This window comes from Cobetia sp. MB87 (assembly GCF_011319755.1).
Lineage (GTDB): Bacteria > Pseudomonadota > Gammaproteobacteria > Pseudomonadales > Halomonadaceae > Cobetia.
The window spans coordinates 1-56,936 of sequence record NZ_VFBC01000008.1; the positions used below are offsets into that span (position 1 = coordinate 1).

The 56,936-nt window shown below is 62.2% G+C and carries 47 protein-coding genes, 5 tRNA genes, 2 rRNA genes and 1 pseudogene (1 of these 55 running past the window's edge); 39 read left to right on the forward strand and 16 right to left on the reverse strand.

The annotated features are described in order from the left end of the window. Window positions 1–144 precede the first annotated feature (144 nt). A 23S ribosomal RNA gene (locus CDPAHKCJ_RS09475) occupies window positions 145–3,030 on the forward strand. Between the two features lie 138 nt (window positions 3,031–3,168). Continuing rightward, window positions 3,169–3,284 (forward strand): 5S ribosomal RNA (gene rrf, locus CDPAHKCJ_RS09480). A gap of 243 nt (window positions 3,285–3,527) precedes the next feature. On the opposite strand, the gene CDPAHKCJ_RS09485 is transcribed toward rrf, so the two are convergent. Next, window positions 3,528–3,971, reverse strand: coding sequence for a VOC family protein (locus CDPAHKCJ_RS09485; protein ID WP_240916741.1), 444 nt, complete (start codon window positions 3,969–3,971; stop codon window positions 3,528–3,530). Window positions 3,972–4,138: 167 nt separating this feature from the next. Beyond that, complete coding sequence (hisC, locus tag CDPAHKCJ_RS09490) at window positions 4,139–5,194, reverse strand: histidinol-phosphate transaminase (protein ID WP_166019610.1); 1,056 nt, start codon at window positions 5,192–5,194, stop codon at window positions 4,139–4,141. Between the two features lie 282 nt (window positions 5,195–5,476). On the opposite strand from hisC, the gene CDPAHKCJ_RS09495 reads away from it, so the two are divergent. From CDPAHKCJ_RS09495 to radA, 3 genes are all read left to right on the forward strand, one after another. Then, window positions 5,477–6,616, forward strand: a complete 1,140-nt coding sequence (locus CDPAHKCJ_RS09495; protein ID WP_166019611.1) for an alkene reductase — start codon at window positions 5,477–5,479, stop codon at window positions 6,614–6,616. Window positions 6,617–6,799: 183 nt separating this feature from the next. Then, entirely contained in the window at window positions 6,800–7,267 is a 468-nt protein-coding gene (locus CDPAHKCJ_RS09500) for a copper resistance protein NlpE N-terminal domain-containing protein (protein WP_043336742.1), read from the forward strand. A gap of 141 nt (window positions 7,268–7,408) precedes the next feature. Continuing rightward, complete coding sequence (radA, locus tag CDPAHKCJ_RS09505) at window positions 7,409–8,821, forward strand: DNA repair protein RadA (protein ID WP_166019612.1); 1,413 nt, start codon at window positions 7,409–7,411, stop codon at window positions 8,819–8,821. 138 nt (window positions 8,822–8,959) lie between these two features. On the opposite strand, the gene CDPAHKCJ_RS09510 is transcribed toward radA, so the two are convergent. After that, window positions 8,960–9,604, reverse strand: a complete 645-nt coding sequence (locus CDPAHKCJ_RS09510; protein ID WP_166019613.1) for a DUF1415 domain-containing protein — start codon at window positions 9,602–9,604, stop codon at window positions 8,960–8,962. A gap of 292 nt (window positions 9,605–9,896) precedes the next feature. Here CDPAHKCJ_RS09510 and CDPAHKCJ_RS09515 point away from each other — a divergent pair, with 292 nt between their 5' ends. Both CDPAHKCJ_RS09515 and mnmH read left to right on the forward strand, forming a co-directional pair. After that, complete coding sequence (locus CDPAHKCJ_RS09515; RefSeq protein WP_166019614.1) at window positions 9,897–11,768, forward strand: SulP family inorganic anion transporter; 1,872 nt, start codon at window positions 9,897–9,899, stop codon at window positions 11,766–11,768. A gap of 115 nt (window positions 11,769–11,883) precedes the next feature. Then, entirely contained in the window at window positions 11,884–12,990 is a 1,107-nt protein-coding gene (gene mnmH, locus CDPAHKCJ_RS09520) for a tRNA 2-selenouridine(34) synthase MnmH (RefSeq protein WP_166019615.1), read from the forward strand. A 25-nt stretch (window positions 12,991–13,015) separates the two neighbouring features. Here the strand turns inward: mnmH and CDPAHKCJ_RS09525 are convergent, their stop codons facing one another. Beyond that, window positions 13,016–13,642 carry a type 1 glutamine amidotransferase gene (locus tag CDPAHKCJ_RS09525; RefSeq protein ID WP_240916743.1) on the reverse strand — a complete coding sequence of 209 codons (627 nt, stop codon included), beginning with the start codon at window positions 13,640–13,642 and terminating at the stop codon, window positions 13,016–13,018. Window positions 13,643–13,912: 270 nt separating this feature from the next. Here CDPAHKCJ_RS09525 and CDPAHKCJ_RS09530 point away from each other — a divergent pair, with 270 nt between their 5' ends. The 3 genes from CDPAHKCJ_RS09530 to CDPAHKCJ_RS09540 all read left to right on the forward strand — a co-directional run bounded on the left by CDPAHKCJ_RS09530 (window position 13,913) and on the right by CDPAHKCJ_RS09540 (window position 15,910). Continuing rightward, on the forward strand, window positions 13,913–14,206 hold the full coding sequence (locus CDPAHKCJ_RS09530; protein WP_043336737.1) for an MGMT family protein: 294 nt from the start codon (window positions 13,913–13,915) through the stop codon (window positions 14,204–14,206). A 181-nt stretch (window positions 14,207–14,387) separates the two neighbouring features. Then, window positions 14,388–14,999 (forward strand): DUF416 family protein, encoded by a 612-nt coding sequence (locus tag CDPAHKCJ_RS09535; protein WP_043336733.1) that lies wholly within the window; start codon window positions 14,388–14,390, stop codon window positions 14,997–14,999. 62 nt (window positions 15,000–15,061) lie between these two features. After that, window positions 15,062–15,910: a CHAD domain-containing protein gene (locus CDPAHKCJ_RS09540; protein WP_166019617.1), complete on the forward strand. Its 849-nt coding sequence runs from the start codon at window positions 15,062–15,064 to the stop codon at window positions 15,908–15,910. A gap of 112 nt (window positions 15,911–16,022) precedes the next feature. Here the strand turns inward: CDPAHKCJ_RS09540 and hisF are convergent, their stop codons facing one another. The 4 genes from hisF to hisB all read right to left on the reverse strand — a co-directional run bounded on the left by hisF (window position 16,023) and on the right by hisB (window position 18,990). Beyond that, the gene (hisF, locus tag CDPAHKCJ_RS09545; RefSeq protein WP_166019618.1) at window positions 16,023–16,796 is read right to left on the reverse strand and encodes an imidazole glycerol phosphate synthase subunit HisF; all 774 of its coding nucleotides are present in this window, start codon (window positions 16,794–16,796) and stop codon (window positions 16,023–16,025) included. An 11-nt stretch (window positions 16,797–16,807) separates the two neighbouring features. Further along, window positions 16,808–17,554, reverse strand: a complete 747-nt coding sequence (gene hisA, locus CDPAHKCJ_RS09550) for a 1-(5-phosphoribosyl)-5-[(5-phosphoribosylamino)methylideneamino]imidazole-4-carboxamide isomerase (RefSeq protein WP_166019619.1) — start codon at window positions 17,552–17,554, stop codon at window positions 16,808–16,810. 115 nt (window positions 17,555–17,669) lie between these two features. Beyond that, a complete protein-coding gene (hisH, locus tag CDPAHKCJ_RS09555; protein WP_054555217.1) occupies window positions 17,670–18,311 on the reverse strand; it encodes an imidazole glycerol phosphate synthase subunit HisH in 642 nt (213 codons plus the stop codon). Between the two features lie 85 nt (window positions 18,312–18,396). Then, on the reverse strand, window positions 18,397–18,990 hold the full coding sequence (hisB, locus tag CDPAHKCJ_RS09560) for an imidazoleglycerol-phosphate dehydratase HisB (RefSeq protein ID WP_043336716.1): 594 nt from the start codon (window positions 18,988–18,990) through the stop codon (window positions 18,397–18,399). 260 nt (window positions 18,991–19,250) lie between these two features. Between hisB and CDPAHKCJ_RS09565 the strand changes: the two genes are divergently transcribed. The 9 genes from CDPAHKCJ_RS09565 (at window position 19,251) to CDPAHKCJ_RS09605 (ending at window position 24,720) form a co-directional block, all read left to right on the forward strand. Further along, window positions 19,251–19,736, forward strand: a complete 486-nt coding sequence (locus tag CDPAHKCJ_RS09565; protein WP_240916744.1) for an acetyl-CoA sensor PanZ family protein — start codon at window positions 19,251–19,253, stop codon at window positions 19,734–19,736. Window positions 19,737–19,977: 241 nt separating this feature from the next. Continuing rightward, window positions 19,978–22,371: an AsmA family protein gene (locus CDPAHKCJ_RS09570; protein WP_166019620.1), complete on the forward strand. Its 2,394-nt coding sequence runs from the start codon at window positions 19,978–19,980 to the stop codon at window positions 22,369–22,371. Window positions 22,372–22,481: 110 nt separating this feature from the next. After that, the gene (mutY, locus tag CDPAHKCJ_RS09575) at window positions 22,482–23,654 is read left to right on the forward strand and encodes an A/G-specific adenine glycosylase (RefSeq protein ID WP_166019621.1); all 1,173 of its coding nucleotides are present in this window, start codon (window positions 22,482–22,484) and stop codon (window positions 23,652–23,654) included. Between the two features lie 138 nt (window positions 23,655–23,792). Continuing rightward, complete coding sequence (locus CDPAHKCJ_RS09580; protein ID WP_166019622.1) at window positions 23,793–24,104, forward strand: oxidative damage protection protein; 312 nt, start codon at window positions 23,793–23,795, stop codon at window positions 24,102–24,104. Between the two features lie 104 nt (window positions 24,105–24,208). Further along, a tRNA-Phe gene (locus CDPAHKCJ_RS09585) sits at window positions 24,209–24,284 on the forward strand. 5 nt (window positions 24,285–24,289) lie between these two features. Further along, window positions 24,290–24,364: transfer RNA gene (locus CDPAHKCJ_RS09590), tRNA-Gln, on the forward strand. 49 nt (window positions 24,365–24,413) lie between these two features. After that, window positions 24,414–24,489: transfer RNA gene (locus CDPAHKCJ_RS09595), tRNA-Thr, on the forward strand. Between the two features lie 77 nt (window positions 24,490–24,566). After that, window positions 24,567–24,642, forward strand: a tRNA-Phe gene (locus CDPAHKCJ_RS09600). Window positions 24,643–24,645: 3 nt separating this feature from the next. Further along, window positions 24,646–24,720: transfer RNA gene (locus CDPAHKCJ_RS09605), tRNA-Gln, on the forward strand. Window positions 24,721–24,850: 130 nt separating this feature from the next. Here CDPAHKCJ_RS09605 and CDPAHKCJ_RS09610 read toward each other — a convergent pair. From CDPAHKCJ_RS09610 to CDPAHKCJ_RS09625, 4 genes are all read right to left on the reverse strand, one after another. Continuing rightward, window positions 24,851–26,128 carry a sigma-54 dependent transcriptional regulator gene (locus CDPAHKCJ_RS09610; protein ID WP_346773915.1) on the reverse strand — a complete coding sequence of 426 codons (1,278 nt, stop codon included), beginning with the start codon at window positions 26,126–26,128 and terminating at the stop codon, window positions 24,851–24,853. Between the two features lie 154 nt (window positions 26,129–26,282). Then, window positions 26,283–26,666: a hypothetical protein gene (locus CDPAHKCJ_RS09615; RefSeq protein ID WP_166019624.1), complete on the reverse strand. Its 384-nt coding sequence runs from the start codon at window positions 26,664–26,666 to the stop codon at window positions 26,283–26,285. 117 nt (window positions 26,667–26,783) lie between these two features. After that, window positions 26,784–27,647: a hypothetical protein gene (locus CDPAHKCJ_RS09620; RefSeq protein WP_166019609.1), complete on the reverse strand. Its 864-nt coding sequence runs from the start codon at window positions 27,645–27,647 to the stop codon at window positions 26,784–26,786. A 25-nt stretch (window positions 27,648–27,672) separates the two neighbouring features. Then, window positions 27,673–28,587, reverse strand: a complete 915-nt coding sequence (locus tag CDPAHKCJ_RS09625) for a CsgG/HfaB family protein (RefSeq protein WP_240916745.1) — start codon at window positions 28,585–28,587, stop codon at window positions 27,673–27,675. Window positions 28,588–29,175: 588 nt separating this feature from the next. Between CDPAHKCJ_RS09625 and thpD the strand changes: the two genes are divergently transcribed. Next, a complete protein-coding gene (gene thpD / locus CDPAHKCJ_RS09630) occupies window positions 29,176–30,282 on the forward strand; it encodes an ectoine hydroxylase (protein ID WP_346773916.1) in 1,107 nt (368 codons plus the stop codon). Between the two features lie 229 nt (window positions 30,283–30,511). Further along, window positions 30,512–31,246: a fumarylacetoacetate hydrolase family protein gene (locus tag CDPAHKCJ_RS09635; protein WP_166019625.1), complete on the forward strand. Its 735-nt coding sequence runs from the start codon at window positions 30,512–30,514 to the stop codon at window positions 31,244–31,246. A 159-nt stretch (window positions 31,247–31,405) separates the two neighbouring features. On the opposite strand, the gene speA is transcribed toward CDPAHKCJ_RS09635, so the two are convergent. The 3 genes from speA to CDPAHKCJ_RS09650 all read right to left on the reverse strand — a co-directional run bounded on the left by speA (window position 31,406) and on the right by CDPAHKCJ_RS09650 (window position 34,956). Continuing rightward, the gene (gene speA / locus CDPAHKCJ_RS09640; protein ID WP_166019626.1) at window positions 31,406–33,304 is read right to left on the reverse strand and encodes a biosynthetic arginine decarboxylase; all 1,899 of its coding nucleotides are present in this window, start codon (window positions 33,302–33,304) and stop codon (window positions 31,406–31,408) included. A 163-nt stretch (window positions 33,305–33,467) separates the two neighbouring features. Continuing rightward, entirely contained in the window at window positions 33,468–34,430 is a 963-nt protein-coding gene (locus CDPAHKCJ_RS09645) for a homoserine kinase (RefSeq protein ID WP_166019627.1), read from the reverse strand. A gap of 196 nt (window positions 34,431–34,626) precedes the next feature. Beyond that, window positions 34,627–34,956, reverse strand: coding sequence for a DUF2782 domain-containing protein (locus tag CDPAHKCJ_RS09650; RefSeq protein ID WP_166019628.1), 330 nt, complete (start codon window positions 34,954–34,956; stop codon window positions 34,627–34,629). Window positions 34,957–35,227: 271 nt separating this feature from the next. Here CDPAHKCJ_RS09650 and polA point away from each other — a divergent pair, with 271 nt between their 5' ends. Next, a complete protein-coding gene (polA, locus tag CDPAHKCJ_RS09655; RefSeq protein WP_166019629.1) occupies window positions 35,228–38,116 on the forward strand; it encodes a DNA polymerase I in 2,889 nt (962 codons plus the stop codon). Between the two features lie 94 nt (window positions 38,117–38,210). On the opposite strand, the gene CDPAHKCJ_RS09660 is transcribed toward polA, so the two are convergent. Next, window positions 38,211–38,795, reverse strand: coding sequence for a hypothetical protein (locus tag CDPAHKCJ_RS09660; protein ID WP_166019630.1), 585 nt, complete (start codon window positions 38,793–38,795; stop codon window positions 38,211–38,213). A 333-nt stretch (window positions 38,796–39,128) separates the two neighbouring features. Here CDPAHKCJ_RS09660 and CDPAHKCJ_RS09665 point away from each other — a divergent pair, with 333 nt between their 5' ends. From CDPAHKCJ_RS09665 to CDPAHKCJ_RS09740, 17 genes and pseudogenes are all read left to right on the forward strand, one after another. After that, complete coding sequence (locus CDPAHKCJ_RS09665; RefSeq protein WP_240916746.1) at window positions 39,129–40,679, forward strand: sigma 54-interacting transcriptional regulator; 1,551 nt, start codon at window positions 39,129–39,131, stop codon at window positions 40,677–40,679. 451 nt (window positions 40,680–41,130) lie between these two features. Further along, window positions 41,131–42,270 carry a TRAP transporter substrate-binding protein gene (locus CDPAHKCJ_RS09670; RefSeq protein WP_240916747.1) on the forward strand — a complete coding sequence of 380 codons (1,140 nt, stop codon included), beginning with the start codon at window positions 41,131–41,133 and terminating at the stop codon, window positions 42,268–42,270. Further along, window positions 42,267–43,013, forward strand: a complete 747-nt coding sequence (locus tag CDPAHKCJ_RS09675; protein WP_166019631.1) for a TRAP transporter small permease subunit — start codon at window positions 42,267–42,269, stop codon at window positions 43,011–43,013. Before CDPAHKCJ_RS09670 ends, CDPAHKCJ_RS09675 begins: the two co-directional genes overlap by 4 nt. Continuing rightward, window positions 43,003–44,352, forward strand: coding sequence for a TRAP transporter large permease subunit (locus CDPAHKCJ_RS09680; RefSeq protein ID WP_166019632.1), 1,350 nt, complete (start codon window positions 43,003–43,005; stop codon window positions 44,350–44,352). Before CDPAHKCJ_RS09675 ends, CDPAHKCJ_RS09680 begins: the two co-directional genes overlap by 11 nt. A 171-nt stretch (window positions 44,353–44,523) precedes the next feature. Next, window positions 44,524–44,823, forward strand: a pseudogene (locus CDPAHKCJ_RS13480) (TRAP transporter large permease subunit); the annotation flags it as partial. A gap of 124 nt (window positions 44,824–44,947) precedes the next feature. Next, window positions 44,948–45,298 (forward strand): TRAP transporter large permease subunit, encoded by a 351-nt coding sequence (locus CDPAHKCJ_RS13485; protein WP_277343456.1) that lies wholly within the window; start codon window positions 44,948–44,950, stop codon window positions 45,296–45,298. Window positions 45,299–45,387: 89 nt separating this feature from the next. After that, window positions 45,388–45,987: an SDR family oxidoreductase gene (locus CDPAHKCJ_RS09690; RefSeq protein WP_166019633.1), complete on the forward strand. Its 600-nt coding sequence runs from the start codon at window positions 45,388–45,390 to the stop codon at window positions 45,985–45,987. A gap of 276 nt (window positions 45,988–46,263) precedes the next feature. Continuing rightward, window positions 46,264–47,361 (forward strand): TauD/TfdA family dioxygenase, encoded by a 1,098-nt coding sequence (locus CDPAHKCJ_RS09695; protein WP_240916769.1) that lies wholly within the window; start codon window positions 46,264–46,266, stop codon window positions 47,359–47,361. A 20-nt stretch (window positions 47,362–47,381) separates the two neighbouring features. Next, window positions 47,382–47,987: an HD domain-containing protein gene (locus CDPAHKCJ_RS09700; protein WP_166019885.1), complete on the forward strand. Its 606-nt coding sequence runs from the start codon at window positions 47,382–47,384 to the stop codon at window positions 47,985–47,987. Window positions 47,988–48,063: 76 nt separating this feature from the next. Then, on the forward strand, window positions 48,064–49,044 hold the full coding sequence (locus CDPAHKCJ_RS09705) for an ABC transporter substrate-binding protein (RefSeq protein WP_240916748.1): 981 nt from the start codon (window positions 48,064–48,066) through the stop codon (window positions 49,042–49,044). 472 nt (window positions 49,045–49,516) lie between these two features. After that, a complete protein-coding gene (locus tag CDPAHKCJ_RS09710; protein ID WP_166019634.1) occupies window positions 49,517–50,296 on the forward strand; it encodes an amino acid ABC transporter ATP-binding protein in 780 nt (259 codons plus the stop codon). 95 nt (window positions 50,297–50,391) lie between these two features. Beyond that, on the forward strand, window positions 50,392–51,267 hold the full coding sequence (locus CDPAHKCJ_RS09715) for a transporter substrate-binding domain-containing protein (protein ID WP_240916749.1): 876 nt from the start codon (window positions 50,392–50,394) through the stop codon (window positions 51,265–51,267). Window positions 51,268–51,384: 117 nt separating this feature from the next. Continuing rightward, window positions 51,385–52,104, forward strand: coding sequence for an ABC transporter permease subunit (locus CDPAHKCJ_RS09720; protein ID WP_166019635.1), 720 nt, complete (start codon window positions 51,385–51,387; stop codon window positions 52,102–52,104). 1 nt (window position 52,105) lies between these two features. Then, complete coding sequence (locus tag CDPAHKCJ_RS09725) at window positions 52,106–52,855, forward strand: ABC transporter permease subunit (RefSeq protein WP_166019636.1); 750 nt, start codon at window positions 52,106–52,108, stop codon at window positions 52,853–52,855. A 406-nt stretch (window positions 52,856–53,261) separates the two neighbouring features. Then, window positions 53,262–54,431, forward strand: coding sequence for an iron-containing alcohol dehydrogenase (locus CDPAHKCJ_RS09730; RefSeq protein WP_166019637.1), 1,170 nt, complete (start codon window positions 53,262–53,264; stop codon window positions 54,429–54,431). A gap of 75 nt (window positions 54,432–54,506) precedes the next feature. Continuing rightward, entirely contained in the window at window positions 54,507–55,964 is a 1,458-nt protein-coding gene (locus CDPAHKCJ_RS09735; protein ID WP_166019638.1) for a hypothetical protein, read from the forward strand. 65 nt (window positions 55,965–56,029) lie between these two features. Further along, window positions 56,030–56,936 carry the 5' portion of a sigma 54-interacting transcriptional regulator gene (locus tag CDPAHKCJ_RS09740; RefSeq protein WP_166019639.1) on the forward strand. It continues 728 nt past the right edge of the window, so the window shows 907 of its 1,635 coding nt (coding positions 1–907); its start codon is at window positions 56,030–56,032; the stop codon falls past the right edge of the window.

Consider the following 56,936-nt stretch of genomic DNA (forward strand, 5'->3'; position numbering starts at 1 on the left):
CTTCTCACTGTTCTCTGAACAGCCGCTCTTTAACAATGTGAATCATGCTGACGATGGAATGTGCGCCAAGCACATCTCCATCAAACGATATGTCGGAGAGGTCCGACAGATTCGTGATCCTTGACAGACCCCTTGGGGTTATATGGTCAAGCGATTAAGCGCATACGGTGGATGCCTTGGCAGCCAGAGGCGATGAAGGACGTGATAGCCTGCGATAAGCGTTGGCGAGGTGGCAAATACCCTGCGACCCAACGATTTCCGAATGGGGAAACCCACTCACCATCAGGTGAGTATCTATAGGCCAATACATAACCTATAGAGGCAAACCCGGGGAACTGAAACATCTAAGTACCCGGAGGAAAAGAAATCAACCGAGATTCCCCAAGTAGCGGCGAGCGAACGGGGACCAGCCCTTAAGCGTGACAACTGACAGACGAACAGGCTGGGAAGCCTGACGATACAGGGTGATAGTCCCGTAGTCGAAGTCTGAGTCACGTGAAATCGAGTAGGTCGGGGCACGAGAAACCTTGACTGAACATGGGGGGACCATCCTCCAAGGCTAAATACTCCTGGCTGACCGATAGTGAACCAGTACCGTGAGGGAAAGGCGAAAAGAACCCCGGCGAGGGGAGTGAAATAGATCCTGAAACCGTATGCGTACAAGCAGTGGGAGCACCTTCGTGGTGTGACCGCGTACCTTTTGTATAATGGGTCAGCGACTTATATTCTGTGGCGAGCTTAACCGTATAGGGGAGGCGTAGGGAAACCGAGTCTTAACTGGGCGACCAGTCGCAGGGTATAGACCCGAAACCGGGCGATCTATCCATGGCCAGGGTGAAGATTGAGTAACATCAATTGGAGGCCCGAACCCAAGTATGTTGAAAAATGCTGGGATGAGCTGTGGATCGGAGTGAAAGGCTAATCAAGCCCGGAGATAGCTGGTTCTCCTCGAAAGCTATTTAGGTAGCGCCTCACGTATCACCGCTGGGGGTAGAGCACTGTTTCGGCTAGGGGGTCATCCCGACTTACCAACCCGAGGCAAACTCCGAATACCAGTGAGTGCAGCGTGGGAGACACACAGCGGGTGCTAACGTCCGTTGTGAAAAGGGAAACAACCCAGACCGTCAGCTAAGGTCCCAAAATCCTGATTAAGTGGGAAACGATGTGGGAAGGCTCAGACAGCTAGGAGGTTGGCTTAGAAGCAGCCATCCTTTAAAGAAAGCGTAATAGCTCACTAGTCGAGTCGGCCTGCGCGGAAGATATAACGGGGCTAAATCAGGTACCGAAGCTACGGGTTCATCCTCTGGATGAGCGGTAGAGGAGCGTCGTGTAAGCCAATGAAGGTGGATTGAGAAGTCTGCTGGAGGTATCACGAGTGCGAATGCTGACATGAGTAACGATAAGGGGAGTGAAAAACTCCCCCGCCGGAAGACCAAGGTTTTCTGTTCTACGTTAATCGGAGCAGAGTGAGTCGGCCCCTAAGGCGAGGCGGAAACGCGTAGTCGATGGGAAACGGGTTAATATTCCCGTACCGGATGTGGTTGCGATGGGGGGACGAAGAAGGCTAGGTGAGCCAGGCGTTGGTTGTCCTGGTGAAAGCATGTAGGCCGAGGAATCAGGCAAATCCGGTTCCTCTGAGGTCGAGATGCGAGACGAACTGACCACGGTCAGGAAGTCATCGATGCCACGCTTCCAGGAAAAGCCTCTAAGCTTCAGATCACATGCGACCGTACCCCAAACCGACACAGGTGGTCAGGTAGAGAATACCAAGGCGCTTGAGAGAACTCGGGTGAAGGAACTAGGCAAAATGGCACCGTAACTTCGGGAGAAGGTGCACCGGTTCGAGTGAAGGACTTGCTCCGTAAGCTCTTACCGGTCGAAGATACCAGGTGGCTGCAACTGTTTATTAAAAACACAGCACTCTGCAAACGCGCAAGCGGACGTATAGGGTGTGACGCCTGCCCGGTGCCGGAAGGTTAATTGATGGGGTTAGCTCACGCGAAGCTCTTGATCGAAGCCCCGGTAAACGGCGGCCGTAACTATAACGGTCCTAAGGTAGCGAAATTCCTTGTCGGGTAAGTTCCGACCTGCACGAATGGCGTAATGATGGCCACGCTGTCTCCACCCGAGACTCAGTGAAATTGAAATCGCAGTGAAGATGCTGTGTACCCGCGGCTAGACGGAAAGACCCCGTGAACCTTTACTATAGCTTTACACTGGATGCTGATGTTGTCTGTGTAGGATAGCTGGGAGGCTTTGAAACCACGTCGCCAGATGCGGTGGAGCCAACCTTGAAATACCAGCCTGACATCATTGGCGTTCTAACTCAGGTCCGTTATCCGGATCGAGGACAGTGTATGGTGGGTAGTTTGACTGGGGCGGTCTCCTCCTAAAGAGTAACGGAGGAGCACGAAGGTACCCTCAGCACGGTTGGAAATCGTGCATTGAGTGCAAGAGCATAAGGGTGCTTGACTGCGAGACAGACACGTCGAGCAGGTACGAAAGTAGGTTCTAGTGATCCGGTGGTTCTGTATGGAAGGGCCATCGCTCAACGGATAAAAGGTACTCCGGGGATAACAGGCTGATACCGCCCAAGAGTTCACATCGACGGCGGTGTTTGGCACCTCGATGTCGGCTCATCACATCCTGGGGCTGAAGTCGGTCCCAAGGGTATGGCTGTTCGCCATTTAAAGTGGTACGCGAGCTGGGTTTAGAACGTCGTGAGACAGTTCGGTCCCTATCTGCCGTGGGCGTCGGAAGTTTGAGAAGAGCTGCTCCTAGTACGAGAGGACCGGAGTGGACGAACCTCTGGTGTTCGGGTTGTCATGCCAATGGCATTGCCCGGTAGCTACGTTCGGACGGGATAACCGCTGAAAGCATCTAAGCGGGAAGCCCCCTTCAAGATGAGACTTCCCTGAGGCCTTGCGCCTCCTGAAGGGCCCTTGAAGACTACAAGGTTGATAGGCTGGGTGTGGAAGCACAGCAATGTGTTGAGCTAACCAGTACTAATTGCCCGTGAGGCTTGACCATATAACACCCAAGGGGTTTGCCCAGGCAAACCGCCGGGATTGCGACAGGATCGACGACATATCGGTCAGCATGATTCATATTGCGAGTCGCGAGGCCACAAGCCTCGGGACTCAGGTGCCGCAAGGTGCCACCGTTTCGCCTGACGATCATAGCGAGCGTGAACCACCCGATCCCATGCCGAACTCGGAAGTGAAACCGCTTAGCGCCGATGGTAGTGTGGAGTTTCTCCATGTGAGAGTAGGTCATCGTCAGGCACTTATCCCGAACCGCCCCTGTAGCCTTGCTGCAGGGGCGGTTCTCTTTGTACACGGAAAAAATGTGCGCAGGAAAAGTTGCGTAGAGAGTCCTGCATGCGAATCAGCTGTGGGCGAGAGAAAAGCTCTGCCCAGGCAACGTGCACATGACACAAGAAGGCCCCTGTCGATTTTTCGACAGGGGGCCTTTTGTCTTCGGGCCTTTTATCTTCAGGGCCAGTGAAGTTTCAGTGCGCCATCACATCAGGGCGAGACTTCGTAGAGTTCGATGGGCGTACCGTCAGGGTCTGCCAGGAAGGTGAAGCGGGCGCCGGTGTATTCATCGACACGTATCGGCTCTGGCGTGGCGCCACGGGCGGTCAGCAGCTCAACACAGGTATCGATGTCTTCCGTCGCCAGCGCCAGGTGACGAAGCCCACAGGCTTCCGGGTAGCTGGGGCGCTCAGGCGGCGAGGGGAAGGAGAACAGCTCCAGCTGGATGCCGCCCGGCAGGCGCAGGTCGAGCTTGTAGCTGTCGCGGGCCTCACGATAGGCCTCGTTGAGGACCTGCGCATCCATGACCTCGAGATAGAAGCGCTTGGCGCGTAGGTAATCAGCGGTGATCAGCGCCACATGATGCACTCGCGTCAAAGGCAGGCGGGGTGTTGGGGTAGCGTCTGAAGCCATGGCGAGACTGTCCGTTGTCATGTTGTGCTCCTGCAGAGTGTTCGGTGCGATGAACGGCACGACGAACTGTGTGATGAGCTGTGTGGATGGGCCGTACGGTGAACTCCTGACTGACATCCTGATGAAAGAAGGCGCCCACTGGGCGCCTTCTTTGATTGGAGCAATCACTGGCCAGCCCGTGCACTATCTCAGCGACACAGGGTTTCCAGGGCTTCGATCAAGCTATCCATCTCGGCATCGGTACCGATGCTGATGCGCAGATAGTCACGCAGTGCGTCGGTGTTGAAGTGGCGCACCAGGATGCCCTGTTCGCGCAGGCCGATGAACAGCTTGCCGGCATCGTGGGTCGGGTGAGTCGCCAGCACGAAGTTGGTCTGCGAGGGCAGGATCTCGAAGCCCAGCGCGGCCATGCGATCGTGCGTCTGCTCGCGAGTGGTGATGACCCGCGTGCGGCACTCATCGAAATAGTCGGGATCACTGAGCGCAGCGACGCCGACCTGTTCGGCCAGGCGGTCGATGGGGTAGGAGTTGAAGGAGTCCTTCACGCGCTCCAGACCCTCGATCAGCTCACGCGAGGCCACGGCATAGCCAAGACGAATGCCCGCCAGGCTGCGCGACTTCGAGAAAGTGCCTGACACGACCAGATTCGGATACTGATGGATCAGTGGGATGGCGCTTTCGCCGCCGAAGTCCACATAAGCCTCGTCGACCAGCACGACACTGTGTGGATTGCGCTCTAGCAGCGCGGCAATCGCCTTGCGGCCATGGCCATGGCCTGTCGGGGCGTTGGGGTTGGCGAAGATGATGCCGCCATTGTCGTTGCCGAAGGCTTCCAGGTCGACTTCCCAGCTGTCGGTCAGCGCGATGCTGCGCGACTCGATGCCATACATGCGGCAATAGACCGGGTAGAAGCTGTAGCTGATGGACGGTAGCAGCAGCGGCTTGTCCTGACGGAAGAAGGCCTGGAATGCCAGTGCCAGTACCTCATCGGAGCCATTGCCGACGAAGACTTCCTCGGCGCCCACATGGAAGGTGTCGGCCAGGGCAGCGCGCAGCGAGCTGGAGCTCGGGTCCGGGTAGCGGCGCAGGTCAGAGGCATTGAACTCACGCAGCGTCTGCTCCACGGCGGGCGCCGGTGGATAGGGGTTCTCGTTGGTGTTCAGCTTGATCAGCTGCTCACGCGGTTGCTCGCCGGGAACGTAGGGGGTCAGGTCGTGGACCTGTGGGCTCCAGTACTTGCTCATGATTTCTCGCCGCTGGTGACAGTGCATGACCCATGTCATGGATGCTTTTCATGTTGCCCGCTGGATCGTCGCGGTACAAGCATCAGCAGGCTCTCCGCCTGAGTCTGAAGCGTGGCGACTGGTACGGATTTCCACATTGTTGCCATGCCAGCATTATTCTCGTGCACTGCGTGTGCTTGAAGCAGCGAGTGGTGTGCCGCATGTCACAGGCATGCTTGCCCAGCTCGCGCGACTTCGTGCGATGAGGATGCTGGGCGAAGACCTGCAATTCAAGGAGTCCCGATGACTGCCAACACCAATGCCCCCTACGCTGACACCCTGCTCGATCCGGTCAAGCTCGATGATCTGACCCTGCCCAACCGCATCCTGATGGCACCGCTGACGCGTGCTCGTACCCCCGACAGCATTCCCGGCGAACTGCAGCAGGCCTATTACGGTCAGCGTGCCGGTGCCGGCCTGATCATCAGCGAGGCGACCAACATTTCGCCCACCGCGCGTGGCTATGTGTACACGCCGGGTATCTGGACCGATGAGCAGGAAGCAGGCTGGAAGGGCGTCGTCCAGGCGGTGCACGCCAAGGGCGGGCGCATGGCGCTGCAGCTGTGGCATGTCGGGCGTGTCTCGCATGAGATGGTGCAGCCGGATGGCCAGCAGCCGGTCGCGCCGAGCGCCCTGCGCGGTGAAGGTGCCCAGTGCTTCGTCGAGTTCGAGGATGGCTCCAGCGGACGTCACCCTACCAGTACGCCGCGCGCCCTGGAGACGGACGAGATTCCCCAGCTGATCGAGGATTATCGTCAGGCCGCCGTGCGTGCCAAGCGTGCCGGTTTTGATATGATCGAGGTGCATGCCGCCAATGCCTATCTGCTCAACCAGTTCATGGCCACCGGCACCAATCAGCGTACAGACCAGTATGGTGGTTCGGTCGAGGATCGCGCGCGCCTGACGTTGGAAGTCGTCGATGCCGTCGCTGAAGTCTTCGGCCCCGAGCGTACCGGCATCCGCCTGACGCCCTTCATCGAGATCTTCGGCCTGACCGATGACGAGCCGGAAGAGATGGCCTTCTACATGGCCGAGCAGCTCTCCAGCCGTGGCATCGCCTATGTGCATGTCAACGAGCCGGACTGGGCCGGTGGCGACATCAAGTTCAGCGATGAGTTCCGTCGTGCCCTGCGCGAGCGCGTCACGGGCGCGCTGATCTTCTGCGGCCATTATGACGCTGAGAGCGCGGCACGCGTCATCAATGAGGGCATCGCGGATGCGGTGGCCATCGGGCGCCCGTATATCGCCAACCCGGACCTGGTTGAGCGCATTCGTCTCGGGGCTGAGCTCAACGAGCAGGACCCGGATACCTTCTATGGTGGCGGCGCCAAGGGCTACACCGACTATCCGTTTCTCGACAATGGCCATGATCGCCGTGGCTGAGGCCGACACGATTTAGCGAATGGTGTTCGATAAACGCCATCGGGGGTGGCCTCTCGGGGCGGATACCCGCTATTCTTGAGCGTGGAAGCTTGTGAGCGGTCTGCCTGTCTGCCAAGGCGGGTAGACCGCTCGCCGTCGATAGCGCTGACGCTGCTATCGAGTCATCGCCTTAAGGAGGATTCAATGCAGATCAGGACTCTGATGGTGGGAGCCGCGCTGATGGTCGGTCTCGCCGGGTGCGCATCAACGGCCCAGACCAATGACGGTGCCGCTGACAACAGCGCCACCGAGACAGCCAGCGAGCAGGTTGCCGTCTACAAGGGCACCCTGCCGTGTCGTCGTTGCACGGGCATTGACCTCGATGTACGCCTCAAGGGCGCCGAAGAGGCAGCCCAGGATGAGCGTACCTTCAGCCTCGATGCCACCTATCGTGATCATCCGCAGCAGCCGGATCCAGAACATTACGAAGGTCAGTGGGATGTGCTGTCCGGTACCGTGACGGACCCGAACGCGACTGTCTATGAGCTGACGCCGGACGGCGAAGGCCAGACCTACTACTTCCTGCGTCTGGATGCCCAGACCCTGGAGCTGGTCGACCCGCAGAAGCGTCGTTTCCAGAACGGTGAGACACTGCGACTCAAGCGCCAGTAAGCGTGCCGTGCGCCACAAGGCGACCGTGAGCACAAGGAGGGCGGCGCAAGCCGCCTTCCTTGTGTCTGGCTGTTGGCAATCCGCGGCTGACGACACTGCATCACGACGCCGAGAATCACTTCTTCCCGACAGGATTGTCTGATGGCGAAAGCAAAGAGCGCCTTCGTATGTACCGAATGCGGTAGCGAATTCTCGAAGTGGCAGGGCCAGTGCAGCGGCTGCCGCGAGTGGAACACCCTGCAGGAAATCCGCGTCGGCGCCACGGTATTGCCCGGCGCCGCCCCCGCTGCGGGTGCCGTCGCTGGTGGAGCTGCCCGTAGCGCCAGCAATGGGCGGGGCGGCTACGCCGGCACGCTCAGCGACAACGTGACCGATCTTTCCAATGTCTCGCTAGCCGAAGTGCCGCGCTTCTCCTCGACCTTCGGTGAATTCGACCGCGTGCTGGGCGGCGGGCTGGTGCCGGGTTCCGCCGTATTGCTCGGTGGCCACCCGGGGGCCGGCAAGTCGACGCTGCTGCTGCAGACCGCCTGCAAGCTTGCCCAGCAGAAGCGCTCACTCTACGTCACTGGCGAGGAGTCGCTATCGCAGGTGGCGATGCGCGCCCATCGTCTGCAGTTGCCGACCCAGGGGCTCAAGATGCTGGCCGAGACCAGCGTCGAGACGATTCTGGCCACCGCCGAGCGCGAGAAGCCGGAGGTGCTGATCATCGACTCCATCCAGACCATGCATCTGGAAGATCTGTCATCCGCGCCGGGGGGTGTCTCGCAGGTGCGTGAGTCCGCCGCCGCGCTGACCCGCTTCGCCAAGCGAACCAACACTGTGCTGCTGCTGGTCGGCCACGTGACCAAGGACGGCTCGCTGGCCGGGCCCAAGGTGCTGGAGCACATGATCGACGCCTCCCTGCTGCTGGAGGGCGATGGCGATTCGCGCTTCCGCACGCTGCGTGGCCAGAAGAACCGCTTCGGCGCGGTCAATGAGCTGGGCGTGTTCGCCATGGTCGAGCTGGGCCTGAAGGAGGTGAAGAACCCGAGCGCGATCTTCCTGTCACGCAGCGAGGAGCAGTCCTCCGGCAGCCTGGTGATGGTGGTGTGGGAGGGCACGCGACCGATCCTGATCGAAGTGCAGGCCTTGCTGGATGACTCACCGCTGGGCAATCCCCGCCGTGTCGCCGTCGGTCTGGACGGCAATCGCCTGTCGATGCTGCTGGCAGTGCTCAACAAGCATGGCGGCCTGTTCACCGGCGATCAGGATGTCTTCCTGAACGTGGTCGGCGGGGTCAAGGTACTCGAGACCAGCGCGGATCTCGCCGTGCTGTGTGCGGTGGTCTCGAGCCTGCAGAACCGGCCGCTGCCGCGTGAGCTGGTGGTGTTCGGCGAGGTGGGGCTGTCCGGTGAGATCCGTCCGGTGCCGAGTGGTCAGGAGCGCATTGTCGAGGCCGCCAAGCATGGCTTCACGCGGGCCATCGTGCCCAAGGGCAATGCCCCCAGGAATCCGCCCAAGGGCATGACCATCGTGGCGGTCGACAAGCTGTCCCAGGCGCTGGAAGCCCTGTGACAGCTTGCGCCTTCCGTGGGAACCATCCGCACGGGTATGTCGTGGTGTGATGCTACGTACAACGAACAAGGCCAGCCTCGCGGCTGGCCTTGTTCGTATGGGGTTTTCTCCGAGCACGAAGCTCAGCAGCTTGTCTTGTCAGTCCTGTTTGTCAGCCTGGCGGGCGGCATGAGCACAGGCCTTGAGGCGTGATACCAGAAGCTCGACACCGCGCTCGCGCATCAGCTCCTCATTGCGCCCCGGTACCTCTTCGACATCGCCTGCGTAGGCATTGATGGCGGCTTCGACCGAGCTCTCGCGCAGCAGGTGCAGCATCGGGTAGGGCGAGCGGTTGGTGTAGTTGGCCGCGTCATCTTCCTCGGTATCCTCGAACACGTATTCCGGGTGGAAGCTGGCCAGCTGATAGATGCCTTCGTAGCCCTGCATCTCGAGCAGCGCCTCGGCATAGTCGAGCAGTTCAAGGTAGGTATCGAAGTCGCGGAAGCCGTCCTTGAAGATCACCAGCGTCGTCTCGGCGTCGCGATTGGCGTCCAGGTTCAGCAGCTCATCGCCGAGTGCCTGCAGGCAGCGCTCGAGCCCTGCGCCGGGCACCACGGCATACTGGATGCTGTTGCGTGCCATCTCGCGTGCGGCAAACGGGCACAGATTGTCGGCGATGATGTGCGTCTCGACCCACTGGCGCGTGGCGTCGATGGCCTCGGCTTCGCTGGCATCCAGCGGCGGGGTGTAGCCGCCCGCCGTCTCGGGAGTCGTGGTATCGGTCGGCGTAGCGTCGGTGGTCATGGCGTCAGAGTCCGCAGCGGTGTCAGGAAAGGGTATTGTCACTGCTCGGGCGCGGCATGGCCAGCGCCGTGTCTCGTCGTCATGCCTCGTCATCGTCTCTCTTCAACGTATGTCTGCATGGTGAAAGGGCCGCAGGACCGCAGGTCGTTGTCGGGCATGTGGCAGCCCTGTTTCATTAGTGATTTCAGCGATAGACTTATCACCGCTGGTTTCAAGCTCACCCCGAGTACGCTCAGGGGCATTGCGGCTGCCGGCTGACGATTTCTTTCCTGCCTCGCCACGGAGATACTTCTTGTCCGCTGATACTCCGCCTCCTTCCTCGCCGCCCTCCGAATCTCCCGAATCTACCGAGAGAGTAGAGGGGCCTGAGCACACCAGTGCCGCGGCCTATCGTCTGTCACGACTGTTGCCCTTTCTCGGCTGGATGCGTCAGCTGTCGCCCGGGGATGCGCGTTCTGACCTGATCGCGGGCCTGAGTGGCGCGGTGCTGGTGCTGCCTCAGGGGGTGGCCTATGCGTTGATCGCCGGCCTGCCACCGGCGCATGGGCTGTACGCCGCCATCGTGGTGGCGATCATCGCCGGCCTGTTCGGCAGTTCGCGGCATATGGTCAGTGGCCCGGCTGCGGCGATCTCGATGGTGGTGTTCGGCACCGTCTCGACCCTGGCCGCGCCGGGCAGTCCTGAATACCTGCCGCTGGTGCTGGCGCTGACCTGCATGGTTGGCATCATCCAGCTGTCGTTGGGGCTGATGCGCATGGGGGCGCTGGTCAACCTCATCTCGCATACGGTGGTGATCGGCTTTACCGCCGGTGCCGGGGTCTTGATCGCCACCAGTCAGCTCAAGCACCTGTTCGGCATCGCGCTTGGCGATGCCTCGAGCTTTCTCGGCACCTGGTGGGCACTGCTCGGGCATCTGGGCGATACCTCGTGGGCCACGCTGATCACGGGGCTCAGCACCTTGCTCACGGCCGTGCTGGTCCGGCGGTTGAATCGCAAGCTGCCGTGGATGCTGGTGGCGATGGCCGTCGGCTGTGGTGTCGCGGCATTGCTCGGCGGCAGCGCGGCAGGCATCCCGATGGTCGGCGCCCTGTCCGGCAGTCTGCCGCCGTTTTCCCTGCCGCCGCTGGGCTTTGACACCCTGCGCTCGCTGGGTGGGGCGGCCTTCGCGCTGGCGGTGCTCGGCTTGATCGAGGCGGTCTCCATCGCGCGCGCTATCGGCGTGCGCTCGCATCAGCGTATCGACGGTAACCAGGAGTTCATCGGCCAGGGCTTGTCGAATCTGGCGGGCAGTTTCTTCTCGTGCTTTGCCGGCTCCGGCTCCTTCACGCGCTCCGGCGCCAACTATGATGCTGGCGCCCGCACCCCGCTGTCGGTGGTGGTGGCGGCGCTGATCGTGCTGGCGGTGCTGTTGCTGGTGCCTGACGTGACCGCCTGGCTGCCGTTGCCTGCGATGGCGGGCCTGATCATGGTGATCGCCGCCAACCTGATCGAAGTCGCTCATATCCGCCAAATTCTGGCCGTCAGCCGCGAAGAGGCGGTGGTGCTGGTGATCACCTTCCTCGCCACTTTGCTGTTGCCGTTGGAGTTCGCCATCTTCGCCGGGGTGTTGGTCTCGCTGGTGCTGTATCTGAACCGCACCTCACGGCCACGGCTGGTCGAGATGGCCCCAGACCCGGAGCATCCGGAGCTTGGCGTGCGCAATGCCGAGCGTTATCAGTTGGCCCAGTGCCGGGAAGTGGTGATTCTGCGTGTGGATGGTTCGCTGTTCTTCGGGGCGGTCGACCACGTCCAGCGCAAGCTGGCGCGCTATACCGGCAAGCATGTCATCCTGCTGGGCACCGGCTGCAACTTCATCGATATCGCGGGCGCCGAGATGCTCGAGATCGAGCAACGTCGCCTGCGCGATGCCGGCGGCAGTCTCAGCATGTGCGGCTTTCGCATGTACGCGCTGGAGGTGATGGAGCGCGGTGGCTTCCTCGAGCGCATGGGGCGTGAGAGCTACTTCCATACCGCCGAGGCGGCGATTGCCTCGCTGCGCGACTCGGTCGCCGAAGCGCATCGCGCCCACGGAGATCAACCCGCTGCCTGCCCAGATTGTCAGCTGTTCGGCCCGGCCGGGATCGGGCCGGGGCAGGGGGTGCGCCTGACGCCACCGTTGGCGTGAAAGCACAAGGCTGGGGGCGGCTGCACGCTTGCGATAGAATATGGCCCCTTGATGGTGCGGCCAGTCAGCTAGCCGCCCATTGCCTCAATCCTGTTCTGTCTGCCGAGAGATGCCCATGAGTTTGCCCACCGTGGCGGCCAGCTGCGACCTGATTCGCGACGGCCGTCCGTTGATCGATGTGCGCGCGCCGGTCGAGTTCGCCGCTGGTGCCTTGCCGGGTGCCGTCAATCTGCCGCTGATGGATGATGAGGAGCGTCATCGCGTCGGGCTGCAGTACAAGCAGGTCGGCCCGGAATCGGCGGTACATCTTGGCCATCAACTGGTCAGCGGGGGGATCAAGCGCGCGCGTATCCGCGCCTGGGTCGAGCACGTCGAGCGGCACCCCGACGCGATTCTCTATTGCTTCCGCGGTGGCATGCGTTCTCAGCTCAGTCAGCAGTGGCTCATGGAAGCAGGGATCGAGCGTCCACGTATCGAAGGCGGCTGGAAGGCCATGCGTCAGCAGCTCTGTCAGCATATCGATGAGCGTGCCGAGCAGGCCCCGATGCTGTTGATCGGCGGGCTGACCGGTTGCGCCAAGACCGAGCTGATCCATGCGCTGGACAATGGCATCGACCTGGAGGGCTGTGCGCGCCACAAGGGGTCGGCCTTCGGCCGCCATCCCTTCCCGGCGCCGAGCCAGATCGACTTCGAGCACCGCATCGCCGCCGAGATGCTCACGCTTGAGGATGAAGCGCCGACCATCATGGAAGACGAGTCGCGCTTCATCGGCAGCGTCAACATTCCGCTCGCCACCTGGCGCGCGATGGAGCAGGCACCGTTGATCCGCGTCGAGATGCCGCTGGACTGGCGAGTGGTCCAGATCCAGAAGGACTATATCGAGGGGCTGTGGTCCACCTACAGTCGCCACTATGGTGACTTCCTCGGCTGGACCCTGATGCAGCGCCAGCTGCGACAGGCGCTACTGCGTCTGCGCAAGCGCCTGGGCAGTGCGCGCCTTGCTCGTCTGGTGCGAATGCAGGACATCGCCTTCCAGGAGCACAAGCGCGGCAATCCCATTGCTCATGAAGGCTGGCTGGCGCCGCTGCTCAGCGAGTATTACGACCCGATGTACCGCTACCAGCTCGAGAAGCACGAGCGCACCTTCCTGCACGTCGGCGACTGGGACAACAGCCTTGCCTTCGCGCGTGAGTGGAGCGCCAATCACCGCTGGCAGCGCTGACATTCCTTACGGGCGCCGTCAGCGCTCATGTATTCAGCCAGTCCACCAGCAGGCGGTCCAGCAGGGCCGCCTGACGATCAAAGCGCTTCGGGTCCTCCAGCAACGCCTCGCGTGACTGCACGCCATTGCCCTCCAGGGGCGCGGGATGGTGGGCCAGGCGGTCCTGCGTGGCCGCCGCATCCATATGCGGATGGAAGTTGAGCGCCACCACGCGCCCCTCATCCCAGCTGAAGCCGGCCACTGGCGTATGCTCGCTGCTGGCCAGCAGCTCGCAGTCTTCCGGCAGACCGCAGATCTCCTCATGCCACATCAAGGCCTCGAACTCGGCGGGTAGCCCCAGTGGGCACTCGTTGCTGCGCGTCAGCGTGGCCCAGCGACGCTGCGGCACCACGGCGGACGAGACGATCGCCCCCATCTGCTCGGCGATCAGTCGCGCCCCCAGGCCAATCCCCAGCAGCGGGCGATTGCTGTTCAGCGTGCGCCGAATCAACTTGCGCTGCAGGCGCAGCGACTGCTGTTCGGCGGGCGAGGCGGGCTGTGCGGCGCTCGACAGGCGTTGCGGACCATCTAGCACCACCAGCGCATGGAAGTCCTCGATGCCCGGCAATGCTTCGCCTGCCAGCGGGAAGCTGGTGTTGTAGCTGTGCCCCATGCCGGAAAGCCAGTCCTTGAGGCGTAGCGGACTCTGCCAGTCATGCGCTAGCGTTGAGGTGTTGGCGGCTGAATCTGGTTCAGTGTCAGGGAGTTGCCCCTGATGTATGAAATAAAGGTGCATGACTTCATCATGCGTGAGCGCCATGTCAGCGTAAAGGCCCCAGTACTTGCTTCTCAGTACCTGCATCCCATTACTTGCATAGTCAGTATCTACATCTCAGCACCTGCACCGGGCGAACCAGCCGCGACACGACAAGGAGAGAACCGCATGCGGGCCGAACTGCTCGAACAGATCTACACCGTGGTGGCGCAGATTCCCGAAGGGCGCATCACCACCTACGGGCGTATCGCCAAGATGACCGATGGTGCCAGCGCGCGCATGGTCGGCTCGGCGATGCGTCACCTGCCGGATGGTCATCAGTTGCCATGGCATCGCGTGATCAATGCCTCGCTCAAGGTCACCGAGCACGGCGGGGCGGTGCGCCAGCGGGAAAAGCTGCGCAGCGAAGGCATCCTGTTCGATGGTGCCGGCCGCGTGCCGACGGAGTGCCTGTGGCCTTGAGACATGCCCCGGCATGGCAGCGCTCGAGCAGGGGCGCGTTCATCCGGCCACGCGCGGGCGCTACCCTTTCGCCTATCCTATCGCATACCCTATAGCGACCTCCGGTGACATCGCGGCTGGTAGAGGCAAGACGCCAGCGCGAACGCCGCATATTGAATAGTGAAGTGAGAATAGAGCCGTCATGACTCAGCCTGTATCCGGTTTCCGTGCGCGCCTTGATGCGCTGGCCCCCGTGCGCCGTACTGCCTTCATGGCGGCGCTGACCGAGCGACTCCTGCCCAATGCCGGTTTCTACGCCGAAGCCAATGGCACGGCCAGCGCGCTGGATACCACGCGTGAGCTGCGCAAGCTGCTGGACCTCGTCTGGGAGCAGCTGCGCGTGCGCGATGCCAAGATCGATTTCTCGCTGCAGGCCGAGAAGGTCACCGCCTTCGAACCCGCCGAGGACGATGACAGCTTCGGCGCGCGCCGCGCCCTGGAAGCCGTGATGGCGCTGACCGCCTGCATCGATGTGCTGATCAGCGAAGAGCCGGAAGCCGCGCTCAAGATCAGCCGTCTGTCTGCTGATGGCGTGCGCGCGTTGATCGACCTGCAGGCCGGTGAGGGCATCGAACAGGAAGCGCTGGAGGCCATGATTCGCGAACATCCGTTGATGATCGATGAGCGCGATTTCCAGGACGCCGTGTTGGAGAGCGTCGAAGCCCCGCAGCTGTCCCGCGATGACTGGCGTGCGCTCAAGCAATTGGGCCGCAATGAAGATGTCAGCAACCTCGGGCTATCCTTGCAGGATTGAGCGGCCCGAGTCGGGCCATCCTGGTGCCAGTGGTGACTGGCCAGCCGTTGTTGGAGAGACAGATGAGCGACACCCGTCAGCAGGATTCTTCTCCGATGAACGCAGCGCTGAATGGCGTGATTCAGGCGCGTCTGGACGCCATGCGTGAGCGTCTCGCGCAGCCGACGCTGAGCGCGGCGGATGTGCATGCACTGCGTGTCGACTGCAAGCAGCTGCGCGGCTGGTGGCAACTGCGCCGTGAGTCACTGGGCAAGTCGGCGGTGAGTGGGCATCAGGCGCGTCCACGCGCTGTCGCCAAGGCATTGGCCGGGCCGCGCGAGGCGCACATGCTGCGCAAGACGCATGGTCGCGCCTACGCCTGGGTGGATGAGCGCAGTCAGCGCCTGCTGGATGCGTTGCGCCCGGGGCTGACCAGCGCTTCACTCAGCGAGCCAGAAGGCGAGCTGGATCACGCGCCACTCGAGACGTTGCTGAGCGAAGAGCGAGCGGCCTGGCAGGCGGCACCGCTGACGGTGGAGGAGCTCAACACCGGGCTGGAATTCAGCCGTCATCGCATCAGCAAGCTGGCCGCGAAGGTGGTCAGCAAGCGTGAGATCGAGACATCTCATCGGCTGCGCAAATGGGTCAAGTACCGCATGTTCCAGCTGGCGCTGGCACACGAGGCACTGGGTGAGACGGCAGCAGGTGAACTCGAGTTGCCGAGTCATGGGCGTCGGCGTGAGCCGGAATTGCTCGACAAGGCCGCATCACGGCTGGGCAATCAGCATGATCTGGCTGAGCTGGCGCTGTGGATCGGGGAGCGCGTGATGCTGCCTGCCGCCGAGAAGCATCTGGTTGCGGACATCATGACGCTTGCCGACCAGCGACTCGCGCAGGCGCTCAAGCCGCTCACGAAGCTGGGCTACGTCTGAGCGCTGTTCTCGCCTGAACCGACGTGGCTTCTCTGCAGACACGAACGCCGTCATTCCCTGAGGAAATGGCGGCGTTCGCGTTTCTGTCTGAACGATTATCCTGCGGCTGTGCTTACAGGCGCATCTCGATACCGCGTGCGGCCATGTGCGCCTTGGCCTGGGGAATCGTGTACTCGGCGAAGTGGAAGATGCTGGCGGCCAGCACCGCATCCGCACCGCCTTCGAGCACGCCATCCACCAGATGGTCGAGGGTGCCGACACCGCCGGAGGCGATCACCGGCACGCTGACGGCGTCGGAGATCGCACGCGTCACGCCGAGATCGAAACCGGCCTTGGTGCCATCGCGGTCCATGCTGGTCAGCAGCAGCTCGCCGGCGCCAAGCTCGACCATCTTCTTCGCCCACTCGACGGCGTCGAGTCCGGTCGGCTTGCGGCCACCGTGGGTGAAGATTTCCCAGCGCGGTGCTTCGCCTTCTTCGCTGACGCGCTTGGCGTCGATGGCGACCACGATGCACTGGCTGCCGAAGCGTTCCGCGGCTTCACGCACGAAGTCCGGGTTGAACACGGCCGCGGTGTTGATCGAGACCTTGTCCGCGCCGGCATTCAGCATGGTGCGAATGTCTTCACAGGTGCGGATGCCGCCACCCACCGTCAGCGGGATGAACACCTCACCGGCGATGCGCGAGACCATGTCGACCGTGGTGCCACGGTTGTCGACGCTGGCGGTGATGTCGAGGAAGGTGATCTCGTCGGCGCCTTGCTCGTTGTAGCGCTTGGCGACCTCGACCGGGTCACCGGCATCGCGGATACCGACGAAGTTGACGCCCTTCACGACACGACCGGCGTCGACGTCCAGACACGGGATGATGCGTTTGGCGAGTGCCATGATCGCTCCCCTCAGGCCTTGCGGCCGGTGATGGCGTCGGACAGCGCCTGCGCTTCGGCGATATCCAGGCTGCCTTCATAGATGGCGCGGCCGGTGATGGCACCGAGGATGCCCTGATCGGCCACTTCGGCCAGACCACGGATGTCATCCAGATTGGTCACGCCACCGGAGGCGATCACCGGGATGCCACCTTCGCGGGCCAGCGCCACGGTGGCTTCGATGTTGACGCCCTGCATCATGCCGTCGCGGGCGATGTCGGTGTAGACGATGGAGGACACGCCGTCGTTGGCGAAGCGCTTGGCAAGCTCGGTGGCCTTGATGGTGGAGACCTCGGCCCAGCCATCGGTGGCCACGAAGCCGTCACGCGCATCGAGACCGACGATGATGCGGCCCGGGAAGGCGCGGCACATCTCGGCGACGAAGGCCGGTTCCTTCACGGCCTTGGTGCCGATGATGACCTGACCGACGCCGGCTTCCAGGTAGTGCTCGATGGTCGCGGCATCACGGATGCCACCACCGATCTGGATCGGCAGCTCCGGGTAGGCGCGGGCGATGCGTGTCACGGCGTCGCCATTGACCGGCTTGCCTTCGAAGGCACCGTTGAGATCGACCAGATGCAGACGACGGCCACCGGCCTCGACCCAGCGCGCGGCCATCGCCAGCGGGTCATCGCCGTAGTTGGTGGAGTCTTCCATGCGGCCTTGCTTCAGGCGTACGCACTGACCGTCCTTGAGATCGATCGCGGGGATTACCAGCATGTCGGGTGTCCTCTCGGCGTGTCTCGGCACGCCTGAATTGTCGTCGGTATATCGAAGGCGGATGTATCGGCGTCCGTCACGCGAGACAGACGCCGAGGGTCACGTGGGCGAGCCTTCAGGGCTGCCAGCGGACAAAGTTCTCGAGCAGCTTGAGGCCGGCGGCCGCGCTCTTCTCCGGATGGAACTGCACCGCGAACAGGCTGCCCTCACCAATGGCGACGTGCGCCTCGGCACCGGCGTAGTGCGTCGCGCCGTAGACCTTGGAGCGTTCGCTGGCCGACACATAGAAGCTGTGTACGAAGTAGAAGCGCGAGTTGTCCTCGATACCTTCCCACAGGGCGTGGCCCTGGGTGTGCGCGACATGGTTCCAGCCCATGTGCGGCACCTTGAGACGCTGGCCGTGCTCGTCCAGCTGCTGGTCATCGAAGCGTTTCACGTCGCCCTTGAAGTAGGCGAGGCAATCGATGCCACCGTTCTCTTCGCTGCGCTCCATCAGCATCTGCTGACCGACACACACGCCCAGCAGCGGCTTGCTGTGGTTGCTCAGCAGCTCGCCGACCAGACCGCGCAGCTCGGCGCGTTCCAGCTCGCCCATGCAATCGCGGATGGCACCCTGGCCGGGCAGCACCACACGGGTGGCGCCGCGGATGGCGCGCGGGTCGCTGGTGATCACGACATTCTCGTCGGCCACGTGCTCAAGCGCCTTGGCGACGGAGTGCAGGTTGCCCATGCCATAGTCGATGACGGCAATCGTCATGTCTTTCTCCCGAAGGCCGGAGCAGGCTCCGGCGCTGGATGTCAGGCGTCTGGCGCCCGGATCATTCGTTTACAGCGAGCCCTGTTTACAATGAGCCCTTGGTGGAGGCGATACGGCCTCCCATACGCTCGTCCTCTTCCACCGCCATGCGCACGGCACGACCGAAGGCCTTGAAGATGGTCTCGGCCTGGTGGTGGGCGTTGAAGCCCTTGAGGTTGTCGATATGCAGGGTGGCGCCGGCATGATTGACGAAGCCCTGGAAGAACTCCCAGAACAGCTGGGTATCGAAGCGACCGATGTTGCCGCGGGTGAACTCGCACTGCATGAACAGGCCCGGACGACCGGAGAAGTCGATCACCACGCGAGACAGCGCTTCATCCAGCGGCACGTAGGCATGGCCGTAACGGCGGATGCCGGCCTTGTTGCCCAGTGCCTGCGCGAAGGCCTGGCCCAGGGTGATGCCGATGTCCTCGACGGTGTGGTGGTCATCGATATGCAGGTCGCCATCGCAGTCGACCTCGATGTCGATCACGCCGTGACGGGCGATCTGGTCCATCATGTGTTCGAGGAAGGGCACGCCAGTGTTGGCGCTCAGCTTGCCTTCACCGTCCAGATTGATGCGGACCCGGATCTTGGTTTCCGAGGTGTTGCGATGAACTTCGGCGATACGCTCTACCATGATGTCTCTCCAGCGGTCGGTGACGCCATCAGCGGCTTCGAGGCCGATGGGGTCTGGGCGCAGTCTGGGGCCTTTGGTATGAGAGGCGTGTGTCCAGTCCGGCCGGGAAGTGCGCATCATGTGGTTATTGTCATGTGATGTCGCAATCGAAATCGTGATCAGGGCATTGACGACGGCGCAGGGCCGTCGGCGGGGTGCTTGATCGGTGGCAGACGCGTCGTCTTCGTGCCTGCCCGACCCGTCATTATAGAGAAAGGACAATGGCATCCGCTACAATGGCGGGCATTCATATCGCGGGCGAGGATCTCACCATGCCGGTCACTCTTGAGATGATCGATCACGCACGCTGGCAAACCGATGAGCAAGTCCGTATCGATCTGTCGCGTATCTATCACGAAGCCCCCAGTGAGCGCCTCCCGCTTGCCCCGGATGACTTCATTCAGGCCAATCTCGCCGCGGGACACCGCTTCTGCAGCGCCTTCTTCAACGATCGTCATATCGGCGCGCTACTCTGCGAGGATGAAGGCGATGCCTGGAAGATCAGCCATTGCTGCGTGCGCAGGAGCACGCGCCGACGCGGTGTCGGTACGCGTCTGATGGCGCTGCTGTCGCTGGAAGCGGCCAGTGCCCAGCGTCTGCTGGTCGTGCCGAGTCAGGGATTGACTCTGGCCGACGAGCTGCTGGTATCACGTCTCGGTTATGTGCGAGACCCCGCCCGCGACGGCTTCGTGCTGGCGCAGGAGTGAACCCCAGGCGTTGCCGGATGCGGAACTGACGTCAACGCGACCTGTCCACCGGCTGTGTCATCATCATTTCTGTCTTGAGTCTGTCATGCTGTGCGGCAGGATGGCGCGCAGCGCTCGGACTTGATGATGCGCGGGAGAAAGGGCATCGCCTGATGCCACGAATCCCCAGCGCCATTCCATGTGCTGCCCTATGGAGTGAGGGCAGCGCAGCAATTCTCATCGTGTCAAAGGGAGGACGCAGATGAAAGCACTGTTCAGAGCCTTGCTGGCCATCGTCGGGGTACTGGCGTTGGTGGTCGTGGCGGGGGTGATCTATGTCACCACCTTCCTCGATCCGAATGATCTCAAGCCGCGACTGGTCAAGGCGGTCAAGGACCAGGCGGGGCTGGAACTGGCCCTGAACGGCCCGCTGGACTGGTCCTTCTATCCCCGTCTCGGCGTCAGCGTCGAGGACGCCGAAGCCTGGCTGCCGGAGCAGGAGCGTGATCAGTCACCGTTTGCCTCCTTTACCCGCGCGGAAGTCGGCGTGTCCTTCACGCCACTGCTGAGTGGTGAAGTCGAAGTCGAAGGCGTCTTCCTCGATGGCCTCAAGCTGGCACTCGAGCGTGATGCACAGGGGCGTGGCAACTGGGAAAGCCTGCTCGATCATGCGGCGACGGCCGCCGACAGCGGCGCGGCGGATGAAGCGCTGCCGCCGGCCAAGAGCGCCGGTGTGGCGCTGGCGGATGACACGACGCCGTCGGTGCAGAATGGCGCCGGCAGCATGGCGGTCAATCTCGATATCGCCTCGGTGCAGGTCACCAATGGTCAGATCGCCTATCAGGACGCGGCCAGCGGGCTCGACATGACGCTCAACGACGTGGCGTTGACGTCCTCCAACGTCAGCCCCGACAAGGCCTTCCCGGTCGAGCTGTCGTTCGTGGCCGATGGGCGTGAACCGGAGCTTCAGAGCACCGTCAGCCTCGATGGCAAGGTGGCGCTGGACCTGCAAGGCGGCCGTCATGTGCTGACTGGCGTGAATCTGGATACCACCACGCGGATGCCGTCGCTGGGTGACAAGGACCAGAGCGTGGCGCTGGACATCGACACCCTGACGCTGGATACCGACAAGCAGCTGTATCTGGCCGATGGTGCCGAGCTTGACGCGACGCTCCATCAGGCCGCGCTGGGTGACAAGGCCCTGCCGCTGAAAGCCACCTTCGCTGCCGAAGCGGACCTGGCGGCGGGCACGGCGAATCTCGAGAACCTGCTGCTGACCTCCGGCAGTGACCTGCGCCTCAGCGGGGCGCTCAAGGCCAAGGACATCACCGGCGATGCGCTCAGCTATACCGGCCAGTTCAAGCTGGCCCCGCTGTCGCCCAAGGCGTGGATGACGCGTGTCGGCATACAGGCGCCGCAGACCGCCAGGAGCAGCGCGCTGACCTCGCTGGCCTTCTCCAGTCCGTTCAAGGGCGACATGTCGCAGGTGCAGTTGACCAACTTGGTGATGGCACTGGATGACACCACGATCAATGGGCGCCTCGGCTCGTCCTTCGATGCCTCGCAGATCACCTTCGATCTGGATGTCGACGCGCTCAATCTCGATGACTACCTGGCACCGGCAGGCGCAGACGAGAAGACGGCAAGCTTGGGTGAGGCACTCACGGCGGGCGTGATCGCGCCGGTCTACGCGGCCGATGATGACGCGGAGCTGCTGCCGGTGGCACTGCTCAAGACGCTGGGCCTTCAGGGGCAACTGGATATCGGCACGCTGATCGCCTCGGGGCTCGAGATGAGCAAGGTGACCGCCAAGCTGTCCGGCCAGCCGGGTGTCCAGCAGCTCGATAGCCTGACGGCCAGCCTCTATGGCGGCTCGCTGGCGGCCAATGCGCGCATCGACAGCCGCAAGACGCCGCTGAGCATGAGCTTCGGTGAGAAGCTGACCAACCTGGATATCGCGCCGTTCCTCAAGGCGCTGGCACCGGAGCAGCAGGACATCCTGCGCGGTCGCCTGACACTCAATGGTGATTACACCACCAGCACCAATCAGATCGACAGCATCAAGCGCAATCTGAACGGCAAGGGCAACTTCGAGATTCGCAATGGCGAGGTGCTCGACGTCAATATCTCCAGGGAGATGTGCACCACTGTCGCGACGCTGAGTGGCAAGACCTCCTCGCGGGAGTGGAAGGCCAATACGCCGCTGGAACGCGCGCAGGGCAGCTTCACGGTCACCAATGGCGTGATCAGCAATCAGGATCTGGCACTGGCGATTCCGGGCATCGCGCTGGACGGCAAGGGTCAGCTCAACCTGCCGACCGAGGCCTTCGACTACAACGTGGCGGCGCGCTTCATCGAGGGCGCGGATGACGCGGCCTGTGAGGTCAATCCGCGTCTGATCAAGCTGCGCTTCCCGGTCCAGTGTCAGGGCAACCTGAGCGGTGAGCCGGGCGAGTGGTGTGGCTTCGATCAGAAAGGCTTCCAGAGTGCCGCAGCGGATCTGGCCAAGGATGAAGCCAAGCGCAAGGCGGGCGAGAAGGTCAACGAGAAGCTGGATGAGAAGCTCGACGAAGATACCCGCAAGAAGATTGATGAAAAGCTGGGCGAAGGCGCCAGCGACAAGCTGAAGGGCGCGATTCAGGGACTGTTCAACTGATCACGCGCTCCCTTCGCAGCAAGACCGGCACGCCAGCTCCTCGGGGCTGGCGTGCTGCCGTTTGAGCCCAGGCCATGGCGTCGACCATGGCGCGAGCAGAGGAAGTTTTGATGGCGCGACCTGACACTGCTGCCACGCCAGACGTGACAGCTCCCGAGAGCCACGCCACGCCCGGCTTCGAAGATATCGCCCTGAGCCCCGAGGCGTTTCAGGCGCGCGTGTTCGACTGGTTCGATGAGCATGGCCGCAAGCATCTTCCCTGGCAGGAGAACACTACGCCGTACCGCGTGTGGGTCTCGGAGATCATGCTCCAGCAGACCCAGGTCGCGACGGTGCTGCCGTACTATGCCCGCTTCATGGAGCGCTTCCCGGATGTCGCGGCGCTGGCGGCGGCGGATATCGATGACGTGCTGCACCTGTGGACGGGCCTTGGCTACTACGCGCGGGCGCGCAATCTGTACAAGGCCGCTCAGCAGGTCGTGAATGAGCACGACGGTGCCTTCCCGGTCGAGAGTGTCGAGGCACTATCGGCCTTGCCGGGCATCGGGCGTTCGACCGCCGGGGCGATCATCAGCATCAGCACCGGACAGCGAGCGCCGATTCTCGATGGCAACGTCAAGCGCGTGCTGGCACGCCTGCATGCCGTGGAAGGCTGGCCGGGACGCCCGGCGGTGGAGCGCAAGCTGTGGACGCTGGCGGAACGCTACACGCCGCAGGTGCGGCTGGCGGACTGGACCCAGGCGATGATGGACCTCGGCGCCACCCTGTGCACGCGCGGCAGCAAGCCGGATTGCGCGCGTTGCCCCTTCGAGGAAGTCTGCGTGGCGCATGCGCGTGGCGAAGAGAAGCGCTTCCCCGAGAGCAAGCCGAAGAAGACCATTCCGACGCGTCAGACGCTGATGTTGCTGGTCAGCGATGAAGCGGGGAGGATCCTGCTGGAGCGCCGTCCGCCGACGGGGATCTGGGGCGGCCTGTGGGCGCCGCCACTGGTCGAGGACCGTGAGGCCGCGCGCGAATGGGTCGCCCGCGAAGCCCGCGGCGCGCATCTGGAGGCGCCACTGGCGAGTTTCGAGCATGTCTTCAGCCACTTCCGGCTGACCATCACGCCGCAGCCGATACAGCTGGGCGAGGCAGGGCTTGCGCAAGCTCAAGCAGCCGGGAGCGTCAACGAGTCAGCCGCCGACCGACGCTTCGTCGACCCCGCCGCGCCAGACGCCGTGGGCCTGCCGGCGCCGGTCAAGGCGCTGCTGGCGCGCTGCACGGATGATCTGTTCGGCCTGTGAGGCCTTGTCGGTGTCGGCATCGGCCGTACGTCTGGGGCAAAGCGGCCCAGGCGTGCGAGAATGAGGCAACAGTAAAGGCGTCTGGCGAAGGCTCGACGCTCATCCGCACTGACATCCAGTTCTCTTACGGAGTTACCCATGCGCACCGTACATTGCCGCAAGTATGACCAGGACCTGCCGGGTCTCGATTTTCCGCCGCTGCCGGGCGAAAAGGGCCAGGACATCTGGTCCAACGTCTCGAAGCAGGCATGGGAAGAGTGGCAGGCACTGCAGACGCGCCTGATCAACGAAAAGCACCTCAACATGATGGATGCCGACAGCCGTCGCTATCTGATGGAGCAGATGGACCGCTTCTTCAACAACGAAGAGACGGACCAGGCTGAAGGTTTCGTGCCGACGGATGCCGCCGCCAAGGGTGAATCGCAGGGCGGACAGGGCTACGAAGTCTGAGTGGACGGCGAGGACGGCGGAAGGCGAATTACGACGCCAAATTCTTGATAAGCAAGGGTTGACGTCGGGAAAGGTTTTCTATTTAATACGTCCTCGTTGGCAAGGGCCAGATAGCTCAGTTGGTAGAGCAGGGGATTGAAAATCCCCGTGTCGGCGGTTCGATTCCGTCTCTGGCCACCAAGTGTTGGGGTATAGCCAAGTGGTAAGGCACCGGTTTTTGGTATCGGCATTCCCAGGTTCGAGTCCTGGTACCCCAGCCAGCTGACATGCAGTAACGTAGTAGGAAGACTCATATCATGAGTTCTTTGTGCCGGCTTAGCTCAGTTGGTAGAGCAACTGACTTGTAATCAGTAGGTCGAGGGTTCGACTCCTTTAGCCGGCACCATCTTCAGGCTTCTGTAGATGAGCGAAGAACACACGATATAGAGGTCGCCTTGGCGGCTTTTTTTGTGTCTTCAGGTTGGCCAGATAGCTCAGTTGGTAGAGCAGGGGATTGAAAATCCCCGTGTCGGCGGTTCGATTCCGTCTCTGGCCACCAAATTGGGGTATAGCCAAGTGGTAAGGCACCGGTTTTTGGTATCGGCATTCCCAGGTTCGAGTCCTGGTACCCCAGCCAATTCTGGCTAGCTGATGAAGTCGCAGGATGAATTCGGCAGCCAACAAAAAAGCCACCCTTCGGGGTGGCTTTTTTGCGTCTGGAGTAAAGGCCTGGAGGGCGACAGTGCATGCCTCGGCCGGCGCTCCTCTCAGTGCGAGGTGGGCTCTTCCGGGTGCATCGCCAGCCAGCTCAGGCGCTTGCGATAGATGGTGGAGGGCGCGATCTCCAGTATCGCCGCAGCGCGGGGGATACTGCCATCACAGGCGCTGATGACGCTCTCGATCGCCTCGCGTTCGACCATCCACAGCGGGCGCAGCGTGGTCTCGCTGTCCTCCGACGCGTTGGGGCTGACCGACGTGCGATGCGCCATGCTGGAGGGCAGGTCCAGCATGTCGGCCGTCAGCACCTCACCATCATTGAGGATGATGGCGCGCCGCAGCGTGTTTTCCAGCTCTCGCACGTTGCCGGGCCAGTCATGGGCCAGCAGCTGTCGCTCGGCGCATGCACTGAGTCGTGTGAAGCGCTTGCCCTCGTGGCCTGCCATGCGCCCCAACAGTCCGGTGGCGATCTCCAGGATATCCTGACCGCGCTCGCGCAGCGGCGGCACCTTGAGCGGGATGACATGCAGGCGATAGAAGAGGTCTTCCCGGAAGCGGTGGGTATCGACCAGTACCCGCGGGTTCTGATGCGTGGCGCACACGATGCGGCAATTGACCTCTACCGTGCGCGTGGCACCCACCGGCATTACCTGCCCCGTCTGCAGGAAGCGCAGCAGCTTGCTCTGCAAGGGCAGCGGCAGCTCCGCGATCTCATCGAGAAACAGCGTCCCCCCATCTGCCGCCACGGCGAGCCCCTGCTGGGCGCTCACGGCCCCCGTGAAGGCCCCACGCACATGCCCGAACAATTGCGACTCCAGCAGCTCTGCCGGAATGGCGGCACAATTGACGGCGATGAACGGGCCGTCACGTACCGGGCTATGGCGGTGAATGGCAGTGGCACACAATTCCTTGCCGCTGCCGCTTTCGCCGGTGATGAAGATGGGAGCGTCCGAGTGGGCGACCTGGATGAGAGTGCGATAGAGCGTCTGCATGGCCGATGAGTCTCCGATAAACTCCCCAAAACCGCGAGGTCGCTTTATCGGTAGTTCCCTTACCCGCGAGGTAGTGGAGATATCGTCAGCCAGATTCAATGCAGTAGCCGATGATGCAGCCTGATGAGCTTTCAGTGCGGTCATGAGTGTTGTTCCCTTGCTGCTGGTCTTTCTGCATTGCCTGCGCTTCGTACGGGCGGGCTGCGAAAGAATAATTGTCGGGCTGCTTCTGGTGACAGCCTCACCGGAGAGTCTGGATTCTCCAGCGTTGAGTGTTCGTCTTGGGGGGTTATCGAGTACCCATATAGAGGTTAATGGCTTGTGCGAGATGATCATGGCGGCTTTTAGTGCGTTTTTTCCGCTCCCCCTGAGTGGCAGACTTCTCAGTCTCGACACTTGCCTGGCTGACCAACTCTCTACTCACGCTGAAAGGGTGAGTTCTGGTATCTGACGGTCTGTCTTCCCGCTGATGACTGTCCCGAGCAGTGCATCACTGGGCGTCTTCCTCCTCATCTTCGTTGTTGTGGGTAATGGTGAAGTCAGTTGACGATGTCTGAGAGCTGCCATCCGCGGATTGATCCGCAGTGCCATCGATGGTGCCGGTAGAGCCATCACTCAGCGTCTGTTCAATCTGTTGCCAGTTGCCGATCGAGGTGCTGCTGCCGGTATTGAGGGTATATTCCCCGATATTGGTATCGGACCCTTCCCCCAGGCTGCCGGCCTTCTTGCTCTCGTAGAGGATCAGGGCGGTTTCTGCGCTGCGTGCCGGAAAGTCGTAGGGGAAGGGCCCCATCAGCGAGTTGGCGCTGGCAGTCGTGGCCAGCAGGCATCCCGCGCTGACGACCCCCAGGCTGAAACGTGTAAAAGCATTCATGTCTTGCTCCTTTCGATCTGTGAAAGATGCAGTGTCTGATGCGTGAAGATGTCTTTCATCGGCAGGTACTGAAACACACGCGGGTCGCCCCGCGTGTGTTGGTTGCCTGCTGAGGATTTACGGAGCAACGGGGCCGACGGAGACGGACATGTTGTTACCCACTGAGGTCGCGGCATTGTTGATGACCGGGCCTTCGAAGCTGCCCACTGGCGGCAAGCCGAGCATGACATTGGTCACTGAAGCCGTGGAGGTGACATCGGCAAGGCTGAACTGGGTGTTGTCGGCAATCAGCGCGGTATCAAGACCAGTTGTGTCCTGGGTGACCGACAGGTTATTGCCCACGGAGGTCGCGGCATTATCTACACTCAGATTGAGGATGTTGTCCACAGTGGCCACTGAGTCGATGTTCGCTTTCTTGAAATAGCCCCCTGCCAGGATCTGCTCGTTATGCAGGTTGACCATGGCATCGCTCTCGATGGAGGCATTGTTGCCGACTGAGGTCGCCGCATTCTCCAGACTTTCCAGGCGTGTGATCTCAGCATTCACGACTGGGTCGGTGGTGGTGGTAGTGATATAGCCAATAGCCCCTGCGCCGGCTCCTGCGATAGCATCCGCATCGGCACTTACGCTTGCGCCATGTTTGCCAAAGTATGCACCAGCCCCTGCGCCTGCAGCTGCGCCAGCGACTGCGCCCACACCAATCCCGACTTCAGTGGTGGTTTCACCAGGGCCAGAACCGTAACTGATGTCACTGACGATGGCTTCCGAGCTGACATCGCCGATCTGCTTCTGGAAGTTCTCGATCATCACCAGGCCGCCCGGATCTTCGATCTTCGGATCGATATTGGCTTCAACCTTGATCTTGCTCATGACCTTGCCGTGCCAGTTCCACTTCACGTTATCGAAGGCCTGCGCCTGGCTTGCCATCATCATGCCGCTTACGAGACCGATGGCGACTGCGAGCTTGTTATAGGTAGTCATTGTCATGTTCCTCATGAATGTTGACTTATTGTGCTGCGCTGGATGCTGCCGGTACTTCTGATGCGGGTGTTGCTTGCAACGGTGTTGCGACTGCTTCATTGCCACTTGCTGTATTGCTGCTGGTATTGGCTGCGGCCACTTGCTGCGTGTTGCTATTGTCATCTGCAACATGCTGTCCCGGGTGCAATGCACATTCCTGTCCCGCAGGTACAGGAAGTCCCAGGCCTTCAGTCAGAAGCTGGTACGCGCCCATCTCCACGACTGATCTCACGCCCAGCTGCAATGGCTCATTGCGCACTGCGCCGGAATCAAACTCGATCAACTGATTGCCGAAGAAGCGGTAGATGCCGGCTTCGACTTCGTAACCGACCACCTGCTTCTGCAGGCTGGTGACATAGACGGTGCGGAAGGTGCGGATATCGACCATGCGCAGGTCCAGGCCGACATTGATGACTGCAGTGCGCAGTCCGGCCCCGATTCCGCTGACGAACAGGCGGGCACCGCCGCTTGAAATGTTGTAATTGAGCTCTGTCAGTGCACCGAGAACCACGAAATGCGAAGGCAGCACCGCGAGGTTCCGAGGGGTATAAGCCAGTGCCTTCTGCTCGAAAAGTTGCTGCTCTGCCAGCGGGACTCGTACATCGAGACGTTCGGTAAGATGTACCTTGCGAGTCTTGTAGAGGGCACTTATCAGCATCTCGGATACGCCCTGGGTCACGGCAGCGCTTTCTGTCACGGTGGAGTAGCTGCGTTGGCCGGTCTTGTCCGTCACCTGGCCCACTGCGATGACAGGCAGGTTGGTGGCACCTTGCACCCGGCTGAGTGATACGAGGCATTCGCTATATGGCGTATTGTTTGAGGTGACTGGTGGCCCTACGACCGGTTCGACATTGTCGAATTTCGGTTCGACAGCGGCGCAGCCCCCCAGCACTGTGGCCATGCAAGCGGCCATGCATATCCGTGGCTTAAACATGCTGGAAGTTCCCCTGGTGTGACGCATGATCCTGCGCCGTTATTTTTCTCTGATATGTCTCTATCAGTTGTTCTGCCGTGCTTTCCTAGGGGCACGAAGCGTGCCAAACAATTTCACAATATTTCACAGACACTTACGCATTAATGCGCAATGTTGCGCGCGATGCGTTTTGCAAATGGCGAAGCGAAGTGAGGAGAAATACCACAGGCGTGGTGCCAGTGATGAGTCGCTGATTAAGCCGGTTGTCTCACAGAAGATGAGCATCCGTGGCAACAGGATGAGCCGGGACTGGCGAGAGGGGATGACTGAAGGAATTTGTCATCCGCGAGGCACAGGCAGCCTCATGTTTTCTTGAGAAGGGTGATGGCGGGAGTGATATGAGATTGGATGGTCTTTTAACGATCCTGCGGATCAGATCTCTATGCTTATTTCATGAATCTTGGGGTTGAAGTCTCTTGTATGACCCATAGGTGGGACAGTGCGGGCAAGCCGCATGCTAGAACGCCAGATTCCACTTTCCTCAATGCAAGACATTGATGCCTTAAGGAGAGCATGATGACAGCTTCACGCCATATGACCTCGTACAACGCCACTTCTGCTCTTTCGTCCAAGCAACGCCAACATGAGCAGACCGATGGTGGCAACGTCAGCGCCGCTGCAGAAGCCTCCAATCAGCAGCTGGACGCCCGTCAGACCAATGCCGACCGTGATCAGGCGCCGGAAGCTTATCTCGACAAGTCGGGCAGTGATCGAGGGTCCGATCACTCGCGAGACGCCTATCCGACGCGTTTGAGCCAGCCGCCGCAGCACCTGTGGCAGAAGCGCCGCGAGCCCGTCGTGCACTCGCGTGCCGATGAGGGGCCGCTGGGCGCCGAGCAGCTCAAGCGCTTCGAGCGCGATGGCTTCCTGTTCGAGCCGGAATTCCTGGCACCGGAGGAAGTCGAGGCGCTGAAGACCGAGCTGGCAGCGCTGCTCGACAACGAAGAGTGGCAGGGTCGTGATTTCACCATCACCGAGCCCAAGAGCCGCGAGATTCGCTCCATCTTCGCCGTGCACTTCCTATCCGAGCGCTTCCGAAAGCTGGCGGAAGATCCGCGCCTGACCAGCCGCGCGAGCCAGATTCTCGGTGGTGATGTCTATGTCCACCAGTCGCGCATCAACTACAAGCCGGGCTTCGAGGGCAAGGGCTTCAACTGGCACTCGGACTTCGAGACCTGGCACGCCGAGGATGGCATGCCGGAAATGCGCGCGGTCAGCGCCTCGATCATCCTGACCGACAATCACCACTTCAATGGTCCGCTGATGCTGATTCCCGGCTCGCATGAAGTCTTCGTGCATTGCCTGGGCGAGACGCCGGATGACAACCACAAGTCATCCCTGCAGACCCAGAAGGTCGGCGTGCCCTCGCGCGAAGCACTGAGCGAGCTGATCGCCGAGCGTGGTATCGAAGCACCGACCGGTGCCGCCGGTGGTCTGTTGATGTTCGACTGCAATACGCTGCATGGCTCCAATGCCAACATGTCGCCGGATCCGCGCAGCAACGCCTTCTTCGTCTACAACCGTGTCGACAATGCGATGCAGGCGCCTTTTGCCGCCGCGCGTCCGCGCCCGGAATTTCTCGCGCACCGTCTCGATGGTGGCTGGGATGAACTGGAGAAATGAGCCGCGCGTGACAGATCGCTGATATGAGCGAGCGAAAGGCCGAAAGACCCAAAGACCGCAGGATTGAGCAGGTCAGTGGACTGAATTGCACAACGCCAGGTTGCGCTCAGGCGGCGAAATCTCGGACGTTGGTGTGGTAGTGGCAGGCTGGCGGGGCGACGTAAGATTGAGACATCTCTCACCGATCATCTTTCATTGATCCTCCATCACGCCCCGACAGGAGTTCTGCATGCCGCTTGCTCAGCGTTTCACCCCGCGTTTCAGCGATGGTCGCGTCTTCGCTCATGACCTCGGCAAGGTGGTCTGTGTTGGCCGCAATTACGCAGCCCACGCCGCGGAGCTAGGCAATGAAGTGCCCAACGAGCCGCTGTTGTTCATCAAGCCCGCCACCAGCGTGGTGCCCATGGACAAGCCGTTGGCGATCTCGAAGCGCCGTGGTCAGTATCACTACGAGGCGGAGTTGGCACTGCTGATCGGCAAGCCGCTGTGCGAGGCCAGCGAAGCCGAGGCACTGGGAGCACTGGCCGGCATGGGGCTGGCGCTGGACCTGACCCTGCGTGAGCGTCAGAGCAAGCTCAAGGCCAAGGGCCAGCCGTGGGAGCTGGCCAAGGGCTTTGACGGCAGCTGCCCGCTTTCCGTCTTCGTCCCGCTGGAAGGGCCGCGTTGGCGCGATGCTGATGGAGAGCTGCACAGCGTGGATTTCCAGGCGCTGCATTACCGCTTCAGCATCGACGGTGAGCAGCGCCAGCAGGCGGATACCAGCCTGATGCTGTTCCCCGTCGCGCGTCTGCTCAGCGAGATCAGTCACAGCTTCACCCTGTTGCCCGGCGACGTGGTGCTGACCGGCACGCCGGAAGGCGTCGGCGAGTTGAATCCGGATCAGGCGCTGGCACTCGCGCTGGACGCTCCGGATGGCAGTGGCGAGCTGCTGCGTGTCGAGACACGCACTCGCAGCGTGGCCTGACGCTTGGTCAAAAGTGCTCGTCGACCAGCACTCGTAGACAAATGCTCAGTGAAAGTGCCATGAGTCGCGATGAGTGACTGAAGGCGCTTGTGCAAGACACGAAAAAGCCCCTGCCGGGAGATCGGCAGGGGCTTTTCTTTTTGCAGGCGAGTCTCTAGCTCAGCTCTCCAGATAGGTGTAGCCGTCGAGGCCGGCCTTCAGGTCCTCGAGCAGATCCGCCTGTTCCAGCGCATTCAGGTTGGAGGACTTGAGCTGACGTGCCAGGCGGGCCGCCAGCTGCTCCGGGTCAAAGTTCACGTAGCGCAGCACCTGCGCCACGCTATCCCCCTGGATGGCATGGGACAGCTGCCACTGGCCTTCATCGTCGAGGCTGGCATCCACGGAATCGGTATCGCCGAACAGGTTGTGCAGGTCGCCGAGAATCTCCTGATAGGCGCCGACCATGAAGAAGCCGAGCAGCTTCTCTTCATCGTCATTCCACTCCGGCAGCGGCAGGGTGGCATCCAGGCCTTGATCATCCACATAGGTATCGATGCGGCCATCGCTGTCACAGGTGATGTCCTGGATCACGCCACGCCGGGTCGGCGCGCGGTCGAGGCCGGTCAGCGGCAGGATCGGGAAGATCTGCTCGATACCCCAGATGTCCGGCAGCGACTGGAACAGCGAGAAGTTGACGAACAGCTTGTCGGCCAGCTTCTCGTTGAGCTCATCGAGCACCGCGCGGTGCGAACGCTGGCGGGCGTCGAGACGTCCGGCGAGGCTGCGGCACACGTTGGTGTAGATGGCCTCGGCCTCGGCACGGATGGCGATGCTCGCCAGTCCCATCACGAAGCGCTCCTGCACCTGATGCTGGGCATGCACCACGGCGTGGTAGATCTCCACCAGCTCACGTGGCTCGAGCGCACCTTCCAGTCGCGCGGCCTGGGCCCACAGTGCGGCGATCTGAGCATCATCCTCGCGCAGTGCGGGCAGCGGCAGGTCGACACGTTCCTCGCCGATCACGTCCGTCACCAGTACCGCGTGATGCGCGGTCAGGGCGCGGCCGGACTCGGAGATGATGTGCGGATGCGGCAGATCATGCGCCTCGCACACCGCGTGAAACGCCCCGACCACATAGTCGGCATATTCACGCATGGAGTAGTTGAGCGAGCAGGCGCTTTCCGAGCGCGTGCCTTCGTAGTCCACGCCCAGGCCACCGCCGACATCGACGATTTCCACGCCGGCACCGGCTTCATGCAGCCCCTGATAGAAGCGTGCGCACTCGGCCAGGCCGCGCTGGATGTCGCTGATATCCGCGATCTGGGAGCCGAGGTGGAAGTGGACCAGCTTGAGGCAGTCCAGCGCATCCACGTCGCGCAGGCGCTCGACCAGCGCGACGATCTGGCTCGCCGTCAGGCCGAACTTGGATTTCTCGCCGCCGGTGTTCTGCCAGTTGCCCTTGCCGATGGTCGCCAGGCGCGCGCGCAGGCCGATGCGCGGCCGTACGCCGAGCCGCTCGGCCTCTTCCAGCACCAGTTCCAGCTCGCTGGCCTTCTCGACCACCAGATGCACGCGGTGGCCGAGCTTCTCGCCCATCAGCGCCAGACGCACGTACTCGCGGTCCTTGTAGCCGTTGCAGACGATGACTGACGGGCCGTTGTCCGATAGTGCCAGCACGGCGAGCAGTTCCGGCTTGCTGCCCGCTTCCAGTCCGACACGCCCGCGGGAGCGCTCGCTGGTCGCCAGCAGTTCCTCGACCACGCGACGCTGCTGGTTGACCTTGATCGGATAGACGGCGGTATAGCTGGCGCCATAGCCGCGCGAGCTGATGGCGGCATCGAAGGCGGCGCACAGCTGCTCGACACGGTCATGCAGGATATCGGCGAAGCGAACCAGCAGCGGCAGGCGCAGGCCCTGGGCGCGGGCCTTGTCGATCAGCGAGATCAGCGGCAGCGCAGGCGTACCCGGTTCGCCATGCGGGCGCACCAGCGTCAGGCCATCCTGGCCCACGTCGAAATAGCCGCTGCCCCACTGGTCAATGTTGTAGGTGCGGCGTGCTTCGGCTGCAAAGGAGGTCATCGCGGTCTCCGGAGATGGACGGCGTGAAGGCAAGCCCGGCGGTGCTCAGCGGTGTGGGCAGCGTCGGAGAAGACAATGGCGCCCGCACGGATGCGGGCGCTCAGGGGGCGCATTATGCCTGCTGGGGAGGCGCAGGCAATCGCTTTGCCACTTGCGTGGGCATTCAGGCCGGCTGGGTGGCGTCGGGCAGCGGCAGGGCGCCTTCCTCGATGCGCCGACCCAGCAGCTGGCGATACTGTGCCGGGTCCTTCGGTGTCAGGCTGTGAGCGGGCGGGTCCACGTAGACCACCAGCAGGCGCGACAGCCAATAGCGCAGCGCGGTCATGCGCAGCATGCTCGGCCACAGACGGCGTTCGTCAGCGTTCAGTGGGCGCTCGGCCAGATAGGCGCCGAGCAGGGCGTCATAACGCGCCTGATCCAGACGGCCATCGTCGTTGGAGCACCAGTCATTGACCAGAATCGACAGATCGAAGATCAGGTCGCCGGTGCAGCCGTTGTAGAAGTCGATGATGCCGCCGAGACGATCGCCGTCGAACAGGGTGTTGTCGCGGAACAGGTCGCCGTGCAGCGCGCCCTGCGGCAGCTCGACACCACTGAAGACGTCTTCGCAGACATCGATCTCGTCGGCCATCAGCGCCTGGTCTTCCGGGCTCAGATACGCTAGCACCTTGTGGTGCATCGGCTTGATCCAGTGCAGGTCACGGGTGTTGGGGCGGTGGCCGGTGAAGTGCTGCGAGACGGCATGCATGCGCCCCAGCGCCGCGCCGATCTCGCGGCACTGGGCCACGTTGGGAGAGACCGGCCAGTTGCCCGGCATGCGCGGGAACAGCAACGCCGGCTTGCCTGCCAGTACCTTGAGCGCCTGGCCGTCGCGATCGTGCAGCGGGCCGGGCACCGGCAGCTGGTGCCCGGCGAGGAAGTCGAGCAGCTCGACGAAGAAGGGCAGTTCCGCATGTTCGCCCTGCTCGAACAGGGTCAGCACCATCTCGCGGCGGTCGGTGGTGACGAAGAAGGTCGAGTTCTCGGTGCCGTGGGCGACATCTTCAAGCGATGTCAGCGTGCCTGCATCGTACTCTGCCAGAAATTCTGCGACCTGAGCCTCGCTCAGGGGGGTAAAGACTGCCATGGGTGACTCTTCTCGCCGAAATGTGTCCGCCCCATCAGTGGCGCGCCGCTGGACCGACGCGGCGGCAATGCGCTGACAGGAGTTGTTGTAGGTATGCAGGAAGGATGCCTTCACGCCCGGGGGGCAAGAGATATGCCGCGGGCGCGATGCCTGTCACTGCTGGCTCAGCTGTCGCGTGAACCAGATGCCGAGCTTATCACTTTTTCAGTGCCCAGCCGGGTACCTTGAGCTGGCTGGCACTGGTGACGCTGGACTTGATGAAGTTGCCGTTGCCGTCACTGTCGAGCAGGAAGAACGGCTTGCCGCCCCGGGGGATGATCTCGATGGCGTACAGATGGCCATTGACGCGGTATTCGCGCAGCTGGCGATCATCCTGCTGACGACTGGTGATCTGCGGCTTGGGGGCCTCGCTCTCGGCGACGGCCAGCGGCGCACTCAGGGCGGTGATGGCCAGCAGCAGCCCGGTAGCCAGCAGCGTGGGCAGACGCAGCAGGGAGGACGGGACAAGGGAAGCAGTCGTGCGCATGAGAAATCTCCTGGACGCAAGGTGCGGTGCGCGGAAGTGCTGAAGGCGGGCGATGCGGCGTGATACCCGATGCCTGCCTGATGGGCGCAGTTTACGACTCTTGCCGGTGGCATGCACGATTTCGCTGAGCGCGAGCCAGGCGCGCAGGCCATGTCGTGACTGTGCCTCGCCGCAGCCCTTGCGTATCATGACAGCCATAGATGCCGAGAGAGTTTCGGCCCCGACTCTGCTTGCCCCAAGCTCACCCTTCAGCCTACGGATGCGACTGCTCATGGCCGCCACGCCGATCGTTCTCGTCGATGGATCTTCCTACCTCTATCGTGCCTTTCACGCCCTGCCGCCGCTGACCACCTCCAAGGGCCTGCCCACCGGTGCGGTGAAGGGCGTGATCAACATGCTCAAGAGCCTGATCCGCCAGTACCCGGACAGCCCCATGGCGGTAGTGTTCGACGCCAAGGGCAAGACCTTCCGCGACGACATGTACCCCGAGTACAAGGCCCAGCGTCCACCGATGCCCGATGATCTGCGCCTGCAGGTCGAGCCGCTGCATGCCTGCGTGCGCGCCCTGGGCCTGCCGCTATTGTGTGTGGAAGGTGTCGAGGCCGATGACGTCATCGGGACTCTTGCACGACTGGCCACCGAGGCCGGGCGTGATGCCGTCATCTCCACCGGCGACAAGGACATGGCCCAGCTGGTGAACGAGCACATCACGCTGGTCAACACCATGAAGAACGAGACGCTGGACGTGGACGGCGTCACCGAGAAGTTCGGCATTCCGCCCAATCTGATCATCGATTTTCTCGCGCTGATGGGCGACAAGGTCGACAACATCCCCGGCGTGCCGGGCGTGGGCGAGAAGACCGCACTGGGCCTGCTGCAGGGCATGGGCGGCGGTCTTGACACCATCTACGGTGACCTCGATCGCATCAAGACGCTCAGCTTCCGCGGCGCCAAGACCCTGGCCAAGAAGATGGAAGCGCACCGCGAGGATGCCTATCTCTCCTATCGTCTCGCCACCATCAAGCTGGATTGCGAGCTGGAGCATGGCCTGGATGACCTCGCCATCGCCGCGCCGGACACCGCCGCGCTGGTGGAGCTCTACCGCGAGATGGAGTTCAAGGCCTGGCTGAAGGAGCTGCTGGAAGGCGGCGACATGGCGGCCACGCCGCACGCCGACGAGAAGGACAGCGGTGTCGCCGGTGCTGATCTGTTCGGCGACAGCATCGCGCCGGTCGCGGACAAGGCCTCCGCCAAGGGCAAGGCCGCCGCTGCACCGACGCCTGAGCTGGACGCGGCGGGTGACGAGGACGAGATGCCCGAGGCGCTGCCGCCGCGTGAGGAGCGCAACTACCGCGCCATCACCGAGCAGGCCGAGCTGGACGCGTGGCTGGAGCGTGTGCGCAGCAGCACCTCGCTGTGCTTCGACCTCGAGACCACCAGCCTCAACTACATGGAAGCCGAGATCGTCGGCATCGGCATGGCGCTGGAGGTCGGCGAGGCCGTCTACATTCCCGTCGCCCACAGCTATCTGGATGCCCCCGCGCAGCTGGACCGCAAGGCCGTGCTGGAGGCGCTGACGCCGATTCTGGCCGATGGCGCCATCACCAAGATCGGCCAGAACCTCAAGTACGACATCGAGGTGCTGGCGCGCTATGACATCGCGGTGGCCGGTCCGCTGGCCGACACCATGCTGATGTCCTACGTGCTCAACTCCACCGCGACCCGTCACGACATGGACTCGCTGGCGCTCAAGTACCTGGGCGAGAGCACCATCAGCTTCACCGACATCGCCGGCAAGGGCGCCAAGCAGCTGACGTTCGACCAGATCGCGCTGGAAGAGGCGATGCCGTATGCCTGCGAGGATGTCGACATCACCCTGCGCCTCGCCGCGCTGCTGATGCCGCGCATCGAGAAATTGGGGCGTCTGGGTGAGGTGCTGCGTGATTACGAATATCCGCTGATTCCGGTACTGGCGCGCATCGAGCGCAACGGCGTCGCGATCGACCCCGAGCGCCTGCACGCCCAGACGCGTGAGCTGACCGAGCAGATCCACGACATCGAGAAGCAGGCCTTCGAGCTGGCGGGCCGCGAGTTCAACCTCTCCTCACCCAAGCAGCTGGGCGAGATCCTCTTCGAGGAGCAGAAGCTGCCGGTCAAGAAGAAGACCCCCAAGGGCGCGCCGTCCACCGCCGAAGCCGTGCTTGAGGAGCTGGCGCTGGACTACCCGCTGCCCAAGCTGATCATGCGTCACCGTGGCATGACCAAGCTCAAGAGCACCTATACCGACAAGCTGCCGCAGCTGGTCAACCCGACCACGCGCCGCCTGCACACCAGCTACCATCAGGCCGTCACCGCCACCGGGCGTCTGTCGTCTTCCGATCCGAATCTGCAGAACATCCCGGTGCGCAGCGAGGAGGGCCGTCGCATTCGTCAGGCCTTCATTGCACGCCCCGGCTATCGCATCGTCGCGGCGGATTACTCGCAGATCGAGCTGCGCATCATGGCGCACCTCTCCGGTGACAAGGGGCTGCTCTCGGCCTTCGCCGACAACCGTGACGTGCACGCCGCCACCGCCGCGGAAGTCTTCGGCACCGAGGAATCGCGTGTCAGCAGTGACCAGCGTCGCAGCGCCAAGGCCATCAACTTCGGGCTGATCTACGGCATGTCCGCCTGGGGCCTCTCGCGTCAGCTGGATATCGACCCCGGCCAGGCCAAGACCTATATCGAGCGCTACTTCGAGCGCTATCCGGGCGTCGCCACCTATATGGAAGACACTCGCCATCTCGCCGCCGAGCAGGGCTATGTCGAGACCATCTTCGGTCGTCGTCTCTACCTGCCGGAAATCGGCTCGCGCAATCACGCGCGCCGTGCTGCCGCCGAGCGCACCGCCATCAACGCCCCGATGCAAGGCAGCGCCGCCGACATCATCAAGCGCGCCATGATCGACGTGGACGCCTGGCTGGCGGGCAATGACGGTGACAAGGCGTACGACGCCATGATGGTCATGCAGGTACACGATGAACTCGTCTTCGAAGTCGCCGAAGCGCAGGTCGAAGACTTCATGAAAGACGTCGCCCAGCGCATGCAGAACGCCGCCTCTCTCGACGTCCCGCTGCTCGTCGAAGTCGAGCAAGGCGACAACTGGGAAGAAGCGCATTAAATATTTGTTTGATTTGCATGTTGATATTGTGGCATGAGTTTGTCAGGTAAATAATGCAAGCATCTTTTTGTCAGAAGGTGAGATGCTTGTATTTTTATTCATTCTCTTCATAGAATAGTGCCATACGCCCCCCTACTGAAGGACAAACTCTTGCATATTCTACTGGGGGCGTAAATAATGTAGATGGTGGTTCAATTCTGTGGATGCCTTTTTCTTTGTGATAAATTAGCACTAGGCAAAATAAACCAGCTGCTGCATTCAGTGTGTTTTTCAAATTTGCTTCATAGTAGTAGCTGCTCCTTTCATGTTTTACATTATTATGGCATGACCACCAAAGAGGTGATGTATTATTTTTCCAGTTGTCCCAAGGGGTTAATGCTAACGAGTAACGTGGTATTGTAATTTCCATGCTTTCGAGAAATGGATAATTCTCTCTTAATTCTGACCTATAGCCTATGATGTTTCCTGCTTTGGAGTTTGAGTTTTTTATTTGGCAAATTAGCTTGGATAAGACATCAACTTCTGAACAGCACGCTAAAAGTATGTTTGTTAGCTCTGTGGAGTAAGTTTTATAATTGTCTTCTGTGAATTCTATATATCTTGCTAGATTCTCAATATCAGATTCTAGGGCAAGAAAATAATTCCAGTGTAGTAACCGTTCGCCTTCTAAAATACCCATTCCTTTCTCTCTCTTGATTTTTATTTAGGATATAAGTCTGGGTGATGCTGAGCGATATTTTATACATTAAAAGATTTGTCGGTTGACTTGGTCTTTGTATACCTTACTCCCTGTAGATTAGCCTATTTTTTTATCTTGATATCTAATTTTGGAGTACTACGACCACTGGCTACGTTGATCCTTGGCGGGGGTAGGCCGATGCTGTGAATGGTGTCCGGTTTTCCGGACGCTGGCCGCGGAATGGCGCGGCACACAACAATCAGATCCGGCGGGTGTGGTGGCAGAGGGATACGGCTACCCACGATGACCGGACACGCCAAGGGAGAGCCGATCATGGCTCAGCAGATGCCAGTGTCAGGCGCGGCGGGTGGAGCGAAGGCGGCTGCCCCGCTGCGCAATGATTCACCTGCCACCTCGATTCATGTCGAGCGGGCGCGTCGCGAGTTGCTGCGAGCCGCGATGGATGCGGTGGAGGAGTGGGTGGTGGTGGTAGATGTCCAGGGCGGTATCCAGTTTCTGAATGCGCCCTATGCCGAGTTTCTCGGGGTGGAGGCCAGCGAGGTGCTGGGGCGCGATGTCAGCGAGGTGATCGAGAACACCCGCATGCACGAGGTGCTGGAAAGCGGCCGCGCGGAGCTGGCCCAGCTGCAGTTGATTCGTGGCCACCACATGATTGCCCACCGTTACCCCATCTTCCGCGATGGTGCGCTGATCGGTGCCATCGGCTCGGTGCTCTATCACGACACCTGGGAATGGCGGCAGGTGAATGCTCAGGTCCAGGCGCTGGAAGCGGAGGTGGACTATTACCGTCAGGCGCTGGAAACCCCCAACGGCGCGCGCTGGCAGCTGAGTGACATCATCGGGGATTCGCCCGCCATGCGCGAGCTGGCCTGCAAGGTGCGCAAGATCGCCCCCGGCGGCGCCTCGGTGTTGATCCGTGGCGAGTCCGGCACCGGCAAGGAGCTATATGCCCATGCGTTGCACCGCAGCTCGGCGCGCGCCAAGGGGCCCTTCATCAAGCTCAACTGCGCGGCGATTCCCGAAGCGCTGCTGGAAGCGGAGCTGTTCGGCTATGAGGAAGGCGCCTTCACCGGCGCCAGGCGCGGCGGCAAGCCGGGCAAGTTCCAGCTCGCGGATGGTGGCACCCTGTTTCTCGATGAGGTCGGTGACATGCCGCTGGCGATGCAGGCCAAGCTGCTGCGCGTGCTGCAGGACCGCGAGGTCGAGGCCGTCGGCGCGACACGGCTGGTCAGTGTCGATGTGCGAGTCATCGCCGCCACGCATCGCCCGCTGGAAGCGCTGGTCGAGAGCGGCGAATTCCGTGAAGACCTCTTCTATCGCATCAACGTGGTGCCACTGCAGGTACCGCCGCTGCGCGAGCGCCGCGATGACCTGCCGACCCTGGCCACGCATCTGCTGTCACGCCTGGCGCGCCGCAGTGGCCGCCGCCCGCCGATGCTCTCCGAAGCCGCCCTCGAGCGCCTGTGCGCGCATCATTGGCCAGGCAACGTGCGCGAGCTGGAAAACGTCCTCGAAGCCGCCTTCTATCTCGGCGGCAGCCATATCCAACCGACCGATCTGCCGGATGCCATCGGTGCCCGGCATGGCGATGCCCGGCATGGCGATGCGCGGCATGCCGTTACCCATCAAAGCGACTTGTCCACAGCCGCTTCAGCGCCCGAGTCGTCCACAACTGCTCGGGAAGCGCACACGACGCCGGCCACGCTGCGTGAGGCGATGGCCCGTGCGGAGCGCCAGTTGATCGAGGATGCGCTGCGCGCCGCCGAGGGCAATCGCACCCGCGCCGCCCGTCAGCTCGGCATCGCCAAGTCCTCGCTCTACGAGAAGCTCAACCGGCATGGGCTGTTGGCCGAAACGCCCTGATCGAGGGGCATGTCACCTTCCCACCACGCATAAGTGGTCAAAGCGTCCGGAAATTCGGTCAGTGACCGGAATTCCGGACGCTGCGCGTTTCACACCACCCCACGTCGTGCCTACCCGCATGGGGTCTGCATTCCTCTATCGGCATATTCGACTGGAGTCGTAGACAGAATGCATGTCAGCGCGCGACCTTGGTCGCAGCCTTGGCGATCTGAGTGTCCGGCTTTCCGGACGCTGTCGCGAGCCGACACTGCCGCGCAAGGCGCAGTGAGTCGCCTCGCGCGGGCCTTGCTCTCGTAGCTCTCTGAAATCATTGACGTTGTTGTGGCGTGGTCAGGCGCTTGCGTTGTCGGTGGGTAAGTTGACGTAAGCGTCATCTTGCAATGTGGCTCATGTCCAGCAAGCCACAAGCCGTACGACCAGCGAGCACAACAACAAATCAGGGAGCCGCACCATGTCGCAACACGCCACGCCACATACTTCAGCGTCACACCTGTCGACGCCGACCCGCCGCCTGCGCCTCGGAGCTGCCATTGCGGCGGCCGTGGCCACCACTACCTTGATGGCCGCCGCGCCAGCTCAGGCGGAAGGGCCGAAACAGCTCGACGTCGCCAGTACCTTCTCGACCAAGAACTTCCTCGGTGCCGGTGCCGTGCGCCTGTCCGAGGAACTCAAGAGCGCCACCGGCGGTGAAGTCGGCCTGCGCGTGCACGAGCCGGGCGATCTCGTGCCAGCCTTCGAAGTCTTCAACTCCGTGTCTTCCGGTGCGGTACAGGCCGGTTGGGACTGGATGGGCTACTGGGCCGGCACGGTGCCGATCACCAACCTCTACGGCGCACTGCCGTTCGGTCCGAGCCCGGAAGCCTTCATGTCCTGGATGTGGGCCGGTGAGGGTACCGAGCTGGTTCAGGCCGCCTACGACCCCTACGGCGTGAAGGTGCTGCCGTGCTTCATCTCTCCGCAGGAGACGGGCGGCTGGTACAACAAGGAAATCAACTCGCCGGAGGACTTCAAGGGCCTGTCGATGCGCATCTCCGGCCTCGGCGCCAAGGTGCTCAACAAGCTGGGCGCCTCGACCCAGCTGGTGCCGGGCAGCGAGATCTACCTCGCGCTGGAGCGTGGCCGTGTCGATGCCACCGAGTTCTCGGTGCCGCAGGTCGATCAAGCGATGGGCTTCAATGAAGTCGCCAAGTACTACTACTTCCCGGGTTGGCACCAGAGCGCCAGCTGGTTCTCGCTGCTGATCAACCAGCAGGTGTGGGACAGCTACAGCGATGAGCGCAAGGCGCAGTTCCAGACCGCCTGCCGCGCGACCCTGCAGTGGGCGATGGCCGAAGCGCCGCCGGCTCAGGTGCGGGCAATCCATGAGCTCGAAGAGAAGGGGGTCGAGGTCAAGCGCTTCCCGGAGCCGGTGATGACCGCGCTGCAGGAAGCCTGGGGGGAGGTGCTGGCCGAAGAGAAGCAGACCAATCCGGACTTCGCCAAGGCCTATGACTCGCTGATGAAGCACGCGGCCCTGATCGACGAATGGTACAAGCTGCAGGCCATGCCGCAGCCGATGGCCATGAAGGATGATGGGGGCAGCGCACAATGACCGACCCCCGCCTTGCGCCCTGGCGGGCACAGGGCGGGGCGGTGTGTGGCGCCCTGGGCCGACCGCTGGTCGGCCTGGGGCTGTGGGTGGGTCGCTGGACCAGCTGGTTGGGTCTGGCGATCATCCTGGCCGTGCTCACCACCGTCACGCTCAACGCCCTGGGCATCAATGAGATCGCCAACTGGGGGTCGCCCGATGTGCTGCTGTTCGGCACCGCGATCACCATCAATTCCGTCACCGAGTTGCAGTGGCACCTGTTCGGTATCCTCACGCTCTTCGGTGGCACCTACGCCCTGCACAGCGACACGCATGTGCGGGTCGATCTGTTCTACCAGCGTCTCTCGCCGCGCGGACGCGCCGTGGTCGATATCCTCGGCCACCTCATCATGCTGATTCCCTTCTGCCTGCTGATCGCCTGGCTGTCCAAGCACTTCGTCACCATGTCCTACATGTCCGGCGAGAAGTCCAACTACGGCGGGCTGGTGGACCGCTACCTGATCAAGGCGATGCTGCCGGCGGGGCTGGTGTTTCTCGCCCTCGGCGCGCTGGGGCAGATCTTCGAGAATCTGGCCTGCCTGTTCGACCCGGCGCGCACTCCTGAGCGCCTGAAGGACCACGAGATTGCCAGTCTGTCCGGCCTTGCACCTCAGTCAGGCGCGATGCAGGACACCGCAGCACATGAGACGGCCGGCACGACGGCACCCAAGAGTCCTGCAGACGGGAGCCATGACGATGCTCGCTGAATACGCCTTGCCCATCACCATGGTGGTGGCACTTCTGATCGGTATCTTCTCCGGCTATCCGGTGGCCTTCCTGCTCGGCGGGTTGGGTATCCTGTTCGCCTTCATCGGTGATATTCCGCTGCCGTTTCTCGGCACCGTCGGCTCGCGCATCTTCGGCGGCGTGATCGAGAACTGGCTGCTGATCGCGATTCCGCTATTCGTGTTCATGGGGCTGATGCTGGAAAGCTCCGGCGTGGCGCGCAATCTGTTGATGACGTTGCAGCGCCTGTTCGGTCGCGTGCATGGCGGTCTGGCCGTCTCGGTGGCACTGCTGGGCGTGGTGATGGCGGCCAGTACCGGCATCATCGGCGCCTCGGTAGTCATGCTGGGCCTGCTGGCGCTGCCGGTGATGCTGGGGCAGGGCTACAAGGCCGAGATGGCCTGTGGCGTGATCGCGGCCTCCGGCACCCTGGGTATCCTGATTCCGCCCTCGATCATGCTGGTGCTGATGGGCTCCATCCTGCAGATCTCGGTGGGGGCGCTGTTCAAGGCGGCGCTGATTCCGGGGTTGATGCTCGGCGCGCTCTACGTGGCCTATCTGCTGATCACCGCCAAGCTGCGTCCTGACTGGGCACCGCTGCCGGATCAGTCGCTGCTCGGCACCGACAAGACACCGCTGCCGCTGGCGCTGCTGCGGGATCTGCTCGGCCCGATGGTGCTGATCGTCGCGGTGCTGGGCTCGATCATGACCGGTATCGCCACGCCCACCGAGGCCGCGGCCATCGGCGCGGGCGGCAGTCTGCTGCTGGCGCTGGTGATGGGCGGGCTGTCCTTCTCCACCCTGCGCAACACGCTCAGGGACACCTCGCGCACCAGCGCGATGATCCTGTTCGTCGTCATCGGCGCGACCTGCTTCTCGGTGGTCTTCAAGCGCCTGGGCGGTGACTACCTGATCGAGGATGTCATCACCGGCACCGGCCTTGGCCCCTACGGCCTGCTGTTGCTGCTGATGGGGCTGATCTTCGTGCTTGGCTTCTTCCTCGAGTGGATCGAGATCAGCTTCGTGGTGCTGCCGCTGGTGGCGCCGGTGGTCGAGGCGCTGGACTTCGGGCTCGGGCTTTCCGGCCAGGGGCTGCTGGTGTGGTTCGCGATTCTGGTCGCCATCAACCTGCAGACGAGTTTCCTGACGCCACCCTTCGGCTATGCGCTGTTCTACCTCAAGGGCATCACCGCCGGGCAGGTGTCCATCGGCACGATCTATCGCTCGATTCTGCCCTTCGTCGGCCTGCAGCTGGCGGGGCTGGTGCTGTGCATGCTGTTCCCGGCGCTGGTGCTGTGGTTGCCGGGGCTGATGCCATGAGTGCCGTCTGCCGTGCCGTCTACCACGATAGGGAAGTGGTGTGTGCGGCGAGTGCGTGATCGCTGGAGCGAGCTATCAGGGAGAACGAGATGCTGCCACGACGCAGGGTATTGATCGCGGGGCAGGGGGAGTGGCTGGAGGCCATGCAAGGCGGCGCTGATTCCGGGGCTGATGCTCGGCGCGCTCTACGTCGCCTATCTGCTGATCACCGCCAAGCTGCGCCCGGACTGGGCACCGCTGCCGGACCAGTCGCTGCTCGGCACCGACAAGACACCGCTGCCGCTGGCATTGTTGCGTGACCTGCTCGGCCCGATGGTGCTGATCGTCGCGGTGCTGGGCTCGATCATGACCGGTATCGCCACGCCCACCGAGGCCGCGGCCATCGGCGCGGGCGGCAGTCTGCTGCTGGCGTTGGTGATGGGCGGGCTGTCCTTTGACACCCTGCGCAACACGCTGCGCGATACCTCGCGTACCAGCGCGATGATCCTGTTCGTCGTCATCGGCGCGACCTGCTTCTCGGTGGTCTTCAAGCTACCTGATCGAGGATGTCATCACCGGCACCGGCCTTGGCCCCTACGGCCTGCTGTTGCTGCTGATGGGGCTGATCTTCGTGCTTGGCTTCTTCCTCGAGTGGATCGAGATCAGCTTCGTGGTGCTGCCGCTGGTGGCGCCGGTGGTCGAGGCGCTGGACTTCGGGCTCGGGCTTTCCGGCCAGGGGCTGCTGGTGTGGTTCGCGATTCTGGTCGCCATCAACCTGCAGACGAGTTTCCTGACGCCACCCTTCGGCTATGCGCTGTTCTACCTCAAGGGCATCACCGCCGGGCAGGTGTCCATCGGCACGATCTATCGCTCGATTCTGCCCTTCGTCGGCCTGCAGCTGGCGGGGCTGGTGCTGTGCATGCTGTTCCCGGCGCTGGTGCTGTGGTTGCCGGGGCTGATGCCATGAGTGCCGTCTGCCGTGCCGTCTACCACGATAGGGAAGTGGTGTGTGCGGCGAGTGCGTGATCGCTGGAGCGAGCTATCAGGGAGAACGAGATGCTGCCACGACGCAGGGTATTGATCGCGGGGCAGGGGGAGTGGCTGGAGGCCATGGCGCGCACCTTTCTGGAAGATGGCGCCATCATCGCCCTGATGGGCATCGCCCAGGCGGACCTCGAGCGGGTGCTGGATGCCCTGGGCGGTGAGCAGTCGGACCGTTTCGGCCAGGTGGTCGGCGAGGGCTGCTTTGAGACACTGGTGGCGCGTCTCGGGCGTCTCGATGTGCTGGTCTGCATGCCGCCGCAGGCCGTGGCCGGACAGTCGCTGGAAGCCTGTCTGGTCGCGCAGGTCGCCGGGCCCGGCGCGCTGCTCAAGGCGGCCTGTGCGCGCATGCTGCGTCACGGCGGCCGTCTGCTGGCCGTGGCGCCACCGCTGTCCTCGCCGCTGCTCTCGCAGGAGCCTCATGGCACTGCCATGGCGCAGGCGGCACTGGGGGAATTGATCCAGCGTCTCGCATCACGTGCCCCTGACAAGGTGCGCGCCAATCTGCTGTGCCCCGAGGGCAGCCGACCGGACGCCGTGGCAGAGTGCGCGCGTTTTCTGGCCGGTGGTGCCGGGCGGGCGCTCAACGGGCAGGTGCTGCATCTGAGCGATTGATCGCCTGTCATGCGACAAGACGCGGCCGTGGCAATCAATGCCACGGCCGCGTCTTGTCGTCTGCTGGTCTGACATATGGCCAATTTCATCAAGTATTCGTCCAATATCATCAATCCACACGGTCGATAGAGGCATAAGGTAAAGGGGATATATACCTGACCAGCCTCTGTGAGCGGGCACCTGCCAGACATTACCCTCGTGCCGCTCCCCCGCCGTGGAGACCCTCAAGTGCCCAGCACCCTGCCTTCCGTCTGTCTGCAAGATCATGGACAACAACTGCACCTGAGTCATGCCGAGGGCGATCTGACCCTCGAGGCGCTCTGGCTGCGCGAGCGGAATCCTGATGACGCGACACTTGATCCCCTGACCGGCCAGCGCCTGATCGAAGCGGCGGACCTGCCGCTGGAGCTGAACCTGAGCGAGGCGCAACTGGACGGCGATACGCTGTCGCTGGCCTTCAGTGACGGCCATGCGACGAGCTTCTCGCTGGCGTCGCTGCTGGCGGAATGTCGAGCGCCGCAGGCCTATGAGGACATGACCTTCTGGAAGGGGGATCTATCCCGGCTGCCCGAGACGGACTTCGGGGCGGCGCTGGAAGATGACGCAGCTCTGCTGGACATGCTCACGCAGTTGCAGCGCTTCGGCTTCGTGAGGGTCAGTGGCGTGCCGAACACGGAAGATGGCATGCAGAGCCTGATCCATCGCATCGGGCCGTTGCGACGCACCAACTGGGGCGGTATCGCTGACGTGAAATCCGTCGCCAATGCCTATGACCTGACCATGACCCAGCGCGGGCTGGAACCGCACACCGACAATCCCTACCGCGACCCGATTCCCGGCTATATCTGGCTGCACTGTCTGTGCAATGCCGGTATCGGCGGCGACAGCACGCTGGTGGATGGCTTCAGTGCCGCCGAGCACCTGCGCCGCGAAGACCCCGAGGCCTTCGCCTGCCTGACAGAAGTCACGCCCGGTTTCCGCTATCACGACGCGACCACGCGCCTGGAGAGCGAGGGTCCGCTGATCGAGCTGGACAGCCGTGGTCAGGTGGTCCGGGTACGTTTCTCCAACCGTACCGAGCGGGTGCCGGCGCTGCCGAGCGCGACACTGCGCCGTTACTACGCGGCCCGTCAGGCGTTCTACCGCCTGATTTCCGGTGACGACTTCACGCTGCACCTCAAGCTGGCGCCGGGCCAGATGCTGATCATGGACAACTACCGCTTGTTCCATGGTCGCAGTGCCTTCCAGCTGGAAGGCGGTGTCCGGCATATGCGTCAGGGTTACGTGGACCGCGATTCCACCGCTAGCCGGCGTCTGCTGCTGGCCGATCAGCTCAGCGGTCAGCCGGACATCAAGGAGGAGGCCAGCGCATGAGTCAGCAAGATAATGTTCCGATGACCCAGGCTCGCTTCCGCAGTTTCGAGGAAAGCACGCACGCCGAGTGGGCGCTGATCGATGCGCGCTTCCGGGACTACCAGTCCGACGCCTGTCGGCGCGTGCTCGAACACCTGGGGCGTCTCAAGGGCGATCATCACGGCTACCCGGTGGACCGCTACGAACACTGCCTGCAGACCGCCACCCGCGCACTGCGCGCCGGCGCCGATGAGGAGATGGTGGTCTGCGCGCTGCTGCATGACATCGGTGATGACCTCGCGCCGGCCAATCATGCCGAGATCGCCGCCGGTATCCTCGAGCCGTTCATCGACCCGCTCAATACCTGGATGATTCGTCATCACGAGCTGTTCCAGGGCTATCACTACCGCGAATTCTTCGGGCAGGACCGCCACGCCCGCGAGGCCCATGCCGGGCATCCTGCCTATGAACGTACCGTGCGCTTCTGCGACGAATGGGACCAGACCAGCTTCGACCCCGAATACGACACCCTGCCGCTTGAGCATTTCATCCCGATGCTTGCGCGCGTGATGGCACGCGAACCTTTCGGTGGCCTGCCGGAACTGGTGTCTGCGTCCCCGGCTGAAGCCCCCGCGCAAGACATGTAAGACCCCGCCTGGCACTCCCCATTGGCACTCACGACAACAAGGCCCGGCTCGACCGGTGCTGACAAGGAACGACAAGATGAAGCGACCCCTGACCTGCCTGACATCCTCTCCGATGTGCGGTGCTCGCCGTGGACTCGTCACGCTCGGCGCATTGCTGCTCAGTACGGCAACGCTGGCGGCCCCTGCCCAGGACAAGGACGACACCCTGACACTCATCGTGCCGCCCTGGCCTGGTGTCACCGTCAAGAGCGAGATCGTCGCCCGGATTCTCGCCCCGCTGGGGTATGACGTGGAGCGACAGGAAGTCAGTTCCACCGTCGGCTACAACACCCTGACCACCGGCGACAGCGACGCCTTCCTCGCCGGCTGGCTGCCAGCCCAGCAGGACAGCTACGACGCGGCCATGGCGGCCGGGGCGATCACGGATCTCGGCAACAACGTCACCGGTGCCCGGATGGGCTTCGCGGTGCCGGGCTATGTCTATGACGCGGGTATCCACAGTGCGGCGGACCTGGCCGCCCATGCCGATGAATTCGATGAGACCATCTACTCCATCGAAAGTGGCTCCACCATCAGCGACATGCTCAATGGCGCCATCGACGATGATGTCTATGGCCTGGGTGACTGGGATGCGATGGAATCCTCGACGCCGGGCATGCTCAGCGAGGTGCGTGCCGCCCAGCGCGAGCAACGCTGGATCGCCTTCTACGGCTGGACACCGCACTGGATGGTGCCGGAATTCGACACCCATATCCTGGAAGACCCGGAATCGGTATTCGGCCCCGACAATGGCGCCAGTGACGTCAAGACCGTCGTGCGCACCGCCTACGCCGAAGCCAATCCCAACCTGACACGCTTTCTCGATCAGCTGGTCTTCAGCTCCGAGGAGCAGAGCGACTTCATCCTCGAATACAGCCTGAAGGAGCGTGACCTCGATGAGGTGGCGCGCGACTGGCTGGCTGCCCACCCGGACCGGCTGGCGGAGTTTCTGGATGGCGTGACCACGCGCGAGGGGGAGGATGCCGTCGCTGCCGTGAAGGCCAGCCTGCAGGACTGATAACGCCACTCTATCGCGATGACCTATTGCGATGACCTATCGCGATGACAACACGGGGCGAGGGCTGCAAGGGCTCCGCCCCGTGTTGCGTTGCTGCGTCGCTCATGGGGCGCGCACGCCATGGCGAGTCCGCCATTCGCCCAACCTCAGGCGCGGGATGAGGCAAAGTGGAACGTCTCTTGCTATACAACTGTATCAATAGGCTTTCGCGTGATCGCTGTACTCGCAGCCTGACGCGGTGAGGCTGGCGTCTTCCAGCCATCGCCGGCCTGACCAGAGAGCCTCAGGGTGCACCGTGATGGTGCCCCGTGCCGATACAGGCTGCACGATCGCCCATCCATCGCCACCCACTCGTGAGTCGCTGATGACTATCTCTTCCTCGAAGGTATCTCCCATGAACCGCTCGATGACCGTAGACAGCACAGGCATCTCCCCATCGCAGACAACGAATGACATGGCCCCGGGTCGGCCAATGGCTCCCGCTTCCTCACGTGTCGTCGTGGAGGCCAACCATATCGTCAAGCATTACGGTGATCTGGCCGTGCTGCACGACATCTCCTTGCGTGTGAAGGAAGGCACCGTCACCACCATCATCGGCGCCAGCGGCTCCGGCAAGAGCACCTTGCTGCGTTGCATGAATCTGCTCGAACGCCCCGACGGGGGAGAGCTCTCGATCGCCGATGAGCATGTGCGCTTCCAGCGCGACAGCCGTGGCGGCCTCGTGGGCCTGGATCGGCGTCAGATCCAGCGGCTGCGTACCAAGGTCACCATGGTCTTCCAGCAGTTCAACCTCTGGCCGCACCTGACCGTGCTCGGCAATGTTACCGAGGCGCCGATGCGCGTGAAGGGCATGTCGCGGCGCGAGGCGACGCGCATCGCGGAGCATTATCTGGAGCGCGTCGGCATGCTGGAGCGCGCCGATACCTATCCGGCCTTTCTCTCCGGTGGTCAGCAGCAGCGGGTCGCGATCGCGCGTGCGCTGGCGATGGAGCCACGCGTGCTGCTCTTCGATGAGCCGACCTCGGCACTGGACCCGGAGCGCGTCAGTGAAGTGCTCAGCGTCATCAGAAGCCTCGCCGACGAAGGCCGCACCATGCTGATGGTGACGCATGAGATGGCCTTCGCCAGAGAGGTCTCCGACCAGATCGTGTTCCTCGATGAGGGCAGGGTGGGCGTGGCCGGAAGTCCCGAGGAGGTCTTCGAGCGAACCACGCACGAGCGCTGCCGCCGCTTCATCGCCCCGGCGGCCTGAGCTTCCCCGTAGCACTTCCCCTCTTGTCGCACCCCGTCATGGATCTCCTCACCATGACGCAGATGGACCCACAACAATAGCCAGGAGATGGCCTGATGATCTTGAAGAACGATGCTGGATTCGCTGCCAAGACACCTTCACTGACCGCGCGCGGAACGCGTTCTGCCTCGACTTCCACATCTGCGCTGCGCAAGCTGGCCGGTGCACTGATGATGGGGGGACTGGCACTGGCTGGCCTGACGCTTGGCGCCGCCCAGGTGCACGCCGCCGACACGCTCAAGGTCGGCATTTCCGCCGAACCTTACCCGCCCTTTACCTATACCTCCGCCAGCGGCGAGTGGACCGGCTTCGAAGTGGAGCTGGCCAACGCGATCTGTGACGCCATGCAACGTGAGTGCGAGATTACCCCCACAGGCTGGAGCGGCATCATTCCCTCGCTGAAGGCCGGTCGTATCGACATGATCATGAATTCGATGACCATCACCAAGGCCCGCGAGAAGGTCATCGATTTCAGCATTCCCTACTACAACTCGCCGGGTGCCTATGTCGCTTCCAAGGATCTCGATATCGAGATTCCCGAAGGGCTCGACGGCAAGATACTCGGCACCCAGGCCGCGACCACCCACGCCAACTTCGCCCGCAAGGCACTGAGAAGCACCGGCGTCGATGTGCGTCTGTATGACCAGCAGGAGCAGGTCAACAGTGACCTGCTGGCCGGGCGCGTGGACGTGATTCTGGCCGATGAGATCGCCATGAGTGCGCTGATCAAGCGCGACGAGGCCAGCAACTTCGAGATCAAGGCCACCACACCGCAACATGAGGCCTACGGGATCGGTGCCGGTATCGGGGTTCGCAAGGAGGATGGCGCGCTGAAGGATGCGCTCGATGGGGCCATCAAGCAGGTCTACGCGGACGGCACCTGCACGGCGCTCTCGAACAAGTACTTCGATACCGATGTCTGCCTGGGCTGATCGCGGCACGTTTCGCAGACCTGCCTTGCCTGCCTGAAAAGGTTGCCCACGCTCACGCGGTCGGATGCATGAGCGTGGGCACAGGCCTCATTACCTGACCCGACAAGGCCCATGACCATGACCCTTTTTCCTGAAGAAGGGCTCGCCGACTGGGCGAGCCCGATCCTGTCCGGTGCCGTCACCACTCTGCAGATCGCCTTTGCCGCCTATGCCATCGGACTGCTGCTCGGGCTGGTGGGGGCGGCGGCCAGGCTCAGCCCCTGGGCGCCGCTGCGCGCGCTGGCCACCAGCTATTCCACCGCCGTACGGGCCGTACCGGAGCTGTTGTTGATCATCCTGCTGTACTACGGCGGCTCCCAGGCGCTCACGGCGCTCATGAACGCGCTGGGTGTCGAAGGCCAGATCGAGATCAGCGGCTTCGTCACTGCCGTCGGTGTGCTGGCCTTCGTGCAGGGTGCCTACATGACCGAGGTCTTCCGCGGCGCCATCCTGGCCATTCCCAAGGGCCAGCTGGAAGCGGCCGATGCCTATGGCTTCTCGCCCATGGCACGTTTCCGCTACATCACGCTGCCAGGCATGCTGCCCAATGCACTGCCGGGCATGTCCAACCTGTGGCTGATCCTGATCAAGGACACTGCCTTGATCAGCGTCATCGGCTTCAGCGAGCTGTTCTTCACCGTGCAACAGGCGGCCGCCAGCACCCGTGCCTATTTCCTGTTCTACAGCGTGGCGGGATTGCTGTACCTGCTGATGACCTTGACCTCAAGCGCCGCCTTCAGCCGGCTGGAGCGCTACGTGCGCCGAGGCGAACCCGATATTTCAGCCCAGGAGGCGTGACATGGATTTCAGCTGGTTATCGGACCCCTACTACCAGGAATCGCTGTGGGAAGGGTTGATCAATACCCTGGTGCTGCTGGTGGTATCCGCCGTGCTGGGTTTCAGCCTGGCGATCGGCATGGCGATGGCGCGCATCAAGGGCCCCAGGCCTCTCGCCTGCCTGGCGGGCGGCGTGACCCTCGTGATGCGCGGCACGCCCTTGCTGGTGCAACTGTTCTTCTTCTATTACGGCATCGGCCGCCTGCTGGAAGGCGTCCCCGGCATTCGCGAGAGTCTGTTCTGGAGCATTCTGCGTGATCCCTTCTTCTACGCCACCCTGACCTTCACGCTCTCGGTGGGCGCCTACACGGGGGAGGTCCTGCGGGGGGCGCTGCTCAGCGTGCCACCGGGCGAGCGTGAAGCAGGCCGTGCCTTCGGCATGGGGCCGTTCCAGGTCTTCTTCCGTCTCTGGCTGCCGCGTGCCATCCAGCTGTGCCTGCCGACTCTGACCGGCGAGATCATCCTGCTGCTCAAGTCGGTGCCGCTGGTCTCGACGATCGCCATGATGGACCTGCTGCAGGTCGCCAACATCATTCGTGACGAGAACTTCCTCACCTATGAGCCGCTGCTGTTCATTGGCGCCATCTACCTGCTGCTGACCATCCTGCTGACCCTGTGCCTGCGCCAGGTGGAGCTCAACTTCCCGGGTGTCCGTGCCCAGGCACGCAGTGGTGGACTGCTCTCGCGTCTGCGTCAGCCAAGGACTGCGTAAAGCCGCTCGCCTCGGCCATCGCTGATCTCCTGCCAAGTACCCCTCGCACAGGCTATTCACGTCTGCATACAAAAACGCCGAGTCAGTCGACTCGGCGTTTTTGTATGCTTTCTGCGGGGTGCGCTTCTGGTCATTCGCATACTTTTCGGTATAGGCACTCCACGCCGGCTGCACAGCATGATAGACATCGTCTCTGATTCCATAGGGAATCAAATTGGCGCTTATTTGATGTGATATAGAATCATCTCTAGACCATTGGTGTAGCGACCTTGGGAGGGTGGTTGAAAATAATGTTAGTAATATCAGTAGGTTGTAAGGTGAATGGTGCTGGCATGGCGCTTGCTATCCACAGTGACAAGAGACGCGGTCAGCGGATTCATCTCGTCACTCACCAAAGGATATCGCCATGAGTATCGCCAGCTTCAAATCTGCCAATCGTCTGATCACCGGGCAACAAGCCTCGACTCGTCTTGCTGAGGAGGTCATGCGACTGGGCATGCATTCGCCGATGTTGGTCACCGACCCTGGTGTACTGGGGTCAGGAACACTGGAGCCGATCAAGGCTCAATTGGATGACCTCAAGTCCAGGGGGCACCTGACGGACTATCGCATCTTCAGTGATGTCAGCGCCGAACCTGAAGTGCATATCGTCGAGGACTGCATGAGCAGCTACCGCGAGGGGGGCTGCGATAGCCTGATCGCGGTAGGCGGTGGCAGTGCGATGGATATCGCCAAATGCGTGGCGGTGTATGCCACCCATGATGGTGATCTCGAGAGTCTGTTTGGCGAGAACAAGGCGCGTGTCCGCGGTGCGCCACTTATCGCCATGCCGACGACATCAGGCACCGGGTCCGAGGTGACCAACATCGGGATTCTGTCTGATACCGAAGCGAGGATGAAGAAAGGCATCGTCAATGACTACTTGCTGCCAGATGTTGCCATCGTTGCCCCGGAGCTGACGGTGAGCTGCCCCCGACATGTTACTGCCGCCAGCGGTGTCGATGCGCTCGTCCACGCCATCGAAGCCTATCTTTCCAATTTCGCCACGCCGATCACCGATGCACTGGCCATGAAGGCCATGCGCCTGATCATCAAGGCCTTGCCCAAGGCCTATGCCAATCCTGCCGATCTCAAGGCGCGTGAAGACATGGCGACTGGCAGCCTGCTCGCCGGGATGGCATTCGGCAATGCCGGTGTCGGGGCGGTGCACGCCTTGGCCTATCCATTGGGAGGGCGCTACCACCTGCCACATGGCGTGACCAATGCGCTGCTGTTGCCCCACGTGATGCGCTGGAATGCATTGGCTTGTGTCGAGCGCTTCCGGGACATTGCGGAGGCTCTCGATACACCACATCGCAAGCTGAAGGATGAAGCTACTGCCGAACTGGTCGTCGAGCGACTACATAAGCTATGTCGTGATGTGGACATCCCCAGCGGCCTGCGCCATTTCGACATCCCCGAAGAGGACATCCCCTCACTTGCGGCAGATGCCTTCAAGGTCGAGCGCCTGCTGCGCAACAATCCACGTCAGCTCAGCCAAGCCGATATCGAAAGTATCTATCGCGCGGCCTACTGAAGCGCTGAATCTCCTTTCTGAACAGCATCTCCACCACAGGTGAAGATGAATAACGATAACAACAGGAACGCCATCATGAGCCACTGGAAAACCCGCCAGCCCGGTGAGGAAAGCCCCTACTTCGCGTTGGGGCCCTTCAAAATTCGTCTTCCCTTCCTGCACTACCGTTTCGAGCTGCCCGACTACCTGCAAGGGCTGTTGATGTGCGCGGTGGATCTCGCCGCCATCCCGTTGATGACGGAGCTCCTGGGCATGCCGTTCGAGGCCGCACTGGCCATCGTGATGCTCAATGGTCTGCTGTATCTGGTTCACCACCTGCTGGGCGACCCTGTTATTCCCGGCTGGATCACGCCGGCCATTCCACTGTTGATGGCCTATGTGGCGACCTTCCCGGAGGGGGAGACGCGGGTGCATGCCTTGATTGCCTTCCAGCTGATGCTCGGGATACTGGCCATCGTGCTCGGGCGAACGGGGCTGGCCAGCAAGGTGGTCAACATGATCCCCTCGGCGATCAAGGCTGGCATCATCATGGGCGCGGGGTTGGCCGCAATCAGCGTGGTCTTCAAGGAAGGCGGGCGTTTCGACACCTATCCCATCACCATCAGCATCGCGGTAGGTCTGGCTTTCTACATCATCTTCTCGCGTCATTTCGCCAAGCTGAAGACCACGAATCCTTTCTGGAGCAATCTCGGCAAGCTGGGCATCTTCCCGATCATCCTGCTGGCGATCGTCGTCGCTCCGCTGGTGGGCGAGGCCGCATGGCCTGATGTGCAGTGGGGCTTCAGCCAACCTGATTTCGTGACCATGTTCAGCCAGTACACTGTCTTCGGTGTCGGCTTGCCGCCGCTGTCGATGTTCCTGACGGCGCTGCCGACCGTGCTGGCTGCCTATATCGTGCTGTTCGGCGATGTTCTGCAGTCCAAGGCACTGGTCGAGGAAGCTGATGAGTCCCGTCCCGACGAGAAGATCGACTACGATGCCAACCGTGCACACATGATCTTCGGCGGGCGCAATACACTGATGAGTCTCTTCGGCCCGGACGTCACCATGTGTGGCCCGCTGTGGGCTGCCATGCAGGTGGTAGTGGTCGAACGCTACAAGGAAGGCAAGCAGGCGATGCATTCGCTGTTCGGTGGCTCGGGCTCATTCCGCTGGGGCACCAACACCGGTCTGCTGCTGTTGCCCATCGTCAGTCTGGTCCAGCCCATCCTGGGGATAGCATTGGCACTGACGCTGTTGATCCAGGGCTATGTCAGCGTGCGCTTGGGCATTCTGGAAGCGCGTAGCCAGCGCGACTTGGGCATTGCCGGGGTGATCGCCGCCGTACTGGTCATCAAGGGGGCTGCCTGGGCCTTCGGGATCGGCATTGCGCTGTGTCTGCTGATCTACGGCAAGCGCTTCTTCTCCGGCGAGATCGATGAGACCTTCAGTCGTGATATCGGCAAGTCAGATATCGCGCCGGCCGACAGCAAGACAGCAAGCCTGTCCTCGACAGGTGCCGCTTCGACAGACTCCCCGACGTCCTCGCATTGACGTATCGTGACCCCATGTCCCCCCGCCGCCTGAGCGCGCGGGGGTTTCTGCCGGGGGAGTCGTCAATGCAGAACGTGGAGCAGGATCTCAGGCTTGAAGCAGCGCTGGCGTTGCTGGAGCGCCAGTCACTGGAGGCCGTCAAGGTCATCGATACACGTGGTGAGGTTATCGGTGTCTTGACGCGTCAGGAGGTGGAGTCCGCCGCGGAACTCAAGGAACGCCTCGCGCTCTCAAATCAGCGGGGCAGCTCAACCGGGAAGAATGCCACGGAGGTTAGCGCGGATCCGGCGTCTGATCTGCTGGCTCAGGTACCGACCCAGCGTTTGCTGGATGCCCTGCATGACGGTGTCTATATCACCGATGGGCGTGGCGTGACCGTCGCCATCAATCAGGCCTATGAGCGTATTACCGGGCTCAAGCGCAGTGACGTGCTGGGGCATCACATGCAGGAGCTGGTGCGCCGGGGGTATATCTCCAAGTCGGTGTCATTGGAGGTCATCCGTGACGGCAAGCCCGTCACCCTCGTGCAGAGTCTGCGCGATGGCCGCAAGATATTGGTCAGCGGTCTCCCGATGCTGGCCCACGACGGCACATTGAGCCATGTGGTTACCAGCGTGCGCGATATCACCGAGCTGCTGCGCGCCAAGCATGCGCAGGAGCAGTTGCGCCAACTGCACTCCCTGCATGATACCTACAGCGTCAGCTCCGGGACGGATGAACAGTCGCTGGAGCTGGTGACTAGTGACGCTACCGCCGACTGTTTCGCGTTGGCGGAACGCGTGGCTGCCACTGATGTGAAGGTGTTGATTCAGGGCGAGACGGGAACGGGCAAGACGCTGCTGGCCCGCTATCTTCACGAGCACAGCACGCGTGCCGAGGGGGTATTCCTTGAGCTCAACTGTGCTGCCTTGCCGGAAGGGCTGCTGGAAGCCGAGTTGTTCGGCTATGCGCCTGGCGCGTTCACCGGTGCAA

Excerpts from the sequence above, each read along its gene's own strand:
- CDPAHKCJ_RS09485 (WP_240916741.1), bottom strand. The coding sequence starts at position 3,971 with ATGACAACGGACAGTCTCGCCATGGCTTCAGACGCTACCCCAACACCC.
- CDPAHKCJ_RS09540 (WP_166019617.1), top strand. The coding sequence starts at position 15,062 with ATGAGCGACACCCGTCAGCAGGATTCTTCTCCGATGAACGCAGCGCTG.
- CDPAHKCJ_RS09615 (WP_166019624.1), bottom strand. The coding sequence starts at position 26,666 with ATGAATGCTTTTACACGTTTCAGCCTGGGGGTCGTCAGCGCGGGATGC.
- mnmH (WP_166019615.1), top strand. The coding sequence starts at position 11,884 with ATGAGTTTGCCCACCGTGGCGGCCAGCTGCGACCTGATTCGCGACGGC.
- CDPAHKCJ_RS09495 (WP_166019611.1), top strand. The coding sequence starts at position 5,477 with ATGACTGCCAACACCAATGCCCCCTACGCTGACACCCTGCTCGATCCG.
- CDPAHKCJ_RS09650 (WP_166019628.1), bottom strand. The coding sequence starts at position 34,956 with ATGCGCACGACTGCTTCCCTTGTCCCGTCCTCCCTGCTGCGTCTGCCC.
- CDPAHKCJ_RS09680 (WP_166019632.1), top strand. The coding sequence starts at position 43,003 with ATGCTCGCTGAATACGCCTTGCCCATCACCATGGTGGTGGCACTTCTG.
- CDPAHKCJ_RS09610 (WP_346773915.1), bottom strand. The coding sequence starts at position 26,128 with ATGATCATCTCGCACAAGCCATTAACCTCTATATGGGTACTCGATAAC.
- hisB (WP_043336716.1), bottom strand. The coding sequence starts at position 18,990 with ATGGTAGAGCGTATCGCCGAAGTTCATCGCAACACCTCGGAAACCAAG.
- hisA (WP_166019619.1), bottom strand. The coding sequence starts at position 17,554 with ATGCTGGTAATCCCCGCGATCGATCTCAAGGACGGTCAGTGCGTACGC.
- CDPAHKCJ_RS13485 (WP_277343456.1), top strand. The coding sequence starts at position 44,948 with ATGGGGCTGATCTTCGTGCTTGGCTTCTTCCTCGAGTGGATCGAGATC.
- CDPAHKCJ_RS09665 (WP_240916746.1), top strand. The coding sequence starts at position 39,129 with ATGGCTCAGCAGATGCCAGTGTCAGGCGCGGCGGGTGGAGCGAAGGCG.
- thpD (WP_346773916.1), top strand. The coding sequence starts at position 29,176 with ATGACAGCTTCACGCCATATGACCTCGTACAACGCCACTTCTGCTCTT.
- CDPAHKCJ_RS09660 (WP_166019630.1), bottom strand. The coding sequence starts at position 38,795 with ATGGGTATTTTAGAAGGCGAACGGTTACTACACTGGAATTATTTTCTT.
- CDPAHKCJ_RS09700 (WP_166019885.1), top strand. The coding sequence starts at position 47,382 with ATGACCCAGGCTCGCTTCCGCAGTTTCGAGGAAAGCACGCACGCCGAG.
- CDPAHKCJ_RS09675 (WP_166019631.1), top strand. The coding sequence starts at position 42,267 with ATGACCGACCCCCGCCTTGCGCCCTGGCGGGCACAGGGCGGGGCGGTG.
- CDPAHKCJ_RS09625 (WP_240916745.1), bottom strand. The coding sequence starts at position 28,587 with ATGGCCACAGTGCTGGGGGGCTGCGCCGCTGTCGAACCGAAATTCGAC.
- CDPAHKCJ_RS09635 (WP_166019625.1), top strand. The coding sequence starts at position 30,512 with ATGCCGCTTGCTCAGCGTTTCACCCCGCGTTTCAGCGATGGTCGCGTC.
- CDPAHKCJ_RS09530 (WP_043336737.1), top strand. The coding sequence starts at position 13,913 with ATGCGGGCCGAACTGCTCGAACAGATCTACACCGTGGTGGCGCAGATT.
- CDPAHKCJ_RS09710 (WP_166019634.1), top strand. The coding sequence starts at position 49,517 with ATGGCTCCCGCTTCCTCACGTGTCGTCGTGGAGGCCAACCATATCGTC.
- CDPAHKCJ_RS09580 (WP_166019622.1), top strand. The coding sequence starts at position 23,793 with ATGCGCACCGTACATTGCCGCAAGTATGACCAGGACCTGCCGGGTCTC.
- CDPAHKCJ_RS09725 (WP_166019636.1), top strand. The coding sequence starts at position 52,106 with ATGGATTTCAGCTGGTTATCGGACCCCTACTACCAGGAATCGCTGTGG.
- CDPAHKCJ_RS09510 (WP_166019613.1), bottom strand. The coding sequence starts at position 9,604 with ATGACCACCGACGCTACGCCGACCGATACCACGACTCCCGAGACGGCG.
- CDPAHKCJ_RS09735 (WP_166019638.1), top strand. The coding sequence starts at position 54,507 with ATGAGCCACTGGAAAACCCGCCAGCCCGGTGAGGAAAGCCCCTACTTC.
- CDPAHKCJ_RS09500 (WP_043336742.1), top strand. The coding sequence starts at position 6,800 with ATGCAGATCAGGACTCTGATGGTGGGAGCCGCGCTGATGGTCGGTCTC.
- CDPAHKCJ_RS09690 (WP_166019633.1), top strand. The coding sequence starts at position 45,388 with ATGCTGCCACGACGCAGGGTATTGATCGCGGGGCAGGGGGAGTGGCTG.
- CDPAHKCJ_RS09565 (WP_240916744.1), top strand. The coding sequence starts at position 19,251 with ATGGCATCCGCTACAATGGCGGGCATTCATATCGCGGGCGAGGATCTC.
- mutY (WP_166019621.1), top strand. The coding sequence starts at position 22,482 with ATGGCGCGACCTGACACTGCTGCCACGCCAGACGTGACAGCTCCCGAG.
- radA (WP_166019612.1), top strand. The coding sequence starts at position 7,409 with ATGGCGAAAGCAAAGAGCGCCTTCGTATGTACCGAATGCGGTAGCGAA.
- CDPAHKCJ_RS09715 (WP_240916749.1), top strand. The coding sequence starts at position 50,392 with ATGATCTTGAAGAACGATGCTGGATTCGCTGCCAAGACACCTTCACTG.
- speA (WP_166019626.1), bottom strand. The coding sequence starts at position 33,304 with ATGACCTCCTTTGCAGCCGAAGCACGCCGCACCTACAACATTGACCAG.
- CDPAHKCJ_RS09645 (WP_166019627.1), bottom strand. The coding sequence starts at position 34,430 with ATGGCAGTCTTTACCCCCCTGAGCGAGGCTCAGGTCGCAGAATTTCTG.
- CDPAHKCJ_RS09620 (WP_166019609.1), bottom strand. The coding sequence starts at position 27,647 with ATGACTACCTATAACAAGCTCGCAGTCGCCATCGGTCTCGTAAGCGGC.
- CDPAHKCJ_RS09730 (WP_166019637.1), top strand. The coding sequence starts at position 53,262 with ATGAGTATCGCCAGCTTCAAATCTGCCAATCGTCTGATCACCGGGCAA.
- CDPAHKCJ_RS09570 (WP_166019620.1), top strand. The coding sequence starts at position 19,978 with ATGAAAGCACTGTTCAGAGCCTTGCTGGCCATCGTCGGGGTACTGGCG.
- CDPAHKCJ_RS09705 (WP_240916748.1), top strand. The coding sequence starts at position 48,064 with ATGAAGCGACCCCTGACCTGCCTGACATCCTCTCCGATGTGCGGTGCT.
- CDPAHKCJ_RS09670 (WP_240916747.1), top strand. The coding sequence starts at position 41,131 with ATGTCGCAACACGCCACGCCACATACTTCAGCGTCACACCTGTCGACG.
- CDPAHKCJ_RS09720 (WP_166019635.1), top strand. The coding sequence starts at position 51,385 with ATGACCCTTTTTCCTGAAGAAGGGCTCGCCGACTGGGCGAGCCCGATC.
- hisF (WP_166019618.1), bottom strand. The coding sequence starts at position 16,796 with ATGGCACTCGCCAAACGCATCATCCCGTGTCTGGACGTCGACGCCGGT.
- hisC (WP_166019610.1), bottom strand. The coding sequence starts at position 5,194 with ATGAGCAAGTACTGGAGCCCACAGGTCCACGACCTGACCCCCTACGTT.
- hisH (WP_054555217.1), bottom strand. The coding sequence starts at position 18,311 with ATGACGATTGCCGTCATCGACTATGGCATGGGCAACCTGCACTCCGTC.
- polA (WP_166019629.1), top strand. The coding sequence starts at position 35,228 with ATGGCCGCCACGCCGATCGTTCTCGTCGATGGATCTTCCTACCTCTAT.
- CDPAHKCJ_RS09525 (WP_240916743.1), bottom strand. The coding sequence starts at position 13,642 with ATGGGGCACAGCTACAACACCAGCTTCCCGCTGGCAGGCGAAGCATTG.
- CDPAHKCJ_RS09535 (WP_043336733.1), top strand. The coding sequence starts at position 14,388 with ATGACTCAGCCTGTATCCGGTTTCCGTGCGCGCCTTGATGCGCTGGCC.